General features: G+C 61.3%; 59 protein-coding genes (1 of these 59 running past the window's edge). 33 read left to right on the top strand and 26 right to left on the bottom strand.

What is annotated here, in order from left to right:
- On the top strand, positions 1 to 1,120 hold the 3' portion of the coding sequence (locus BMZ57_RS21475; protein ID WP_010206797.1) for a bifunctional DedA family/phosphatase PAP2 family protein. It extends 197 nt beyond the left edge of the window; 1,120 of the gene's 1,317 nt are visible here — the last part of the coding sequence; its start codon lies beyond the left edge, outside the window; the stop codon is at positions 1,118 to 1,120.
- Here BMZ57_RS21475 and BMZ57_RS21480 read toward each other — a convergent pair.
- The 3 genes from BMZ57_RS21480 to BMZ57_RS21490 are packed head-to-tail and all read right to left on the bottom strand — an operon-like array spanning position 1,117 to position 2,795.
- Positions 1,117 to 1,707 (bottom strand): LON peptidase substrate-binding domain-containing protein, encoded by a 591-nt coding sequence (locus BMZ57_RS21480; protein WP_010206798.1) that lies wholly within the window; start codon positions 1,705 to 1,707, stop codon positions 1,117 to 1,119. The two genes, BMZ57_RS21475 and BMZ57_RS21480, sit on opposite strands and share 4 nt — an antisense overlap.
- Before the next feature lie 21 nt (positions 1,708 to 1,728).
- A complete protein-coding gene (locus BMZ57_RS21485; RefSeq protein ID WP_044287940.1) occupies positions 1,729 to 2,445 on the bottom strand; it encodes an LrgB family protein in 717 nt (238 codons plus the stop codon).
- On the bottom strand, positions 2,442 to 2,795 hold the full coding sequence (locus BMZ57_RS21490) for a CidA/LrgA family protein (RefSeq protein WP_010206802.1): 354 nt from the start codon (positions 2,793 to 2,795) through the stop codon (positions 2,442 to 2,444). The genes BMZ57_RS21485 and BMZ57_RS21490 overlap by 4 nt, the downstream gene beginning before the upstream one ends.
- Positions 2,796 to 2,972: 177 nt before the next feature.
- Between BMZ57_RS21490 and BMZ57_RS21495 the strand changes: the two genes are divergently transcribed.
- The 3 genes from BMZ57_RS21495 (at position 2,973) to BMZ57_RS21505 (ending at position 5,923) form a co-directional block, all read left to right on the top strand.
- Positions 2,973 to 3,428, top strand: a complete 456-nt coding sequence (locus tag BMZ57_RS21495; RefSeq protein ID WP_010206803.1) for a MaoC family dehydratase — start codon at positions 2,973 to 2,975, stop codon at positions 3,426 to 3,428.
- A 105-nt stretch (positions 3,429 to 3,533) separates the two neighbouring features.
- Positions 3,534 to 5,252: a C13 family peptidase gene (locus tag BMZ57_RS21500; RefSeq protein WP_069673124.1), complete on the top strand. Its 1,719-nt coding sequence runs from the start codon at positions 3,534 to 3,536 to the stop codon at positions 5,250 to 5,252.
- A 29-nt stretch (positions 5,253 to 5,281) separates the two neighbouring features.
- Positions 5,282 to 5,923 (top strand): oxidoreductase, encoded by a 642-nt coding sequence (locus BMZ57_RS21505; protein ID WP_010206805.1) that lies wholly within the window; start codon positions 5,282 to 5,284, stop codon positions 5,921 to 5,923.
- A gap of 138 nt (positions 5,924 to 6,061) precedes the next feature.
- Here BMZ57_RS21505 and BMZ57_RS21510 read toward each other — a convergent pair whose 3' ends face one another.
- From BMZ57_RS21510 to BMZ57_RS21525, 4 genes are read right to left on the bottom strand one after another with little or no spacing between them, the layout of a single operon-like run.
- Complete coding sequence (locus BMZ57_RS21510; RefSeq protein WP_010206806.1) at positions 6,062 to 6,346, bottom strand: YceK/YidQ family lipoprotein; 285 nt, start codon at positions 6,344 to 6,346, stop codon at positions 6,062 to 6,064.
- Positions 6,339 to 6,968, bottom strand: coding sequence for a flavin prenyltransferase UbiX (gene ubiX / locus BMZ57_RS21515; RefSeq protein WP_010206807.1), 630 nt, complete (start codon positions 6,966 to 6,968; stop codon positions 6,339 to 6,341). The genes BMZ57_RS21510 and ubiX overlap by 8 nt, the downstream gene beginning before the upstream one ends.
- Positions 6,965 to 8,314, bottom strand: coding sequence for a UDP-N-acetylmuramate:L-alanyl-gamma-D-glutamyl-meso-diaminopimelate ligase (gene mpl, locus BMZ57_RS21520; RefSeq protein ID WP_069673123.1), 1,350 nt, complete (start codon positions 8,312 to 8,314; stop codon positions 6,965 to 6,967). The genes ubiX and mpl overlap by 4 nt, the downstream gene beginning before the upstream one ends.
- A 57-nt stretch (positions 8,315 to 8,371) precedes the next feature.
- The gene (locus tag BMZ57_RS21525; protein WP_010206810.1) at positions 8,372 to 10,270 is read right to left on the bottom strand and encodes a sigma-54-dependent Fis family transcriptional regulator; all 1,899 of its coding nucleotides are present in this window, start codon (positions 10,268 to 10,270) and stop codon (positions 8,372 to 8,374) included.
- A gap of 273 nt (positions 10,271 to 10,543) precedes the next feature.
- On the opposite strand from BMZ57_RS21525, the gene exaC reads away from it, so the two are divergent.
- The 16 genes from exaC (at position 10,544) to BMZ57_RS21610 (ending at position 27,755) form a co-directional block, all read left to right on the top strand.
- On the top strand, positions 10,544 to 12,064 hold the full coding sequence (gene exaC / locus BMZ57_RS21530) for an acetaldehyde dehydrogenase ExaC (protein ID WP_010206811.1): 1,521 nt from the start codon (positions 10,544 to 10,546) through the stop codon (positions 12,062 to 12,064).
- A 157-nt stretch (positions 12,065 to 12,221) separates the two neighbouring features.
- Positions 12,222 to 13,655, top strand: a complete 1,434-nt coding sequence (eat, locus tag BMZ57_RS21535; RefSeq protein ID WP_010206812.1) for an ethanolamine permease — start codon at positions 12,222 to 12,224, stop codon at positions 13,653 to 13,655.
- A 52-nt stretch (positions 13,656 to 13,707) separates the two neighbouring features.
- Positions 13,708 to 15,102, top strand: a complete 1,395-nt coding sequence (locus BMZ57_RS21540) for an ethanolamine ammonia-lyase subunit EutB (protein WP_021492976.1) — start codon at positions 13,708 to 13,710, stop codon at positions 15,100 to 15,102.
- Positions 15,099 to 15,932 carry an ethanolamine ammonia-lyase subunit EutC gene (gene eutC, locus BMZ57_RS21545; protein ID WP_010206815.1) on the top strand — a complete coding sequence of 278 codons (834 nt, stop codon included), beginning with the start codon at positions 15,099 to 15,101 and terminating at the stop codon, positions 15,930 to 15,932. The genes BMZ57_RS21540 and eutC overlap by 4 nt, the downstream gene beginning before the upstream one ends.
- A 92-nt stretch (positions 15,933 to 16,024) precedes the next feature.
- Positions 16,025 to 16,483, top strand: coding sequence for a GNAT family N-acetyltransferase (locus BMZ57_RS21550; protein WP_021492977.1), 459 nt, complete (start codon positions 16,025 to 16,027; stop codon positions 16,481 to 16,483).
- Positions 16,484 to 16,788: 305 nt separating this feature from the next.
- Entirely contained in the window at positions 16,789 to 17,445 is a 657-nt protein-coding gene (locus BMZ57_RS21555) for a DedA family protein (protein ID WP_010206817.1), read from the top strand.
- Between the two features lie 6 nt (positions 17,446 to 17,451).
- Complete coding sequence (locus BMZ57_RS21560; protein WP_021492978.1) at positions 17,452 to 18,267, top strand: M90 family metallopeptidase; 816 nt, start codon at positions 17,452 to 17,454, stop codon at positions 18,265 to 18,267.
- Between the two features lie 109 nt (positions 18,268 to 18,376).
- Positions 18,377 to 18,904: an inorganic diphosphatase gene (gene ppa / locus BMZ57_RS21565; RefSeq protein WP_003219382.1), complete on the top strand. Its 528-nt coding sequence runs from the start codon at positions 18,377 to 18,379 to the stop codon at positions 18,902 to 18,904.
- A gap of 214 nt (positions 18,905 to 19,118) precedes the next feature.
- The gene (locus BMZ57_RS21570; RefSeq protein ID WP_029529012.1) at positions 19,119 to 19,895 is read left to right on the top strand and encodes a LexA family transcriptional regulator; all 777 of its coding nucleotides are present in this window, start codon (positions 19,119 to 19,121) and stop codon (positions 19,893 to 19,895) included.
- Between the two features lie 564 nt (positions 19,896 to 20,459).
- Positions 20,460 to 21,092 (top strand): isochorismate family cysteine hydrolase YcaC, encoded by a 633-nt coding sequence (gene ycaC / locus BMZ57_RS21580; protein WP_010206820.1) that lies wholly within the window; start codon positions 20,460 to 20,462, stop codon positions 21,090 to 21,092.
- 153 nt (positions 21,093 to 21,245) lie between these two features.
- Positions 21,246 to 21,812, top strand: a complete 567-nt coding sequence (locus BMZ57_RS21585) for a hypothetical protein (protein WP_010206821.1) — start codon at positions 21,246 to 21,248, stop codon at positions 21,810 to 21,812.
- A gap of 29 nt (positions 21,813 to 21,841) precedes the next feature.
- Positions 21,842 to 22,276: a hypothetical protein gene (locus tag BMZ57_RS21590; RefSeq protein WP_028618099.1), complete on the top strand. Its 435-nt coding sequence runs from the start codon at positions 21,842 to 21,844 to the stop codon at positions 22,274 to 22,276.
- A 290-nt stretch (positions 22,277 to 22,566) separates the two neighbouring features.
- Positions 22,567 to 22,809 carry an exodeoxyribonuclease VII small subunit gene (locus BMZ57_RS21595; protein WP_003194556.1) on the top strand — a complete coding sequence of 81 codons (243 nt, stop codon included), beginning with the start codon at positions 22,567 to 22,569 and terminating at the stop codon, positions 22,807 to 22,809.
- Positions 22,806 to 23,693: a (2E,6E)-farnesyl diphosphate synthase gene (gene ispA / locus BMZ57_RS21600; protein WP_010206824.1), complete on the top strand. Its 888-nt coding sequence runs from the start codon at positions 22,806 to 22,808 to the stop codon at positions 23,691 to 23,693. The genes BMZ57_RS21595 and ispA overlap by 4 nt, the downstream gene beginning before the upstream one ends.
- Before the next feature lie 110 nt (positions 23,694 to 23,803).
- Complete coding sequence (gene dxs / locus BMZ57_RS21605; protein WP_010206825.1) at positions 23,804 to 25,702, top strand: 1-deoxy-D-xylulose-5-phosphate synthase; 1,899 nt, start codon at positions 23,804 to 23,806, stop codon at positions 25,700 to 25,702.
- Between the two features lie 157 nt (positions 25,703 to 25,859).
- Entirely contained in the window at positions 25,860 to 27,755 is a 1,896-nt protein-coding gene (locus tag BMZ57_RS21610) for a TonB-dependent receptor domain-containing protein (RefSeq protein WP_069673122.1), read from the top strand.
- 93 nt (positions 27,756 to 27,848) lie between these two features.
- Here BMZ57_RS21610 and BMZ57_RS21615 read toward each other — a convergent pair whose 3' ends face one another.
- From BMZ57_RS21615 to nrdR, 12 genes are all read right to left on the bottom strand, one after another.
- Positions 27,849 to 28,055 (bottom strand): TroA family protein, encoded by a 207-nt coding sequence (locus tag BMZ57_RS21615; protein ID WP_042570821.1) that lies wholly within the window; start codon positions 28,053 to 28,055, stop codon positions 27,849 to 27,851.
- A 43-nt stretch (positions 28,056 to 28,098) separates the two neighbouring features.
- Positions 28,099 to 28,887 carry a cobalamin-binding protein gene (locus BMZ57_RS21620; protein WP_021492980.1) on the bottom strand — a complete coding sequence of 263 codons (789 nt, stop codon included), beginning with the start codon at positions 28,885 to 28,887 and terminating at the stop codon, positions 28,099 to 28,101.
- Positions 28,884 to 29,303, bottom strand: a complete 420-nt coding sequence (locus BMZ57_RS21625) for a nuclear FMR1 interacting 1 family protein (RefSeq protein WP_010206829.1) — start codon at positions 29,301 to 29,303, stop codon at positions 28,884 to 28,886. The genes BMZ57_RS21620 and BMZ57_RS21625 overlap by 4 nt, the downstream gene beginning before the upstream one ends.
- The gene (gene ribA, locus BMZ57_RS21630) at positions 29,300 to 29,917 is read right to left on the bottom strand and encodes a GTP cyclohydrolase II (RefSeq protein WP_010206831.1); all 618 of its coding nucleotides are present in this window, start codon (positions 29,915 to 29,917) and stop codon (positions 29,300 to 29,302) included. Before ribA ends, BMZ57_RS21625 begins: the two co-directional genes overlap by 4 nt.
- 150 nt (positions 29,918 to 30,067) lie before the next feature.
- Positions 30,068 to 30,787: a substrate-binding periplasmic protein gene (locus tag BMZ57_RS21635; protein ID WP_069673121.1), complete on the bottom strand. Its 720-nt coding sequence runs from the start codon at positions 30,785 to 30,787 to the stop codon at positions 30,068 to 30,070.
- Between the two features lie 66 nt (positions 30,788 to 30,853).
- Positions 30,854 to 31,819: a thiamine-phosphate kinase gene (gene thiL / locus BMZ57_RS21640; protein ID WP_010206834.1), complete on the bottom strand. Its 966-nt coding sequence runs from the start codon at positions 31,817 to 31,819 to the stop codon at positions 30,854 to 30,856.
- 18 nt (positions 31,820 to 31,837) lie between these two features.
- Positions 31,838 to 32,338, bottom strand: coding sequence for a transcription antitermination factor NusB (nusB, locus tag BMZ57_RS21645; protein ID WP_010206836.1), 501 nt, complete (start codon positions 32,336 to 32,338; stop codon positions 31,838 to 31,840).
- Positions 32,335 to 32,811, bottom strand: coding sequence for a 6,7-dimethyl-8-ribityllumazine synthase (gene ribH, locus BMZ57_RS21650; RefSeq protein ID WP_003194576.1), 477 nt, complete (start codon positions 32,809 to 32,811; stop codon positions 32,335 to 32,337). The genes nusB and ribH overlap by 4 nt, the downstream gene beginning before the upstream one ends.
- Positions 32,812 to 32,901: 90 nt before the next feature.
- Entirely contained in the window at positions 32,902 to 33,993 is a 1,092-nt protein-coding gene (gene ribBA / locus BMZ57_RS21655; protein WP_010206838.1) for a bifunctional 3,4-dihydroxy-2-butanone-4-phosphate synthase/GTP cyclohydrolase II, read from the bottom strand.
- 15 nt (positions 33,994 to 34,008) lie between these two features.
- Positions 34,009 to 34,671 (bottom strand): riboflavin synthase, encoded by a 663-nt coding sequence (locus tag BMZ57_RS21660; RefSeq protein WP_010206841.1) that lies wholly within the window; start codon positions 34,669 to 34,671, stop codon positions 34,009 to 34,011.
- Between the two features lie 48 nt (positions 34,672 to 34,719).
- Positions 34,720 to 35,856, bottom strand: a complete 1,137-nt coding sequence (gene ribD / locus BMZ57_RS21665; protein WP_010206842.1) for a bifunctional diaminohydroxyphosphoribosylaminopyrimidine deaminase/5-amino-6-(5-phosphoribosylamino)uracil reductase RibD — start codon at positions 35,854 to 35,856, stop codon at positions 34,720 to 34,722.
- Positions 35,853 to 36,317, bottom strand: a complete 465-nt coding sequence (nrdR, locus tag BMZ57_RS21670) for a transcriptional regulator NrdR (RefSeq protein WP_010206843.1) — start codon at positions 36,315 to 36,317, stop codon at positions 35,853 to 35,855. Before nrdR ends, ribD begins: the two co-directional genes overlap by 4 nt.
- A 140-nt stretch (positions 36,318 to 36,457) precedes the next feature.
- Here nrdR and BMZ57_RS21675 point away from each other — a divergent pair, with 140 nt between their 5' ends.
- From BMZ57_RS21675 to trxA, 3 genes are all read left to right on the top strand, one after another.
- Positions 36,458 to 36,913 (top strand): YbaY family lipoprotein, encoded by a 456-nt coding sequence (locus BMZ57_RS21675; protein ID WP_010206844.1) that lies wholly within the window; start codon positions 36,458 to 36,460, stop codon positions 36,911 to 36,913.
- Positions 36,910 to 37,566, top strand: coding sequence for a class I SAM-dependent methyltransferase (locus BMZ57_RS21680; RefSeq protein ID WP_069673120.1), 657 nt, complete (start codon positions 36,910 to 36,912; stop codon positions 37,564 to 37,566). The genes BMZ57_RS21675 and BMZ57_RS21680 overlap by 4 nt, the downstream gene beginning before the upstream one ends.
- Positions 37,567 to 37,717: 151 nt before the next feature.
- Entirely contained in the window at positions 37,718 to 38,590 is an 873-nt protein-coding gene (trxA, locus tag BMZ57_RS21685) for a thioredoxin (protein ID WP_010206846.1), read from the top strand.
- Here trxA and BMZ57_RS21690 read toward each other — a convergent pair.
- Complete coding sequence (locus tag BMZ57_RS21690; RefSeq protein WP_010206848.1) at positions 38,587 to 38,934, bottom strand: hypothetical protein; 348 nt, start codon at positions 38,932 to 38,934, stop codon at positions 38,587 to 38,589. The genes trxA and BMZ57_RS21690 overlap by 4 nt on opposite strands.
- 130 nt (positions 38,935 to 39,064) lie before the next feature.
- Here BMZ57_RS21690 and BMZ57_RS21695 point away from each other — a divergent pair, with 130 nt between their 5' ends.
- The 5 genes from BMZ57_RS21695 (at position 39,065) to BMZ57_RS21715 (ending at position 43,100) form a co-directional block, all read left to right on the top strand.
- A complete protein-coding gene (locus BMZ57_RS21695; protein ID WP_021492984.1) occupies positions 39,065 to 39,667 on the top strand; it encodes a DUF2796 domain-containing protein in 603 nt (200 codons plus the stop codon).
- 138 nt (positions 39,668 to 39,805) lie between these two features.
- Positions 39,806 to 40,516 carry an ABC transporter ATP-binding protein gene (locus tag BMZ57_RS21700; protein ID WP_021492985.1) on the top strand — a complete coding sequence of 237 codons (711 nt, stop codon included), beginning with the start codon at positions 39,806 to 39,808 and terminating at the stop codon, positions 40,514 to 40,516.
- Position 40,517: 1 nt separating this feature from the next.
- A complete protein-coding gene (locus BMZ57_RS21705) occupies positions 40,518 to 41,783 on the top strand; it encodes an ABC transporter permease (RefSeq protein ID WP_010206853.1) in 1,266 nt (421 codons plus the stop codon).
- Between the two features lie 11 nt (positions 41,784 to 41,794).
- Positions 41,795 to 42,307: a DUF3299 domain-containing protein gene (locus BMZ57_RS21710; protein ID WP_010206854.1), complete on the top strand. Its 513-nt coding sequence runs from the start codon at positions 41,795 to 41,797 to the stop codon at positions 42,305 to 42,307.
- Between the two features lie 94 nt (positions 42,308 to 42,401).
- Entirely contained in the window at positions 42,402 to 43,100 is a 699-nt protein-coding gene (locus BMZ57_RS21715) for an OmpW/AlkL family protein (RefSeq protein ID WP_010206855.1), read from the top strand.
- A 64-nt stretch (positions 43,101 to 43,164) separates the two neighbouring features.
- On the opposite strand, the gene BMZ57_RS21720 is transcribed toward BMZ57_RS21715, so the two are convergent.
- Together BMZ57_RS21720 and BMZ57_RS21725 are read right to left on the bottom strand one after the other, a co-directional pair.
- The gene (locus BMZ57_RS21720) at positions 43,165 to 44,049 is read right to left on the bottom strand and encodes a sugar nucleotide-binding protein (RefSeq protein WP_010206856.1); all 885 of its coding nucleotides are present in this window, start codon (positions 44,047 to 44,049) and stop codon (positions 43,165 to 43,167) included.
- 86 nt (positions 44,050 to 44,135) lie between these two features.
- The gene (locus tag BMZ57_RS21725; RefSeq protein ID WP_069673119.1) at positions 44,136 to 46,220 is read right to left on the bottom strand and encodes a mechanosensitive ion channel family protein; all 2,085 of its coding nucleotides are present in this window, start codon (positions 46,218 to 46,220) and stop codon (positions 44,136 to 44,138) included.
- Between the two features lie 171 nt (positions 46,221 to 46,391).
- Here BMZ57_RS21725 and BMZ57_RS21730 point away from each other — a divergent pair, with 171 nt between their 5' ends.
- Genes BMZ57_RS21730 through BMZ57_RS21740 form a run of 3 tightly spaced genes read left to right on the top strand, consistent with a single transcriptional unit; the run spans position 46,392 to position 49,367 of the window.
- Entirely contained in the window at positions 46,392 to 47,171 is a 780-nt protein-coding gene (locus tag BMZ57_RS21730; protein WP_010206859.1) for an endonuclease/exonuclease/phosphatase family protein, read from the top strand.
- Complete coding sequence (clsB, locus tag BMZ57_RS21735) at positions 47,168 to 48,430, top strand: cardiolipin synthase ClsB (protein WP_010206860.1); 1,263 nt, start codon at positions 47,168 to 47,170, stop codon at positions 48,428 to 48,430. The genes BMZ57_RS21730 and clsB overlap by 4 nt, the downstream gene beginning before the upstream one ends.
- Complete coding sequence (locus BMZ57_RS21740) at positions 48,420 to 49,367, top strand: lysylphosphatidylglycerol synthase domain-containing protein (RefSeq protein ID WP_010206861.1); 948 nt, start codon at positions 48,420 to 48,422, stop codon at positions 49,365 to 49,367. Before clsB ends, BMZ57_RS21740 begins: the two co-directional genes overlap by 11 nt.
- Positions 49,368 to 49,371: 4 nt before the next feature.
- Here BMZ57_RS21740 and BMZ57_RS21745 read toward each other — a convergent pair whose 3' ends face one another.
- The 3 genes from BMZ57_RS21745 to BMZ57_RS21755 form a co-directional block, all read right to left on the bottom strand.
- On the bottom strand, positions 49,372 to 50,127 hold the full coding sequence (locus BMZ57_RS21745) for an alpha/beta hydrolase family protein (protein WP_010206862.1): 756 nt from the start codon (positions 50,125 to 50,127) through the stop codon (positions 49,372 to 49,374).
- Complete coding sequence (locus tag BMZ57_RS21750) at positions 50,117 to 51,226, bottom strand: DUF3182 family protein (RefSeq protein WP_010206864.1); 1,110 nt, start codon at positions 51,224 to 51,226, stop codon at positions 50,117 to 50,119. Before BMZ57_RS21750 ends, BMZ57_RS21745 begins: the two co-directional genes overlap by 11 nt.
- Positions 51,227 to 51,397: 171 nt before the next feature.
- Entirely contained in the window at positions 51,398 to 52,357 is a 960-nt protein-coding gene (locus BMZ57_RS21755) for a GlxA family transcriptional regulator (RefSeq protein ID WP_010206866.1), read from the bottom strand.
- A 97-nt stretch (positions 52,358 to 52,454) separates the two neighbouring features.
- Here BMZ57_RS21755 and BMZ57_RS21760 point away from each other — a divergent pair, with 97 nt between their 5' ends.
- A complete protein-coding gene (locus tag BMZ57_RS21760) occupies positions 52,455 to 53,018 on the top strand; it encodes a cysteine hydrolase family protein (protein WP_010206868.1) in 564 nt (187 codons plus the stop codon).
- Positions 53,019 to 53,039: 21 nt separating this feature from the next.
- Here the strand turns inward: BMZ57_RS21760 and tam are convergent, their stop codons facing one another.
- Positions 53,040 to 53,801 (bottom strand): trans-aconitate 2-methyltransferase, encoded by a 762-nt coding sequence (tam, locus tag BMZ57_RS21765; RefSeq protein WP_010206869.1) that lies wholly within the window; start codon positions 53,799 to 53,801, stop codon positions 53,040 to 53,042.
- A 182-nt stretch (positions 53,802 to 53,983) separates the two neighbouring features.
- Here tam and BMZ57_RS21770 point away from each other — a divergent pair, with 182 nt between their 5' ends.
- Positions 53,984 to 54,919, top strand: a complete 936-nt coding sequence (locus tag BMZ57_RS21770) for a hypothetical protein (RefSeq protein WP_042570816.1) — start codon at positions 53,984 to 53,986, stop codon at positions 54,917 to 54,919.
- Positions 54,920 to 55,182 lie beyond the last annotated feature (263 nt).

Raw genomic sequence — 55,182 nt, forward strand, 5'->3', positions numbered from 1 at the left:
TTTCCTCGGCGGCTTGCTGGGTGACGGGGTGTCCTACTTCCTCGGACGACATTTCCATCAGAACATCCGGCGTCTGCCCGGCCTGCGCCATCATCCCGAATGGATGAACGGCGCCGAAACCTACTTCCACAAGTACGGCATTGCCAGCCTGCTGGTCGGACGCTTCATCGGCCCATTGCGTCCTATGCTGCCGATGGTGGCCGGTATGTGCGACATGCCATTCCCGCGTTTCGCCATGGTGAGCATTGTGGCAGCAGCGGGTTGGACGGTGGCTTACCTGCTGCCCGGCTGGGCGACCGGCGCTGCGTTCCGCCTGCCCTTGCCCGAAGGGTTCTGGCCCGAGGCGGCAGTGGTTGCGGGTTGCCTGGCGGCGTTGATTGGACTGAGCCTGAACAGCAGTCTGCGCGGCCATCGGCGCGCCACGTTATGGATTGGGTGTGCCAGCCTGGTGCTATTGATCGCGCTGTTTATTGGCTACCACTCGCTGGACAACTTCGACCACGGCCTGAGCGCCCTGGTGCAGGAACACCGCAGCCCCTGGCTGGACGAAGTGATGGTGCGCATCACCCAACTGGGTGAGTTCAAGAAGATGTTCGTTGCCAGCGCGGTGTTCACCGGCCTGCTGCTATTGGCGCGGCAATGGCGCCACGCAGTGTTCGTTGGCGCAACGCTGGCCGGGGCTGCGGTGATCAACACCGGGACCAAGCTGTTTTTCGCCCGTGGCCGCCCGGAAATCCTCACCGACCCGCTGACCAGCTTCAGCATGCCCAGCGGCCACGCGTCGGGCGCGTTCGCATTTTTCCTGGCGCTGGCGATCCTGGCCGGTCGCGGACAACCCGTGCGGTTGCGCCTGACCTGGATGCTGCTGGGCTGCATTCCCGCCGCTTTCATTGCGCTATCGCGCGTCTACCTCGGCGCCCACTGGCCCACGGACATCCTGGCCGGCACGCTGCTGGCGATGACGGTGTGTGCGTTCAGCCTGGGCATCAGCCAGTATCGAAGCCCGCTGCCGGCCATGTCGCAAAAAACCTGGTGGCTGTTGCTGCCGGCGTTGGTCGCGGTGCTCAGCTTCATCGCACTCACTGGCACGCCCCACGCCCTGCTGCGCTATGCCTATTAAGTGAACAGTTCGCCCTGCAATTCGTCGAGCAGCATCTGGATCGCATCCAGGCGCTGCTGCGGGTCATCGAGTTGCAGCAGGTCGATCTTGTCGGCCTCGGTGAACGGCAGCAGATACGCCAACTGATTGCCCAAGGCTTGCTGGCCGTCGGCGTGAGCGTCCATGTCCAACGACGCCACCATGGGGTGCTCGGCCAATGCCTGGAGCAGCGCCAGCAGGTCGGCATCTTCTTCTTCCAACGGCTGGTCCGGCAGTTCTTCGAGCCACTGCACGTCGGCCACCAGCAGTTGGTCTTTCTGCACACCGGCATCCCGTACGCGAAACCTGCGCCCGCCTTCGACGCGAATCCCCAGCAGGCCGTTGTCCTGTTGCTTGAAGTCGCGGATCAGCGCTTCACAGCCGATCAGCGCGTAGCCGTCCGGCGCCGTGCCCACCTCCTGGCCGTCGAGAATGCACACCACACCGAAGCTTTCGCCCTTTTTCATGCAGCGGGCGACCATATCCAGGTAGCGCGCCTCGAACAGTTGCAGGTCGAGGGTGCAGCCAGGGAACAGCACGGTATTGAGCGGGAACAGCGCCAGACTCATAAAGGTTTCCTTAAACCCGGTTTAAACGATCACCGACACAGCCAGCGGCAGGAACACCGCCGTGGCCACGCCCATCAGACTCATCGCCAGCGCTGCAAAAGCGCCGCATTCTTCGCTTTCCTGCAGGGCCACCGAGGTGCCGACGGCATGAGCAGTCATGCCCAGCGCCATGCCGCGCGCCTCGGGGCTGTGCACCCCCAGGCGAGACAAATACGCCGGGCCGATCATCGCACCGATCACCCCGGTGATCAGCACAAATACCGCCGCCAAAGCCGCCACGCCGCCGATCTGCTCGGCCACCAGCATGGCGATCGGTGAAGTCACCGACTTGGGCGCCATGGTCATCAACATCCTGTGCTCGGCGCCAAACCACCAGCCCAGCAGCACACACAGGCCGGTGGCGAGCACACCGCCTATCACCAGCGTAGTAAAAATCGGCCAGAACAATTGGCGAATGCGCCGCAGGTTCAAGTAAAGCGGCACCGCCAGGGCCACGGTCGCCGGACCCAGCAGGATGCCCATGATCTCGGTGCTCTTGCGGTACTCGGCGTAGCTCAGGCCACAACTGATCAGCACGCCGATCACCAGCAACATGGACACCAGCACCGGCTGCAGGAAGATCCAGCGGGTTTTCTCGAACCCTGCCAGTACCAACTGATAAGCGCCGAGGGTGATGCCGATGCCGAACAACGGGTGATGAATCACCGCTGTCCACGCGCCATGCCAGTCGAAGATCATTGATCCTTCTCCTTGCGCTTGACCATCTGCTGCATCAGCACGCCCACGAAGCCCATGGCGATCACCAGCGACAGCACCAGCGCACCGACAATGGCCCAGAAATCAGCGGCAATATCCTTGGCATACACCATCACCCCCACCGCCGGTGGCACCAGCAGCAACGGCAAGTAACGCAACAGGCTGCTGGCCGCCAGGCTCAAGGGCTCGCCGACATCGCCCTTCCAGATCAGAAAACCCAGCATCAACAGCAGCCCGATGATCGGGCCCGGCAGTACCGGCAACAGCAAATGATTAATCGCCGTGCCGATCAGTTGAAACAGCACCAGCCAGGTCAGGCCACGTAACAGCATCCGTTCTTCCCCCTCAATACTCGCCCGCATTATAAGCACGCCCGCCCTATGCACCGGCATTCGCCAAAAGCATGGTGGGTTGACCGAGCCTATCGGCCATGATGATCTACATTGGTTCTCTGTAATCCATAAAAAACCAGACGTTGTACACAGCGTGATGAACCAAGGAGAGACGCAATGCCCTATGTACCCGTAGCGCAGCTCAAAGATTATGTCGGCAAGGAACTGGGACGTTCCGAATGGCTCACCATCGACCAGGCGCGTATCAACCTGTTCGCCGAGGCCACTGGCGATCATCAGTTCATCCACGTCGACCCGGTCAAGGCCGCGCAAACCCCGTTCGGCAGCACCATCGCCCACGGTTTCCTGTCGCTGTCGCTGATGCCCAAACTGATGGAGGACCTGCTGATCGTGCCCGAGGGCCTGAAGATGGCCGTCAACTATGGCTTGGACAGCGTGCGCTTCATCCAGCCGGTGAAGGTCAACTCCAAGGTGCGCCTGAACGTGACGCTCAATGACGTCACCGAGAAAAAACCCGGCCAATGGCTGCTCAAGGCCACCGCCACCCTGGAAATCGAAGGTCAGGAAAAACCAGCTTACATTGCTGAGTCGCTGTCCCTCTACTTCGTGTAAGTCCGTGCCTGTGGTGGGGACATAAACCTCACCACAGCGTATGTAAATTTATGTATGAAACTCGCAGCTGCGGCATACTCGGCGCTCAATTATCCGGATCCCGCTATGCGCCCACTCGCTCCCCTCGCCCTTGCCCTGTTGCTCACCGCTTGCGGAGACGGCGAATCGCTGTTGCCGCCCGATGCGCGCCTGCCCGACGGCGGCCGCTACCGGGGCGATGTGGTCGATGGTTTGCTGCAAGGTCAGGGCCGCGTGGACTACCCCAACGGCAGCTGGTATGCCGGCCAGTTCGACAAAGGCCAGTGGCACGGCCAGGGCGAGTGGCATGGCAGCAATGGCGAAGTCTATAAAGGCCAGTTCCAGCAGGGGCTGTTCGACGGCCAGGGCAGCCTGACCACGGCGGGCAGCCACTATGTGGGCGGCTTCAAGAACGGTCGACGCAACGGCGAAGGCACCCTCAAAGAGGGGCAGATGACCTATCGCGGCGAATTCAAGGACGACCAGTATTCCGGCCTCGGTCGCCTGGAGCTGGCGGACGGCAGCCAATACCAGGGCCAGTTCGCCCACGGCAAACCGAATGGCGAAGGCCAGCGCAACGACGACAGCGGCAACCAGTTCAGCGGCCATTTCGTCGATGGTCAACTGGAAGGCAACGGCACTTTCAACAGCGCCGATGGCGACATTTATGTCGGCCAATTCAAGCAGAACCAGCTCAATGGCAAGGGCCGCTACGAGAACGCCGACGGCGACGTGTGGATCGGCCAGTTCAAGGAAGGCGCGCTCAGCGGCAAGGGCGAGTTGATCGGTGTCGACGGCAGCCACTATGTCGGCCAGTTCAGCGATTGGCGCTTCAGCGGTGAAGGCCGCCTGAACCTCACCGACGGCAGCTTCTATATCGGCGGGTTCGACAGCGACAGCTATCAAGGCAAAGGCACCCTGGTCCTCACCGACGGCACCGTGCAGGCCGGCACGTGGGTCAATGGCATGCGCGTGCGTGACGCCGATGGCAAACTGCTGCCCGACCCGTTGGAGATCGGCGTACTGGCCCAAGGTGGTTTGCTCAACGCAGCCCTCGCCGCCGTGCCCGGCTCGACCCCGGCCGTCGAGCTGTACACCCTGGCCGTGGCCGGCGACGGTAAACAAAGCGTGTTCCTGCGCGAAGCCGATTACGTCAGCAACATGCTCGCCACCCGTTTTGGTGCACGCGGGCAGATTCGCCTGGTCAACCACCGCGACCACATCGCCGACCGCCCGCTGGCCACGCGCGAAAACCTGCGCCGCGCCGTGCAGACCCTGGCCGACCGCACCGGGCCGGAAGACCTGGTGTTTATCTACATGACCAGCCACGGTACCCACGAACACGAACTGGTGCTGGACCAACCGCGTATGGAGCTGGCCGACCTGCCCGCCGATGAGCTCGCCGCCGTGCTGGCACCGCTGAAGAGCCGCGACAAGATCGTGGTGATTTCCGCCTGCTACTCCGGTGGCTTCATACCGGCGCTAAAGGACGATCGCACCCTGATCATGACCGCGTCCCGCGCCGATCGCGTGTCTTTCGGTTGCTCCGAGGAAGCCGACTTCACCTACTTCGGCGACGCCCTCTTCGCCCAAGCCTTCAACCAGACCGACGACTTGCAGCAAGCCTTCAAGCTGGCACAACTGCATGTGGCCGAACGCGAACAGGCGGACAACTTCGAAGCCTCCGAGCCGCAGATCTGGGCCCCCAAGGGTGTGATCGCCCATTGGCAATTATTACGCAAACAGCAGGCACGAAAGGCGCTCGAAAGCGTCTCAATGAATAGCAAGGAAGCCAAAGGCAACTAAGCTGTAACGTGTAACAAGGGGGAAACACCATGTACCTGACGCCTCAGCATATCTTGCTCGCCGGAGCCTCCGGCCTTACCGGCGAACACCTGCTCGATCGCCTGCTCAACGAACCCACCGTGACCCGCGTGCTCGCACCCAGCCGCAAGCCATTGGCGGAACACCCGCACCTGGAAAACCCGGTGGGCGACCCGGCGGTGTTCCTGCCGCAGCTGAGTGGCCGGGTGGATCTGGCCTTCTGCTGCCTGGGCACCACCCTCAAACAGGCGGGCTCCGAAGCGGCTTTTCGCGCCGTCGATCTGGACATGGTGGTGGCCTTCGCCAAACGCGCGCGGGAAATGGGCGCACGGCACTTGGTCGTGATCAGCGCCATTGGCGCCGACCCGAAATCGTCGGTCTTCTACAACCGCGTCAAAGGGGAAATGGAAGAGGCGCTGAAAGCCCAGGACTGGCCTCAACTGACCATCGTGCGGCCGTCGTTGCTGTTGGGGGAACGGCTGGAGCCGCGCCTGACCGAACAGTTGGCCGGCCCGTTATCACGACTGATTCCAGGCAAATACCGTGGTATCGAAGTGTGTGAACTGGCCCGGGCCATGTGGCGCCTGGCGCTGGAAGAACAGGATGGGGTGCGGGTGGTGGAGTCGGATGAGTTGCGCAAGCTGGGCAAGTAATCCGATTTAACTATCCGGCAGAGATTCAAATGTGGGAGCGGGCTTGCTCGCGAAGGCAGTGTGTCAGTCGACGAGTAATATGACTGATCCACCGCATTCGCGCTCCCACATGGGTTTTGTGCCGCCTTCCAGACAGGGTTAGAGACCACCGGTAGCGTTGAAGCCAACCCCAAGAACCGTCAACACCGACAGCGGCAACAACAGCGTATCGAGCAACGCACTGGCCGGCAGATCCACCCCAGGGTAGCTCGGCGCCTCGGCACCAAACCTGTCCTTGGCGCAGCAACCACCCTTCATCGCATACAGGTCCAGGCGCGTACCGGCATACACCACCGGCGCGCCAGGTTTTGCCGCATCCAGTGCGCGCGCGGTGGCGCAGCCGGCCAGTTGCAGCGCCAGTAGGATCAGCAGCGCCTTACTCATCACTGCTCAAATGGTGCTCACCCCAACGCGGCAGCATGTCCTGAGGGATGTTCAGCAGGTTGAGGATGCGCGCCACCACAAAGTCCACCAGGTCATCGATGGTCTGCGGCTGGTGATAGAAGCCCGGCGAGGCCGGCAAAATGGTGACGCCCATGTTCGACAGCTTGAGCATGTGTTCCAGGTGAATGCTCGAATACGGCGCTTCACGGGGCACCAGGATCAACTGGCGACGCTCCTTCAAGGTCACATCCGCCGCGCGCTCGATCAGGTTGTTGCAGGCACCGGTAGCAATCGCCGACAAGGTCCCGGTGGAACATGGCACCACCACCATCGCCGCCGGCGCGCCGGAGCCGGAAGCCACGGGCGACATCCAATCCTCTTTACCGTAGACCTTGATCTGCCCCGCCGCCGCACCGGTGTATTCGGTGAGGAAGGCCTGCATCATCTGCACCTTGGGCGGCAGCGCCACGTCGGTCTCGGTGGCCATCACCAACTGCGCGGCCTTGGAGATCAGGAAGTGCACCTCGCGCTCTTCACGTACCAGGCAATCCAGCAGGCGCAAACCATAAGGCGCACCAGAAGCGCCGGTCATCGCCAGGGTAACGCGTTCCGGGCCACTCATTTCAGCGCCTCAGCCAATTTGCCGTGCAGGCCGCCAAAGCCGCCGTTGCTCATGACCACGACATGGGTGCCCGGTTTGGCCAGGCGCTTGACGTGTTCGATGATGCCTTCGATGGAGTCGCAGACGAGGGAAGGCACGGTGCACAGGGCTGCAATCGCCGGCAGATCCCAGCCGAGGTTGGCCGGTGCGTACCAGACCACCTGGTCGGCGTCGTTGACGCTTTCCGGCAGGCCATCCCGGTGGGCACCGAGCTTCATGGAATTGGAGCGCGGCTCGACAATCGCAATGATCGGCGCATCGCCGACACGTTTGCGCAGGCCATCCAACGTAGTAGCAATTGCCGTCGGGTGGTGGGCAAAGTCGTCGTAGATGGTAACCCCATTCACGTCGGCGACTTTTTCCATACGGCGCTTCACGCTTTTGAACGCGCTCAACGCGGCAATGCCCATGGAAGGCACCACGCCCACGTGCCGCGCAGCCGCCAGGGTGACCAAGGCATTGGCGACGTTGTGCTGGCCGGTCATGTCCCACTCGACGATGCCTTGGGTCTGGCCTTCGAACAGCACTTCAAATGTGGAACCGTCGTCGCTGAGCAGCTTGACCTGCCACTGCCCGCCCGCGCCGGTGGTTTGCACCGGGGTCCAGCAGCCCATCTCGATCACACGCTGCAAGGCCGGCTCGGTGGTCGGGTGGATCACCAGGCCTTCGCTCGGAATGGTGCGCACCAGGTGATGGAACTGACGCTCGATGGCCGCCAGATCGGGGAAGATGTCGGCGTGGTCGAACTCCAGGTTGTTCAGGATTGCCGTGCGCGGGCGGTAGTGGACGAATTTGGAGCGCTTGTCGAAGAAGGCGCTGTCATATTCATCCGCCTCGATCACGAAGAACGGCGTATCGCCCAGGCGCGCCGACACCGAGAAATTCTGCGGCACACCACCGATCAGGAAGCCCGGGCTCATGCCTGCATGCTCCAGCACCCAGGCGAGCATGCTGCTGGTGGTGGTTTTGCCGTGGGTGCCAGCGACCGCGAGTACCCAACGGCCTTGCAACACATGGTCGGCCAGCCATTGCGGGCCGGACACATAAGGCAAACCTTTATCGAGTACGTATTCGACCGCCGGGTTGCCACGGGACATGGCATTGCCGATCACCACCAAGTCCGGGACCGGGTCGAATTGCGACGGGTCGTAACCTTGGGTCAACTCGATACCCTGGGCCTCGAGTTGCGTGCTCATGGGCGGATAGACGTTGGCGTCGGAGCCTGTCACGTGATGGCCCAGCTCTTTGGCCAGTACTGCCATCGAGCCCATGAATGTGCCGCAAATACCGAGAATATGAATGTGCATAGTCGACCTCGTAAAACATCGAGGCAGGTTAGCGCAGGGGGGCGAAAATCGCACCCTTTAGCTGAGGGCGTGACGCGCGATGCCATGCCGGCGCAGCTTTCTATACAGCGTGTTGCGGCTGACGCCCAGTTGCTCCGCCGTGTGCGTCATGTGCCAGCGCTGCTGCTGCAACGCCGTGAGCAACGCCAGGCGCTCGGCGTCTTCCAGCGGCGACTCCAGCGGTTTGGTCTGCGCGACTGCCACGGGCCTGGCCTGACGAATCTGCGCAGGCAAATCTTCCAGGCCAACACGCCCCTCATCACACAGCGCCACCAAGGTGCGCAGCACCGTGCGCAGCTGGCGGACGTTCCCCGGCCAGGCAAACGCCAACAACGCTCCCCGCGCCGACGGGTCGAGGGCAACCGGCTCACCATTGGCCTCCTGGGTCAGCAGGAAATCCAGCAACTGGGCTTTATCACTGCGCTCGCGCAAAGGCGGCAAACCGACTTCCAGGCCATTGAGCCGGTAATACAGGTCCTCGCGAAAGCTACCGTCCTGCACACGCTCCAGCAAATTCCGGTGAGTCGCGCTGATAATTCGTACGTTCACCGCCTGGGGCTCACCGCCGAGCGGCACCACCAGCCGATCTTCCAGAACCCTTAACAGGCGGGTTTGCAGCGCCAGGGGCATATCACCGATTTCATCGAGGAACAGGGTGCCGCCATCGGCTTGCTGCAATTTGCCTTGCATGCCCTCTTTGCGCGCACCGGTGAAGCTGCCGCCGCGATAGCCGAACAGTTCGCTTTCGATCAGGCTTTCCGGGATGGCGGCGCAATTGAGTGCGACGAACGCCTTGTCGGCACGCTGGCTCGCCAGGTGCACCGCCTTGGCGAAGGCCTCTTTGCCGGAGCCGGTTTCGCCATTGATCAACAGCGGCACATCACGCTCGAATACCCGCAGCGCCTTGCGAAAGTCCTGTTGCAGCGTCGGATCGCCCAGGCAAATACCGGGCAACGGAGCGGGCTCAGGCTTGACGAAAGGGGTCGATGCGCTGCGCACTTGGCCACGCAGCGCGGCAAATAACTGTCGCCCATCACGGGTCCGCAGCGGCCAACTGGCCGTGGCATTGGCGCTGGCGCGGCCAAGCAGTTGATCCAGTGAGCAATCAAAAAACGCTTCCACCGGGTGCCCCAACAAACCGCCACGCACCTGGCCCAACAGGTTCAGCGCGCTCTGGTTGACCGCACAGATGCGCCCGTCTCCGTCGAATGCCAGCAACCCTTCACTGAACAACCCCACCGACTCCGCCTGCAAGTGAAAACGCAGCAACCAGTGGTGTTCAAAGTGACGCAGGAAGTAGCAACTCTCGATCATCTTCGCCGACAGGTTCACCAACGCCATGGTGTGGAACTGGCTCTGGCGCGACACGGCCTCCCGTGCGGAGGACACATCCAGCACGGCCAGCAGATCACCCTGCGGATCGAACACCGGGCTCGCCGAGCAGGTCAGCCCGGTGTGCCGGCCCCGGAAGTGTTCGTCACGATGAATGGTCAGGGATTGGCGCTCCACCAGGCAGGTGCCGATGCCGTTGGTGCCTTCGCAGGCCTCGCTCCAATCGGCACCCAGCCACAACCCGGCGCGCTCGAAGATCTTGCGCTCGGACGGCGCGGTGACACAGTTGAGGATCACGCCGCGCGCATCGGTCAGCAACACAGCATGCCCCGCACCGGAGAGCTGCTGATGCAGGCTGTTCATCTCGCTGCCGGCAATGTGCAGCACTTGCTGCAGGCGCTCGCGGCTTTCCAGCAAGCGACCATGTTCGAGCACAGTGGGTGCAATGGTTTGCGCAGGGTCGAGGTGATAGTCCTCCAGGCAACGCAGCCAGGAGCGGGCGATGGACGGATCGCTGGACGGGTCGCGGCCATGCGCCACGGTGAGGACTTGCTGGGCATGGCGGCTGAAATGATCGTTGTGCATTTCTTATTATTCTCCCTGCGTGAGAACCCCCAGCATCCCCCAGCGAACCGGGCAATGCAATCCCAGGCCGACCCACTGGTCACAGGCTGTACCGTTTGTGGCACAAACTGTCACATCGCCCGTATCGACCCTGCCACAGCCACGCCTTGCAACAATGTCCAACCCCTTGATTTCGCTGGTCCACGAAACGGTGGCCCAACCTTTGCTCTACGCTTTATCAAGCGCATGTCGCGCTGCGCTCCCAATAAACATAAAAGCCAGGAGATACCCACCATGCGTTACGCACACCCCGGTACTGAAGGCGCCATCGTTTCGTTCAAGGCCAAGTACGGCAACTACATCGGTGGCGAGTTCGTTGCGCCGGTCGATGGCAACTATTTCACCAATACCTCGCCGGTCAACGGCAAGGCAATCGCCGAATTCCCGCGCTCCACGGCCAAAGACATCGACAAGGCTCTGGACGCCGCCCATGCCGCCGCCGACGCCTGGGGCAAGACCTCGGCCCAGGACCGCGCGCTGGTCCTGCTGAAAATCGCCGACCGCATTGAACAGAACCTCGAACTGCTGGCCATCACCGAAACCTGGGACAACGGCAAAGCCGTGCGTGAAACCCTCAACGCTGACATCCCGCTGGCCGCCGACCACTTCCGTTACTTCGCCGGCTGCATCCGCGCCCAGGAAGGCACCAGCGCCGAGATCAACGAGCACACCGCGTCGTACCACTTCCATGAGCCACTGGGCGTGGTTGGCCAAATCATTCCGTGGAACTTCCCGCTGCTGATGGCCGCGTGGAAACTCGCCCCAGCCCTGGCCGCTGGTAACTGCGTGGTGCTCAAACCCGCCGAGCAAACCCCGCTGGGCATCAACGTGCTGATGGAACTGATCGGCGACCTGCTGCCGCCGGGCGTCCTGAACGTGGTGCACGGCTACGGCAAAGAGGCCGGCGAAGCGCTGGCCACCAGCAAGCGTATCGCTAAAATCGCCTTCACCGGCTCCACGCCAGTGGGCTCGCACATCATGAAATGTGCTGCGGAAAACATCATTCCGTCGACGGTTGAACTGGGCGGCAAGTCGCCGAACATCTTCTTTGCCGACATTATGAAAGCCGAGCCTTCCTTTATTGAAAAGGCCGCTGAAGGCCTGGTACTGGCGTTCTTCAACCAGGGCGAAGTGTGCACCTGCCCTTCCCGCGCGCTGGTGGAAGAGTCGATCTACGACGACTTCATGAAAGTGGTCATGAAGAAAGTCGAGCAGATCAAACGCGGCGACCCGCTGGACACCGACACCATGGTCGGCGCCCAGGCGTCCGAGCAACAGTTCGACAAGATCCTGTCCTACCTGGAAATCGCCAAGGGCGAAGGCGCACAACTGCTGACGGGCGGCAAAGTAGAGCAGCTCAGCGGTGATATGGCTGGGGGTTATTACATCCAGCCGACCCTGCTCAAGGGCACCAACGAAATGCGTGTGTTCCAGGAAGAAATCTTCGGCCCGGTGGTGAGCATCACCACCTTCAAGGACGAAGCCGAAGCCCTGGCAATTGCCAACGACACCGAGTTCGGCCTGGGCGCCGGCGTGTGGACTCGCGACATCAACCGCGCCTACCGCATGGGCCGCGCGATCAAAGCGGGCCGCGTGTGGACCAACTGCTACCACCTGTACCCGGCGCATGCGGCATTCGGCGGTTACAAGAAGTCCGGCGTGGGGCGTGAGACGCACAAGATGATGTTGGATCACTACCAGCAGACCAAGAACTTGCTGGTGAGTTACGACATTAATCCACTTGGCTTCTTCTAACGTTGCCTCCTAGCAGGCGACCCGCTCTCAACTTGAAATGAGATCAAGTGTGGGAGCTGGCTTGCCTGCTCCCACATTTGAACTTCGCAAGTAGCTGCTACCTCATTCGGCACACAGAGGCCGAGTTAAAAACAATAAGAATGGAAGGTACTTTCCAATGCCTAGCGAACCTACTGGATCCTCCGTCGACTTCGAAAAAGTCGACACCGACTACTTCCAGCAACGCGAACTGAAAAAAGGCGCCGCCGGCTGGGTGCTGCTGGTTGGCCTCGGCGTTGCCTACGTCATCTCCGGCGACTACGCTGGCTGGAACTTCGGCCTGGCCCAGGGTGGCTGGGGCGGGATGTTCCTCGCGACATTGCTGATGGCCACCATGTACCTGTGCATGTGCTTTTCCCTGGCCGAACTGTCTTCCATGATTCCTACCGCCGGTGGCGGCTACGGCTTTGCCCGCAGTGCATTCGGGCCTTGGGGCGGGTTCCTAACCGGCACCGCGATCCTGATCGAATACGCCATCGCCCCCGCCGCCATCGCGGTGTTTATCGGCGCGTATTGCGAGTCGCTGTTCGGCATCGGCGGCTGGATGATCTACCTGGCGTTCTACATCATCTTTATCGGCATCCACATCTTTGGTGTCGGTGAAGCACTGAAGTTGATGTTTGTGATCACCGCCGTGGCCGCGATTGCCCTGGGAGTGTTCCTGGTGGCGATGGTGCCGCACTTCAATGTCGCCAACCTGCTGGACATTCCAGTGACCGAGGCAAAGGGCGCCAGCACCTTCCTGCCATTCGGCTACGTGGGTGTGTGGGCGGCGATTCCCTATGCCATCTGGTTTTTCCTCGCGGTAGAAGGTGTGCCCCTGGCGGCCGAAGAAACCAAAAACCCGAAACGCGACCTGCCGCGCGGCTTGATTGGCGCCATCGTGGTGCTGACCAGCTTTGCCCTGCTTATCCTCGTTATTGCACCGGGCGGCGCTGGCACTTACGCGCTGGTCAAATCCGGCAACCCGCTGGTTGAAGCGTTGGCGTTGTCCTACGGCGGTTCCACCTGGATGGGCAGCTTCGTCAACCTGGTCGGCCTGGCGGGTCTGATCGCGAGCTTTTTCTCGATCATCTATGCCTATTCGCGGCAGATCTTCGCACTGTCACGCGCCGGCTACCTGCCGCGCAAACTGTCCCAGACCAACAAAAGCAAGGCGCCGGTCCTGGCGCTGGTGATCCCCGGCATCATCGGTTTTGGCCTGTCGCTGACCGGCCAGGGTGACCTGCTGATTCTGGTGGCGGTGTTCGGCGCGACGATTTCCTACGTGCTGATGATGGCCGCGCACATCACCCTGCGCATCCGTCGCCCCAAAATGGACCGTCCGTACCGCACGCCGGGTGGCATCTTCACTTCAGGCGTTGCGCTGGTACTGGCCTGCGTGGCCGTGGTGGCGGGCTTTCTGGTGGATCCACGGGTGGTGATTGGCGCCGCGATCATCTATGGAGTATTAATTGCTTACTTTGCTTTCTACAGCCGGCATCACTTGGTAGCAGGCACGCCCGAAGAGGAATTCGCGGCGATCCAGGCCGCAGAGGCCGCCTTGCACTAACTGCCGTAAACCTCGGCGCGAGCAATTGCCCGCGCCGCCAAGGAGACACTGTATGGCAAGCTTTTCCCACGCGGTGGGTGCACAAACCTACCGCTTCGACAGCCTCAAGGACGTGATGGCCAAGGCCAGCCCCGCGCGTTCCGGAGACTTCCTGGCCGGCGTCGCCGCACAGAATGACGGTGAGCGGGTGGCGGCGCAGATGGCGCTGGCGAATATCCCGCTGAAACACTTTCTGCAGGAAGTGTTGATCCCCTATGAAAGTGATGAAGTCACCCGGCTGATCATCGACACCCACGACACCCAGGCGTTTGCACCGGTCAGCCACCTGACCGTGGGCGGCCTGCGCGACTGGCTGCTCAGCGACGCGGCCGACGAACATTCCCTACGCGCCTTGGCGCCAGGTCTGACGCCAGAGATGGCCGCCGCCGTGTCCAAGATCATGCGCGTGCAGGACCTGGTACTGGTGGCGCAGAAGATCCGCGTGGTCACGCAATTTCGCGGCACCATGGGCCTGCGCGGGCGTTTATCCACCCGCCTGCAACCCAACCATCCTACAGACGAACCGGCGGGCATCGCCGCGAGCATTCTGGATGGTCTGCTGTACGGCAACGGCGACGCCATGATCGGCATCAACCCGGCCACCGATAGCATCGCCTCGATCTGCGCCATGCTGGAAATGCTCGACGCGATCATCCAGCGCTACGAGATCCCAACCCAGGCCTGCGTGCTCACTCATGTCACCACCTCCATCGAGGCGATCAACCGTGGCGTACCGCTGGACCTGGTGTTCCAGTCGATCGCCGGCACCGAGGCGGCCAATGCCAGTTTCGGCATCAGCCTGAGCGTGCTGCAGGAAGGGTACGAAGCAGGGTTGAGCCTCAATCGCGGCACCTTGGGCCAGAACTTGATGTACTTCGAGACAGGCCAAGGCAGCGCCTTATCGGCCAACGCGCACTTTGGCGTCGACCAACAAACCTGCGAGACGCGCGCCTACGCGGTAGCCCGACATTTCAAACCGTTTCTGGTAAATACAGTCGTAGGATTTATCGGCCCGGAGTACCTGTACAACGGCAAGCAGATCATCCGCGCCGGCCTGGAAGACCACTTCTGCGGCAAGCTACTCGGCGTGCCCATGGGGTGCGACATCTGTTACACCAACCACGCCGAAGCCGACCAGGACGACATGGACACCCTGCTGACCCTGCTGGGCGTGGCCGGGATCAATTTCATCATGGGCATCCCCGGTTCCGACGACATTATGCTCAACTACCAGACCACTTCGTTCCACGACGCGCTCTACGCCCGGCAAACATTGGGTTTAAAACCGGCGCCGGAGTTTGAGCAGTGGCTGGCAAAAATGGGCATCTTCACGCAAGCCGACGGCAAGGTGCACTTTGGCAACAGCCTGCCACCGGCGTTTCGCCAAGCCCTGGCGCAACTGGGATGAAGGAGCCGCCTGTGCAACTCGACCTGCCTGACAACCCCTGGCTGGAACTGCGCCGCCTGACCCCGGCGCGCATTGCCCTGGGCCGAACCGGCACCAGCATTCCCACCCACGCGCAGCTGGATTTTCAGTTTGCCCACGCCCAGGCGCGGGACGCGGTGCATTTGCCCTTTGACCATGCGGGCCTCAGCAGCCAGCTGGCCGAACGCGGGCGTGACAGCCTGCTGCTGCACAGCGCCGCTGCAGACCGCCACAGCTACCTGCAACGCCCGGATTTGGGGCGGCGCTTGAGCGATGAATCCGCCCAAGCGCTGCGCGACCACGCGTCGGCCAACCCCGGCGGCGTGGATTTGGCCGTTGTAGTGGCCGATGGTTTATCCGCGCTGGCCGTGCATAAACACACCTTGCCGTTTCTGACGCGCATGGAAGAACAAACCCACGCCGAAGGCTGGTCGTTGTCGCCGGTCATCCTGGTGGAACAAGGCCGCGTGGCGGTGGCGGATGAAATCGGGCAATTGCTCGGCGCCAAGATGGTGGTGATCCTGATCGGCGAACGGCCGGGGCTCAGTTCACCGGACAGTCTGGGGCTGTATTTCACCTACAACCCCAAGGTCGGCCTCACCGACGCCTATCGCAATTGCATCTCCAATGTACGCCTGGAGGGCCTGAGCTATGGCATGGCGGCTCATCGCTTGCTGTATTTGATGCGAGAAGCGTGTCGTCGGCAGCTGTCGGGGGTCAACCTCAAGGACGAAGCGCAGGTTCAGACCATTGAATCCGATGATCCGGACCTGATGAAAGGCAATTTCCTGCTCAGTTCACCGGATGACTGATCGCGGTACGATTGCGCTTTTTCGCGCCATTAGGCAGCATCGAGTCACGGCCGCTTGTGTGGTCATACCCCATTTGGAAGTTGAGGCCTGGCATGCGGATTACTCAAGCGACCCCGGAACACCTGGACCTGCTGACCCCGTTGTTCGTCAAATACCGCGAGTTCTACGGGGCCTTGCCCTTCCCGGATTCATCGCGGGCCTTTCTGGAAAAACGCCTGCGCCGCAAGGAATCGGTGATTTACCTGGCCCTGGCGGATGATGACGACAAGAAACTGCTGGGCTTTTGCCAGCTGTACCCGAGCTTTTCGTCGCTATCACTCAAGCGCGTGTGGATCCTCAACGACATCTACGTGGCTGAAGACGCGCGCCGACAACTGGTGGCGGACAACCTGATGCGCACGGCGAAGAAAATGGCCAAGGAGACCCACGCGGTACGGTTGCGGGTCTCGACCAGCAGTGACAATGAAGTGGCGCAGAAGACCTATGAGTCGATCGGGTTTCGCGAGGACACCGAGTTCAAGAACTACACCTTGCCAATCAACGAAGACTGACCCCAATAGCCAAAACGCCACAAATCCCCTGTGGGAGCGGGCTTGCTCGCGAAAGCGGCGGGGCAGTCACCGGATTAGTCGACTGATACGCCGCATTCGCGAGCAAGCCCGCTCCCACATTTTGATCGATGTATGCCTGGAACACCCACGACATCCCCCGCTACAAAACCAACACGCTTTTCACGCCTCAATCCGTATAATGCGGACCTTTCAGGGTTGTAAGAATTGCGGCATACACTTGTAGCCTTATTACCCGAGCTTCCGCACAGGCCTGCTGAGCCGGGCCATCCACACAGGTGCCATCCATGGATTTCAACCCGCTCGACCTTATCCTGCATCTCGACGTCTACCTCGACCTGCTGGTAACCAATTACGGTCCGTGGATCTACGCCATTCTGTTTCTGGTCATTTTTTGCGAAACCGGCCTGGTGGTGATGCCATTCCTGCCGGGTGATTCGTTGCTGTTCATCGCAGGCGCCGTGGCGGCTGGCGGCGGCATGGACCCGGTGTTACTCGCCGGCCTGTTGATGCTGGCGGCAATCCTGGGCGACAGCACCAACTATGTGATCGGGCGAACAGCCGGAGAACGCCTGTTCAGCAACCCGAACTCGAAAATCTTCCGCCGCGACTACCTGCAGAAGACCCACGACTTCTACGACAAGCACGGCGGCAAGACCGTGACCCTGGCGCGCTTCCTGCCGATCCTGCGCACCTTCGCGCCGTTCGTGGCCGGTATCGCCAAAATGCCTTATCCGCGCTTCTTCGGCTTCAGCGTATTCGGCACCATCCTGTGGGTCGGCGGCCTGGTGACCTTGGGTTACTTCTTCGGCAACGTGCCGTTCATCAAGAAAAACCTGTCGCTGCTGGTGGTGTTCATCATTCTGCTGTCGCTGGTGCCGATGATCATTGGCGTGTTCCGCAGCCGTTTTGGCCGCGCGTCCTCCGAAGTCAAGTCGCAGTAAGCGCCGATGTGGTCGCTCAGCGCCTGGCGTCGCCAGCGCTTGCTGGCCAAGCACCCGATTGCCGATGACACCTGGCAGCGGGTGCGCCACCATTTGACCTTCCTCGACGGTATCAGCGCCGAGCAGGACCAATGGCTGCGCGAAGCCTGCGTGGTGTTCCTCGCCGAAAAGCACCTGACCGCCCTGCCCGGCGTCGAGCTGCACCAGGAACAACGCCTGCTGCTCGCCGCTCAGGCGCAATTGCCGTTGATGAACCTGGGCGACCTCGACTGGTACCAGGGCTTCCATGAAATCGTGCTGTACCCCGACGACTTCGTCAGCCCCCAGCGCCATCGCGACAGCAGTGGCATCGAACACGAATGGGACGGCGAACACAGCGGCGAAGCCTGGCAACAGGGCCCGGTGATCCTCGCCTGGCCCGGGGTGCTGGCCAGTGGCAACTGGGAAGGCTACAACCTGGTCATCCACGAACTGGCGCACAAACTCGACATGCTCAACGGCGACGCCAACGGCCTGCCGCCGCTGCACAACGACATGCGCGTGCAGGAATGGGCCAGCGTGATGCAGAGCGCCTACGACGACCTCAATCGCCAACTGGACGCCAACCCGGACGCCGACACCGAGATCGACCCCTACGCCGCCGAAAACCCGGCTGAATTCTTCGCCGTCACCAGCGAATATTTTTTCAGCGCTCCGGATTTGCTGGTCAACCGTTATCCACAGGTGTACGCCCAACTCAGCCGCTTTTATCGCCAGGATCCCTTGGCCCGCCTGACCCAACTGCAAGCCAGCGACCCGCGTTATCAGCCACAGGACGAATGACCGTACGACGTCTGGCGCATGGCATCGGCGTCAGAATGTGCCTATAATCGCCGCCACTTTTAGGCCAATCCGGCCAAGTTTCTTGGCCAATTAACGGGGGCAACGCCCAATGAGCTACAGCAAGATTCCGGCTGGCAAAGACCTGCCGAACGACATCTACGTCGCCATCGAGATTCCGGCCAACCACGCGCCGATCAAATACGAAATCGACAAAGACAGCGACTGCCTGTTCGTTGACCGTTTCATGGCCACCCCGATGTTCTACCCGGCCAACTACGGTTTCATCCCTAACACCCTGGCTGACGACGGTGATCCCCTCGACGTGCTGGTCGTAACCCCTTACCCGGTTACCCCAGGTTCGGTTATCCGCGCGCGTCCAGTCGGCATCCTGAACATGACCGACGACGGCGGCGGCGATGCCAAAGTGATCGCGGTTCCACACGACAAGCTGTCCCAGCTGTACGTGGACGTGAAGGAATACACCGACCTGCCGCCCCTGTTGCTGGAGCAGATCAAACACTTCTTCGAGAACTACAAAGACCTCGAAAAAGGCAAATGGGTGAAGATCGACGGTTGGGGCAACGCAGATGCCGCTCGCGCCGAGATCCTGAAGTCGGTCGCTGCCTACAAAGGCTGATACCCGCTCCTCATTGCCCCGGCAATTGAAAAAGCCCCGATCATTCGGGGCTTTTTTTGTGGGAAAAATTAAACGACAAGTTCATTAACTTATATAAAAGGTTTAACCAGCCACTGAATCCGAAGTATCAGGCTACAACTAAGCAACGACCTACACACGCAACTCAACGCATGGTTTATTTGATCTGTAATTCCGGCCAGTAAACTCTGCGTTCATGAATACATCAGGTGATCGTTTAAAAGCGCTATTACGGGAAGTCCACCTTTCCGCCTCCGACTTCGCCAAGAACCGCGGCGTCACGCCCCAACACGTGAACAACTGGTTCAAGCGCGGCGTCCCCATGGGCCGACTCAACGAAATCGCAGAACTGCTGTGCATCTCCAGCCGTTGGCTGCGCACCGGCGAAGGCCCCAAACACCCACCGGCCAACTTCCTGCTGGAAGGCCCGAACACCCGAAAAGGTCTGCCCACCACCCGCGAAGGAAGCGGCCAATACCTCACAGGCCCCGCCTGTCTCCCGGAAAAAATCGACGTGGAGATCGACCTCCACCCCTCATTTACCTCTATCGAACGCATCCGCGTCACCCTGCACACCCTCCAAGCCCTTAACGTGCACCCCGACCGTGCCCTGGGCGCCTACATGGTCGACAACAGCATGATCGACATCATCCAGCAAGGCGCCACCCTCGCCATCGACCGAGGCCGCACGCAAATCATCGACGGCGAAATTTATGCGGTAGAGCACGACGGGATGCTGCGCATCAAATACCTCTACAACCGACCTGGCGGTGGGTTGCGGATGCGCAGCCACAACGCCGGTGAACATCCGGACGAATACCTGACGTACGAGCAACGGTTTGAGCAGAACGTCCAGATTGTGGGGTGGGTGTTCTGGTGGTCCACCCTCAACAACCGCCGTCCACCCGTGCCGCTGGATGAGCACCTATTGGGCTGGGAAGGCTCTAAATCGGATCCGGAGGTGGGCAACTGAGGGGAATATGGGTATCATGCGCCGCACATTTGGCAGGGGGTAGCTTAAGGCTATTCACCCTGCTTGGCGATGCGGAGGAGTTCCCGCTGATGCCCCTACTATTCAGCCCGACGCAACGTGGGCTGAGCGATTTGAAGGCTGGTGAGGCTTGTCAAAAACAAGCTGAAGCAGTCCCCGAGAAGCCGGCCACAAGCCGGCTTTTTAATGCCCGCATGAACCCCAAGTCAATTGTCCGACAAGCCGTTGGACATTTGAATGAGCAAAAGCGGGCAGCTTATAGCCCGCCCTGCCTCTAAAGCTGAATACACGCCATAGCCCGCTCCGCCACTGTCTTCGCCACCCCCACCAAGTCACTGCTGCAACCCAGTCACACGCCCCCAGGCGTCCTAAAACCTCAGTCCCTCATTAACGACAAAAGGCTTGGCGTACGCAAAGACAAGCATTGTCACGCCTGAGTTGACGGTATTACCGTTTTCACCTGCTTTATCCCCCAATAGCCACCCATTAATCTGTGCCCATGTTGAACGCAACGCCCAACCAACCTAAACAAAAAAGGATTCAACCATGAGCGCTCCAACCTACAACCGCCTCAACAAAGACGACGCCATTGTTCTGTTGGTCGATCACCAGACCGGCCTGATCTCTCTGGTGCAGGACTTCTCGCCCAACGAGTTCAAGAACAACGTGTTGGCCCTGGCCGACCTGGCCAAGTTCTTCAACCTACCGACCATCCTTACCACGAGTTTCGAGCAAGGCCCGAATGGCCCGCTGGTGCCGGAGTTGAAAGAGATGTTCCCGGACGCGCCGTACATCGCCCGCCCTGGCCAGATCAACGCGTGGGACAACGAAGACTTCGTCAAGGCGATCAAGGCGACCGGCCGTAAGCAGATCATCATTGCCGGTGTAGTGACGGATGTGTGCGTAGCGTTCCCGACTTTGTCGGCGCTGGCGGAAGGGTTTGAGGTGTTTGTGGTGACCGATGCGTCGGGCACGTTCAATACCACGGTGCAGCAGGCGGCGTGGAGCCGGATGACGCAAGCCGGTGCGCAGTTGATGAACTGGTTCTCGGTGGCGTGTGAGCTGCACCGCGACTGGCGCAACGATATCGAAGGCCTGGGGAATCTGTTGTCCCAGCGTATTCCCAACTATCGCAACTTGATGAATGGTTATGCGGCGCTGACGGCTCGCAAAGACTAAGTCAAATCGCCACACACCATAAGCCTGCCTTGAAACGCAGGCTTTTTGCGTCGTTACCTAGCCATTCGCCATTAGTACACTCGCCCTAATTGTGGCTGCACCGCCTCACCACTAAAGTCCTTCGCTTATTTCGAGCCTCAAGGAAGGACGCTATTGAATACTTTAACCAAGGTCGGTCGCTGCCTGGCACTTCTGCCCCTATTGTTGACCAGCGCAACATCGGTATTGGCCGATGAACAAACACCGATTGGCGACTGGTCGATCATCTACGGCAGCGGCCGGGCCCATCAAAATGTGATGTATGTGGCCGACCGTACCTCGGTGGTGCCCTCGAACCACAACAAGGGCGCCAAATTGGTGGCCGTCACGGTGGTGTATGAAGAACCGGGCAAACCAATGATCGATGTGTACAACATCGAAGTGCAGTGCTCCACGCGCAAGGTGCGCTTTCTCAACGGCCAGTCGGTCGCGCCATTTTCCTACACCCTCACGCACTTGAAGGTCTCCAACACGTGGCAGACGCCAAAGGAGTTCTGGCTCGACCGCACGCTCGCGTATGTCTGCGAACCGGGCAAGAGCAAGGACACCATCGCCATGGGCAAGATGACCCATCTGCAGATGATCCAGACCACCAAGGCCATGTTCGAGCAGTTGGGCCCGACTCAGGAGAAGAGCCAGATGATTGATGACCTCGACGACATGCTGGGCAACAAGCGCTGAGCAACCCCTACCGACAAGAAGGATTCACGATGCCTACATGGACAAGGCTGTTGCTGGCAGGACTTTTGTTGCCGGCCGTGCTGTTTATCAACGGGTGCCACCTGATTGCACAATCGCGTTGGGAAGGCCGTGACGTGCAAGAGGCGCTGGATTTATTCGGCAAGCCCGACTCGATGAAGAAGCAGAATGCACCCAATGGCGACACCCAGGTGGTGATGACCTGGCACAAGTCCTCATCCTGGACGACCACCGAAGCCGCTGGGACTTCAATGAACCACACCGGGAACGGGATGGTGTATACGGAGTATTACCAGCAAGTCGGGCACAGTTCGGATTGCAAGCTGGAAGCCACGGTGGATAAGGCGAAGAAGATCGTGCTGTTCAGGATTGAGGATGGCCGGATCCTGCATGGCAAGTGCCTGAACGTGCCATTTGTGCCGGGGTATATTCCGCCGGGGTTTTGAGGCTGGGATCGTTTGTGCAACAGCGTGTTGCACGAACGAGAACCGAGGCTAGATGCTTGACTCTCGCCGCTACAGCATCCCCTCCCCTGAAACCCCAGCGAACTGGACGTGCAGCTCACTGCGCTGGAAAAGATGCAGACAGGGCTGACTGCCTGGTCCGGCTGCCCGGTGGCGGTCGCAGCACCCGGTATCAGGCCAAGACAGCGGGCAAGTGACACCCCCGCTCATTTGCCCCAATCCCCCATGTCTGCTAGTGTCGCGCCGGTTTACCGTCTACCGGAATAGCCGCCATGGCCCGCAAAAAAGTTGCACTCGATTTCGAACAATCCCTCGCCGACCTGCAAGCCCTGGTCGAGCGTCTGGAGAACGGCGAGTTGTCGCTGGAAGACTCGTTGACGGCGTTTGAGCAAGGCATCGGCCTGACCCGCGACTGCCAGAGCGCGCTCGCGCAGGCGGAGCAGAAGGTGCAAGTGCTGCTGGAGCGTGACGGGGAGTTGGCCGAAGAACCTTTCGATGCGGAACAGCCGGAATGATCGACGCGTATCAGGCCAGTAGCCAAGCCCGGGTCAATGCGGCGCTGGAGCCCTTGTTTGTTGCGCCAAGCCCTGAACTCAAGCGTCTTTACGAAGCCATGCGCTACAGCGTGATGAATGGCGGCAAGCGCGTGCGTCCGTTGCTGGCGTATGCGGCGTGTGAAGCCTTGGGCGCAGCCGCTGAGCAGGCCAATGGCGCGGCCTGTGCGGTGGAGTTGATCCACGCCTATTCCCTGGTGCATGACGACTTGCCGGCGATGGACGACGACGATTTGCGTCGCGGCCAGCCGACCACTCACAAAGCCTTTGATGAAGCCTGCGCGATCCTCGCCGGCGATGGCCTGCAAAGCCTGGCGTTCAGCGCACTGCTGGACCCGGCGCTGAGCAGCGTCAATGCCGAGATCCGTTTACGCATGGTCACGGCGCTGGCCGTGGCAGCGGGCCCGGCCGGGATGGTCGGCGGCCAGGCCATCGACTTGGGGTCGGTGGGCCGGAAGCTTGATCAACAGGCGCTGGAATACATGCACCGCCACAAGACCGGTGCCTTGATCGAAGCCGCCGTACACCTGGGCGCCCTGGCCAGTGGGCGTGCGCAAGCCGCTCAATTGGCGGCGCTGAAGACCTACGCGCTGGCCATCGGCCTGGCGTTCCAGGTGCAGGACGATATTCTCGACGTAGAAAGTGACACTGCCACTCTGGGCAAACGCCAAGGTGCCGATATCGCACGGGATAAACCGACATATCCTGCGCTGCTCGGGCTGGAAGCCGCCAAGGCCTATGCCCTGGAGCTGCGTGACCAGGCCTTGGACGCCCTGCGACCTTTCGACGCGGCGGCCGAGCCACTGCGTGACTTGGCGCGGTATATCGTCGAACGCCGGCACTGATAACGGCGGCCTTTGCGGCCGCATATCGGCCAAGTTGGGCGCTCTGCGTGGGCAGTTCGCGATGCTTGAGGTAAACTGCCGCCTCTTCTATACCTATAACGATTCGCCTGATGCCCACGACGTTTCAAGAGATTCCCCGCAAGCGCCCGTCCACGCCCCTGCTTGACCGTGCTGTCACGCCGGCCGGCCTGCGTCGATTGGGTGAAGCCGAGCTGGAAACCCTGGCCGATGAGTTGCGCCTGGAATTGCTCTACACGGTCGGCCAGACCGGTGGGCATTTTGGCGCCGGCCTGGGCGTCATCGAGCTGACCATCGCCCTGCATTACGTGTTCGACACCCCGGATGACCGGCTGGTGTGGGACGTGGGCCATCAGGCGTATCCGCACAAGATCCTCACGGGTCGCCGCGAGCGCATGGGCAGCCTGCGCCAGAAGGACGGCATTGCCGCCTTCCCGCGCCGCGCCGAGAGCGAGTACGACACCTTTGGCGTCGGCCACTCCAGTACCTCGATCAGCGCCGCGCTGGGCATGGCGATTGCCGCCCGCCTGCAAGGCAGTGATCGCAAGGCGATTGCGGTGATTGGTGATGGCGCGCTGACCGCCGGCATGGCCTTCGAAGCGCTCAACCATGCGCCGGAAGTGGACGCCAACATGCTGGTGATCCTCAACGACAACGACATGTCGATCTCACGCAATGTCGGCGGCCTGTCCAACTACCTGGCCAAGATCCTCTCCAGCCGCACGTATGCCAGCATGCGCGAAGGCAGCAAGAAGGTCCTCTCGCGTCTGCCTGGCGCGTGGGAAATTGCCCGTCGTACCGAAGAATACGCCAAGGGCATGCTGGTGCCCGGCACCCTGTTCGAAGAGCTGGGCTGGAACTACATCGGCCCGATCGACGGCCACGACCTGCCGACCCTGATCGCCACGCTGCGTAACATGCGTGACCTCAAGGGGCCGCAGTTCCTGCACATCGTCACCAAGAAAGGCAAAGGCTTCGCCCCGGCGGAAGTCGACCCGATCGGCTACCACGCCATCACCAAGCTGGAGCCGGTGGACGCGCCTGCCGCTGCGCCGAAAAAGGCCAGCGGGCCGAAGTATTCCGGTGTGTTCGGCGAATGGCTGTGTGACATGGCCGCCGCCGATCCGCGCTTGGTGGGCATTACCCCGGCGATGAAGGAAGGCTCCGACCTGGTCGCGTTCAGCGAGCGCTTCCCACTGCGTTATTTCGACGTGGCGATTGCCGAGCAGCACGCGGTGACGTTCGCCGCCGGCATGGCCTGTGAAGGTGCCAAGCCGGTGGTAGCGATCTATTCCACTTTCCTGCAACGCGGTTATGACCAGCTTGTTCACGATGTGGCGGTGCAGAACCTCGACGTGCTGTTTGCCATCGACCGCGCAGGCTTAGTGGGCGAAGACGGCCCGACTCACGCCGGCAGCTTCGACCTGTCCTACCTTCGCTGCATCCCCGGCATGCTGGTAATGACGCCAAGCGACGAGAACGAACTGCGCAAGATGCTCAGCACCGGCCACCTGTACAACGGCCCGGCGGCCGTGCGTTACCCGCGCGGTAATGGCCCGAATGCGGTGATCGAGAAGGATCTTGAGCCTATCGAGATCGGCAAGGGCATCGTGCGTCGCCAAGGCAGCAAGACCGCGTTCCTGGTGTTTGGCGTGCAACTGGCCGAAGCCTTGAAAGTCGCCGAGAAGATCGACGCCACCGTGGTCGACATGCGCTTCGTCAAACCCCTGGATGAAGCCTTGGTACGTGAGATTGCCGGCAGCCACGAATTGCTGGTGACCGTCGAAGAAAACGCCATCATGGGCGGCGCCGGTGCGGCAGTCAGCGAGTTCCTGGCGCGGGAGAACATCCTCAAGTCGGTGCTGCACCTGGGCTTGCCGGATGTGTACGTCGAACACGCCAAGCCGGCGCAGATGCTGGCGGAATGCGGGTTGGATGAAGCCGGCATTGAGGCATCGGTGCGCGAGCGCATGGCGCTGCTGGGCCTGTAACCCAATCTCCCGGCTGAAACGGGGACTAAAATGTGGGAGCGGGCTTGCTCGCGAAAGCGGTGTATCAGTCACTACTTATGTGGCTGCTTCACCTCTTTCGCGAGCAAGCCCGCTCCCACATTGGTTTTGTGTCAATTTTAACAGCCGTGGACCGCCCATGAATCGCCTCTGCTTCGCCCTGCCGTTGCTGCTGCTAACCTCTCCGGACCTGCTCGCCGACACCCGCGACGACGCCCTGAAACTTCCCAACGTGGTCATCAGCGCGAACCGCCAGGTGCAGGCACGCAACGACAGCAGCGCCGCCAACACGGTGTTCACCCGTGACGACATCGACCGCCTGCAACCCACCAGCGTCACCGACCTGCTCAGTCGCGTGCCTGGCGTGCAGGTCGCGCCTACCGGTGGACGCGGCAGTTTGCCGGGGATCTTCATTCGCGGCACCAAATCCGCGCAAAGCCTGGTATTGGTGGACGGCCAACGTATCGCCAATACCACCTCCGGCGACAGCGGCTTGCAATACCTGAACGTCGACCAGATTGAACGAGTGGAAGTGCTGCGCGGCTCACGCTCGGTGATCTACGGCAGCGATGCGATTGGCGGGGTGATCCAGGTGTTTACCCGCCGGAATACCGAGCAAGGCCTGCAACCACGCCTGAAGTTGGGCTTTGGCAGCAACCAGACCTGGGAGCGCAGCCTTGGCCTGTCCGGCGGCGATGAACACACCCGTTTCAACCTCGGCGCGAGCCTGGATGACACCGCGGGTATCAACTCGACGCATACATCATTCCCCAGCGATGGCGACCATGACGCCTACCGCAATCAGTCCCTCAGCCTGAACCTCAGCCATTCCTTCAGCGATGAGCTGGAGGCCGGTTTCAACCTGTTGGATAACCGCGGCAAGTCAGAGTACGACAACAGTTTCGGCCGCTACGACGCCACTACCGGGCGAACGCTGGGGCAAAAGCCCTACACCAACTACACCGTCAGCAGTGCCAGCGGCTATGTCGATGCCAAGCTCAACGAGCGCTGGCAATCACGCCTGGAGTTAGGCCACAGCGAGAACCGCGATACCAAGCGCGACACCCTCAGTGACGATTTCAGCGTGTTCAACACCTACCGCGACTCGGTCAACTGGCAGAACGACCTGACGCTGAACGACCGGAACAGCCTGATTCTCGGCGGCGACTGGTATGAAGACCGCTTCCACGGCTCCACCCTCTTTACCGAAAACAGTCGCTGGAACCGCGCGGCCTTTGTGCAGCATCGGTTCAAGGGTGATTGGTTTTCCACGGAACTGGGCCTGCGACGTGACCAGAACCAGCAGTTCGGTGGACAGAATAGCTGGAGCGGCACCCTGACCTTGCCGGTCAACCCGGACAACGATGTGTTGCTGAGCTACAGCGAAGGCTTCCGTGCGCCGACCTTCAACGACCTGTATTACCCGGATACGAAGTACAGCAACCCCAACCTGCAGCCCGAAACCTCAAAGAGCTACGAACTGCAATGGCGCAGCCAGTTGAGCGACAGCACACGCCTGGAAGCCTCGCTGTACCGCACCGACTTGAGCGATGCGATCATCCTCGACCGCTCCGGCAAGCCGCAGAACGTGGCGTCAGCGCGCATCAACGGCTTTGAAGCCGCGCTCAAGCAGGAGCTGTTCGGCTGGCAAGGCAACCTGGGGCTGTCGATCATCGACCCACGCGACCGCGACAGCGGACACACCTTGGCCCGCCGGGCGCGGCGTACGGTGAATCTGGATCTGGATCGGCAGTTCGACAAACTGGGGGTGGGCGCCAGTTGGCAGGCCATCAGCAGCAGTTATGACGATGAAGACAACACCCACCGCCTGGGTGGCTATGCCTTGCTTGGATTGCGCAGCAGTTGGGCGCTGAATCGGGAAGTGGCGTTGTCGTTGAAGGTCGACAACTTGCTGGATAAGACTTATGCACGGGCGCGCTATAGCTATAACGACCCGACATACGCCAATAATCAGGATTACCGAGAGGAAGGCCGGGTGTGGATGGTTGGGGTGACTTGGACACCGGAAATTTGATCGTCGCCTGTACAGGCCTCTTCGCGAGCAAGCCCGCTCCCACAGGGCAAACGCATTCCAAATGTGGGAGCGGGCTTGCTCGCGAAAGCGGTATCACTTGTTAGGTGCAATCACCTGACACAGCCGCGCCACCGCCTCCAGCATCTGCCCGCTGGGCCGCTCCAGGCCTTTGTCTGGCACCAACCGCACCCGTTCCGCCATCGCTGGCCAGACCCTCCAGGCCTCCCTCTGCGCTTGATCCCCGACCAGAATCAATTCGGGGTCACGCTGCAACACCGACTCGATGCTCCCACAGGACAAACGCATTCCAAATGTGGGAGCGGGCTTGCTCGCGAAAGCGGTATCACTTGTTAGGTGCAATCACCTGACACAGCCGCGCCACCGCCTCCAGCATCTGCCCGCTGGGCCGCTCCAGGCCTTTGTCTGGCACCAACCGCACCCGTTCCGCCATCGCTGGCCAGACCCTCCAGGCCTCCCTCTGCGCTTGATCCCCGACCAAAATCAATTCGGGGTCACGCTGCAACACCGACTCGATGCTCACCTGCGGCGCCGGCAGCTTGAGGTCGTCGAACACATTGCGCGCCCCGCACACACTCAACGCATCGCTGATGATTTGCCCACCGCCCACGGTATACAGCGGCTGGTTCCATACCTGGTAAAACACGCGCAATGGTTCGACACGCTGATAGCGCTGACGCAGGTCGGCCAAGCGTTGGCGCAAGTGCGCGGCCAATTGACGACCGGACTCAGGTCGCCCCAATTGCTCGGCGATAGCCTGGACTTGGGTGGTGAGCTGTTCAAGGCTATGGGGTTCGGCGACATAAATCGGGATGTTCAGGCGCTGCAATTGCTCACGCTGGGCCGGGCCGACGCTGCCGGGCCACAGCAGGATCAGGTCGGGCTTGAGGCTTAGCAGGCGCTCCATGTCCAATTGGCCGTAATGCCCCACCGACGGCACTTGCGCCAGGGCAACCGGACGATCGCCGCCGTCGAGCACACCCACCAGCAAGTCGGCGGCGCCCAGTTCGACGACGATTTCAGACAGGGACGGCGCCAGGCTGACCACCCGCTCGGCCGCCAAAGCCTGAGCACAGAACGCCAGCAGCAGGACCGCCAGCCAGTGACGCCTCATCCTAATTGACGGGGGATGCGGTAAAGGTAAAACAGCACCAGCGTCGACAGCGCCAGCAGGAACAGCGGCACGGCTTCCAAGCCAACGAACACGGCCAGCGCGCCGATCCAGGCCGGCACAGCCGCCACTAGCAACGCCGTGCGCCGACGGGCCGCCAGGGTGATCCAGGCAGCCGGCTCTTCGGGGGTATCGAGGGCTTTGGAGGTGGCGATCAACGCGTGTTTATAGCCGTTGAAGTAACGCAGGCTAAGAAACATCGAGGCCACGCCGGCAATGAAGAACGGCATGGCCAACACTGGCAGCAAGGACTCGGCCTGACCAAACACCAGGTTGATCACGAACAGGGGGAACAACGCCAGGGCCAGGTACTGCCACCAGTTGAAGGACAGTCGCCGTTTCACCTGGCCACGGGTCACGCGCGGTCGACCTCGCCCTGATGCTCGTTGCCCATCATGTGGTCGAGCTTGCTGGCCTTGGTGGCCAGGTAGAGCTTGTTGTGCGGGTTGTGCCCGGTGTGCAGCGGCACACGCTCGGCCACGGTGATGCCCATCTCGGTCAACGCTTTGACCTTGCGCGGGTTGTTGGTCATCAGGCGCAGGGATTTCACGCCCAGATGCTCCAGCATCGGCAGGCAGATCGCGTAGTCACGCTGGTCGGCGGCAAAGCCCAGGCGCTCGTTAGCCTCGACGGTATCGGCGCCGCCATCTTGCAGCTCGTAGGCGCGGATCTTGTTCATCAGGCCAATGCCACGACCTTCCTGACGCAGGTACAGCAACACGCCGCGACCTTCACGGGCGATGGCCCGCATGGCGGCTTCCAATTGCGAACCGCAGTCGCAACGCTGGCTGAACAACGCGTCGCCGGTCAGGCATTCGGAATGCACACGACCCAGCACCGGCGCGCCATCAGCGATATCGCCCAGGCTCAGCACAACGTGCTCGCGCCCGGTGGCGTCTTCGAGGAAGCCGTTAATGGTGAACGTGGCAAAAGGGGTAGGCAGCTTGGAAGCGGCGACGAAAACGACGGGCACCGTGTGCTCCTGATTTCAGTTTTTACGATGGCGGCCATTGTAACAGCAGCTTCCTACGGACGCTTAAGCTGAATTATCGCTGATAAAGATCAATCGGTTCGATTGGCCTTCTTATTGATTCTATGTAGACGTGCGCTTGCTCGCGCCTACTTAGAACGGATATGGCTGTTTCCAGCGTTCAAAAATCGCCTTCAACGCGCCGCTTTTCACCAGAACAGCCATGCGTTGGTCGAATACAGCCATCAAGGCGCGACCTCGTTCATTATCGGCAAACCCGATATAAAGCGGGATTTCGACGATGTGGGTCAGTCTGAATCTGGACGGGTCATCCGCCTGATTGAGCACGTACTGGGCCTCGGTCAGCGCATCGATGTAGAAGTCGGCTCGCGCGTGTTCCAGCATCGGCAAAATGCCGTCGCGGCGCTCGATTTGGTTGAAGCGCTGCACAGTGGGCAAGTACTCCTCGTACTTGTAGCCACGCACCCAGGCCAGGCGGTAATTACCCAGCGTAGCCAGCGTCGGCGCCGGCGTGCCGGCCAGGCCGAGGGCGTAGATGTGGTCGGAATCGAAATTCCAATGGGGGTACAGCACCCCGGTGGCTTCCTCACAATAGGAACCGACCCAGCCATCCACTTCGCCGCGCTGGGCCAGGCCGACCGAGCGGGTGTAGGGCACTGAACGCGTCTGCAGCGTTATTCCGGCGGGTTCGAACACCTGGCGCAGTACGTCCCAGGCCAGGCCGCTGCCATTTTTGTTGGTGTAGTCGTTCCACTCCTCACTGGCCAACACGACCTTGCCGGGCGCGTCCTGCGCCTGGGCGACCGCCGTAAAGGCACATAGCACTATCAGCAGCCAACGGCGCACATCCATGGTGGCGACCTCCTACAGGGCCTTGCATCCGTGATTACGCGATAAAGGGTAGCGCAGTGCACCGACTCAGGGGGTCTGCTGAAAGTGTTGATAACCATGGATGGCTGGCGTGATGTCGTGCCCGTTGCCGTCGAGCAGCGTCACGCCCTGCCCCGCCTCGACCCGGCCGATCACATGGACCGGCCAGCCGTCGGCCAGCAACGATGCCAACTCGTCGGATGGCAAGGTGAACACCAGCACGTAGTCGTCGCCCCCGCTCAGGGCCGCGACGCGCGCCGCATCCTCGCCGACAAACGCCAACAACGCCTGGGACAAGGGCAAGCGCTGGCGTTCGATCAACAGGCTGACAGCCGAGGCCGTGGCGATATGCCCGCAATCGGCCAAGAGACCGTCGGAAATATCCATGGCAGCCGTGGCCTTGCCGCGCAGTGCCAGCCCCAGGGCCAACTGCGGCTGCGGCGACCAGTAGTGGGCCAGTAGCGGATCGGCAACGGCCGCGTCAGCATTGCGCTGGCCCAATACCAACGACAACGCGCCGGCGGCATTGCCCAATTCACCGCCGACACACAGCAGGTCACCCGGCCGCGCACCGCTGCGGGTCAAGGCTTGCCCGGCGGGTACGCGACCAAACACGGTCAGGGTCAGGCTCAAGGGGCCACGGGTGGTATCGCCGCCCACCAGGCCCACGCCGCAGCGCTGCGCCATGAGGTTCAAACCCTCGGCATAGCGTTGCAGCCAATCGGCATTGACGGTCGGCGTGGTCAGGGCAAGGGTAAACGCGAGGGGATGGGCGCCCATGGCGGCCAGGTCGCTGACTGCCACGGCCAACGAGCGCTGGCCCAGCAGGAACGGGTCGCAGGGGTCGGCAAAATGCACCCCGGCCACCAATGTATCGGTGGAGACTGCCAGCTGCTCCCCGGCAGGGAGCGCCAGCAAGGCGCAGTCGTCACCGATCCCCAAGGCAATGCCCTCGCCGCCCTGCGCACAAGGCGCGGCGGCGAAGTAGTTGCGGATCAGCTCAAACTCGCCCATTCAGGTCCCAAGCGCGGTTTAGCGCTTGTACGCCTTCACTTCGGCTTCACGCAAGCGCGGAGCCAGCTTGTCGAGCACGCCGTTGACGAACTTGTGGCCGTCGGTCGAACCGTAGACTTTCGCCAACTCGATACCTTCGTTGATTACCACGCGGTACGGCACGTCGACGCGATACAGCAGTTCCCAGGCAGACAGCCGCATCACGCACAGCTCAACCGGGTCCAGCTCTTCGATGGTCAGGTCCAGGCAAGGTGCCAGGGCTGTATCGATCTCGGTCAGGTGGGCATGTACACCGTGCAGAATGTCGTGGAAGTACGGCAGGTCGGCGAAGGTAAAATCGTTGTCGACGCGAAACTGTGCTTCGATCTCGTTCAACGAAGCGCCCGCCAGGTGACGCTGATACAGCGCCTGGGTCGCCAACTGACGAGCAGCGCGACGCTTCTCGTTCTTGGATGGCTTGCCAGCATCGGCTGGACGTGGCTCGCGCGGGTTGAAGTTGTCGCTCTCGTCGGAAATCACTTGGCCTCCAACTGCGACAGCAGGCTGACCATTTCCAGGGCGGACAGGGCAGCTTCAGCGCCTTTGTTGCCGGCCTTGGTGCCGGAACGCTCGATGGCTTGCTCGATGGAATCCACGGTCAGCACGCCGAAAGCGACGGGTACGCCGAACTCCATGGACACCTGGGCCAGGCCCTTGGTGCATTCACCTGCCACGTATTCGAAATGCGGAGTACCGCCACGAATGACCGCGCCCAGGGCGATGATCGCCGCGTATTCACCCTGCTGAGCAACTTTTTGCGCAACCAGTGGAATTTCGAAGGCGCCAGGGGCGCGGATGAGGGTGATATCGCTCTCGCTCACACCGTGGCGAACCAAGGCGTCCACGGCACCGCTTACCAGGCTTTCAACCACGAAGCTGTTGAAGCGGCCAACCACCAGGGCGTAGCGGCCTTTGGGGGCGATGAAGGTACCTTCGATGGTCTTCAGGGTCATTCGACAAATCTCTTAAAGAGCCGGGACGCGTGTATGACGCGTCCCTTAGTGATATTTGAACCACGAACAAGGGGCGAAAATCGCCAGCCTTTATTCGGAGGGCACGTATTCTACTACTTCCAGGTCGAAACCGGATATCGCATTAAATTTCATTGGCGCACTCATCAGGCGCATTTTGCGCACGCCCAGGTCACGCAGGATCTGCGAACCGGCACCGACGATGCTGTAGGTGGTCGGTTTTTTCACTGGCGCGTGATCAGCCGTTTCGCGGATATGCGCCAGCAAGACATCGCCATCCAACGGGTGACCGAGCAACAGCACCACACCACTGCCGGCCTCGGAAACCGCAGTCATGGCGGCGCGCAGGCTCCAGCGGCCGGGCTGCTTGACCATCAACAGGTCGCGCAATGGGTCCATGTTGTGCACGCGCACCAAGGTCGGCTCTTCGGCGCAAATGGTGCCCAGGGTCAGGGCCATGTGCACGTCACCTTCCACTGAATCACGGTAGGTCACCAGATTGAATTGGCCCAATTCGCTGTCCAGTGGCTGCTCGGCAATCCGCTGAACGGTACGTTCGTGGATCATGCGGTAGTGAATCAGGTCGGCGATGGTGCCGATCTTGAGGTTGTGCTCGGCGGCAAACGCCTCGAGTTCGGTGCGACGGGCCATGGTGCCGTCGTCGTTCATCACTTCGCAGATCACCCCGCTCGGCTCGAAACCGGCCATGCGCGCCAGGTCGCAGGCGGCTTCGGTGTGGCCGGCGCGGGCCAGGGTTCCGCCGGGCTGGGCCATCAGCGGGAAGATGTGGCCGGGGCTGACGATGTCTTCGGCCTTGGCGTCTTTCGCGGCGGCGGCCTGCACGGTGCGTGCACGGTCAGCAGCAGAGATACCGGTGGTGACGCCGGTGGTGGCCTCAATCGATACGGTGAACTTGGTGCCAAAACCCGAGCCATTGCGAGGTGCCATCAACGGCAGCTTGAGCAATTCACAACGCTCACGGCTCATGGGCATGCAGATCAACCCGCGGGCGTGCTTGGCCATGAAGTTGATGTGCTCAGGCAGGCAGGCCTCGGCGGCCATGATGATGTCGCCTTCGTTCTCGCGGTCTTCGTCATCCATCAGGATGACCATCTTGCCTTGGCGGATGTCTTCAACCAGTTCTTCGATGCTATTGAGCGCCACGCGGCACCCCCTTGGTCAGGATTTCAGGTAGCCGTTAGCGGCCAGAAAACTTTCGGTGATGTTACCGGTGGCGGGCTCTGCGGCCTTATCGCCCAGCAACAGGCGCTCCAGGTAACGGGCAAGCAAGTCCACTTCCAGGTTCACCCGGCGACCCGGCTGGTAAGACGCCATGATGGTTTCGCTGAGGGTGTGGGGAATGATGGTCAGTTCAAACTCGGCGCCATTCACGGCGTTCACGGTCAGGCTGGTGCCATCGACGGTGATCGAGCCTTTGTGGGCGATGTACTTGGCCAATTCTTTCGGCGCGCGGATGCGAAACTCCACGGCACGCGCGTTTTCGCTGCGGGCAACCACTTCGCCGACGCCGTCGACGTGGCCGCTGACCAGGTGACCACCGAGACGGGTGGTGGGGGTCAGGGCTTTTTCCAGGTTGACCGGGCTGCCGGCCTTGAGGTCGTTCATCGCGGTGCAATCCAGGGTTTCCCGGCTGACATCAGCGGCAAAACCATTGCCCGGCAGTTCGATGACGGTCAGGCAGACGCCGCTGACGGCAATACTGTCGCCCAGCTTGACGTCACCCAGGTCGAGCTTGCCGGTTTCAACCAGCAGGCGTACGTCGCCGCCTTTTGGGGTCATTGCACGGATGCTGCCGATGGATTCGATAATGCCGGTGAACATTTCGTTCTCCTGAAAACGAGGGGCTGACGCGCAAGCGCAGGCCGGGAATTATACGCTCGCTGCTGGCACAGGGATGGCAGTGACTCGCCAGTCGTCGCCTACAGCGCGCATTTCAGTGATCTTGAGTTGGGGGGCGTTGGCCAGTTTCTCAAGCGGCCAGTCCAACAAAGGCCGGGCGGCGGAGCCGAGGAACTTGCCGGCGATGAAAATCACGTATTCATCCACCAGGCCTTGCTGGGCAAACGCACCGGCCAGGCTTGGGCCGGCCTCCACCAACACTTCATTGACGCCACGGGCTGCCAGCGCGACCAGCGCCGAGCGCAGGTCGACCTGACCATCGACGCCCGGTACCACCAGGCACTCGGGGCCACGGGGAAACTGGTTTTCCGGGGTTACGCAGGTGATGACCAGCGCCGGCCCGGCCTTGAAGAACGGCGCATTGAGCGGCACGCGCAGGCGGCCGTCGATCAACACCCGCAACGGCGGACGTGACATGGCCAGGGCGGTGGTGGCTTCGTCCAGGCCGAGTTCGGCGGCGCGCACGGTCAGGCGTGCCCCGTCGGCCAGCACCGTATCGGCGCCGGTCAGCACCACGCTGGCCTCGGCGCGCAGGCGCTGCACGGCGGCGCGAGCGGCGGGGCCGGTGATCCATTGGCTTTCGCCGTTGGCCATCGCGGTGCGGCCGTCCAGGCTCATCGCCAGCTTGACCCGCACGAAGGGCAGGCCGTGTTCCATGCGCTTGAGGAAACCTGGATTCAGCGCGCGCGCTTCAGCTTCCAGCACCCCGCTACGGACCTCAATACCGGCCTGAGCCAAGCGCTGCATGCCGCGCCCCGCCACTTCGGGGTTCGGGTCCTGCATGCCAGCCACAACGCGAGCGACACCCGCAGTGACCAACGCATCAGCGCAGGGCGGCGTATGCCCGTGGTGGCTGCACGGTTCGAGGGTCACATACACCGTGGCGCCACGGGCCCTGGCACCAGCGGCGCGCAGGGCATTGGGCTCGGCATGGGGTTCGCCGGTTCGCTCATGCCAGCCTTCGCCGACAATCTGCCCGTCACGTACAATCACGCACCCCACACGCGGGTTGGGATGGGTGGTGTACAGGCCCTTGCGCGCCAGTTCCAGGGCACGGGCCATGTAATGGGCGTCGAGCACAGCTTGTTCGGCAGGCAGTGGGTTCATTCTTTGGCAGGCTCACGGGCCAGGCGGTCGATCTCTTCGCGGAACTCGTTGAGGTCCTGGAAGCGTCGATACACCGAGGCGAAACGGATATAGGCAACTTCGTCGAGCTTTTGCAGCTCGCCCATCACCAGTTCTCCAACCACCAGGCTCTTGACCTCGCGCTCACCGGTCGCACGCAACTTGTGCTTGATATGCACCAGCGCCGCCTCCAGCCGCTCGACACTCACCGGGCGTTTTTCCAGGGCGCGCTGCATACCGGCGCGCAGTTTTTCTTCGTCGAAAGGCTGGCGGCTACCGTCGGATTTGATCAGACGTGGCAATACCAGTTCGGCGGTTTCAAAGGTGGTGAAACGTTCACCGCAGGCCAGGCATTCGCGCCGGCGACGCACTTGATCGCCCTCGGCGACCAGACGCGAGTCAATGACCTTGGTGTCGTTGGCACCGCAGAAGGGACAGTGCATGGTGGGCAGGCAACAAATAAAGGGAGGGCCATGGTAGCGCATCCCCGTGGCAAGACAAGCCATAGCCTTTACGGTATATAGGCTGACTATTATGTTTCATATTTTTTTAGCCACGGATTTTGTCCTTTCTGGAGCCGTACATGCAGTTACGACCACTTGTTTTGCTCACCCTGTTCAGTTTCCTGGTCGCCTGCAGCAGCGAAGCCCCCAAGCCGGCCGCACCTCAACCCACTCCCGCGCAAGAGAAAAAAGTACCTGGCATTGAGGACCTGGGTCCCCTGCCCGCCTATCAACGGGAAATCAGCGGCAGCCTGACCAACATTCCGGCGGGTGCCGAAGTCGAGATGGCGCTGCTGGTGATCGACGACCGTTCGCGCCCGCAACAATTGCTGGCCAGCAGCGTATTGAGCGGCAACGGCAAGCCCCTGGCCTTTCGCCTGCGCTTCAACCCCGAAGCCTTCCCGGCCGGCGCGCGGGTTGAACTGCGTGGCCGCGCCAGCCAATCCGGCCAGTTGATCCTGCACCTGCCCGCCGTGCGTGTGACCCAGGCGATCAACCAGTCCACCGGCCCCCTGCAACTCGTCAAGGCACCATGACGCCACCGCTGGACCTGCAAGCCGCGCTGAGCGGACTGATCGGCGACGCGCAACTGGTGCCCTGCCCGCTGCCGGGCACCGCGTTGTCGTTATGGCTGCTGGATGCGGACAACATGGACCGTGCCTTCAGCCCCGAGGAAACCCGGCGCATCCTGCATGAACCGCCCTACTGGAGTTTTTGCTGGGCCAGCGGCCTGGCGCTGGCGCGGTACCTGGCGGCGAACCCTGAGTGGGTTGCGGGCAAGCGCGTGCTGGATTTTGGCGCGGGTTCAGGTGTTGCAGGGATTGCGGCGGCCAAGGCCGGCGCACGGGAAGTGGTGGCCTGCGACCTCGACCCACTGGCGTTGGCGTCCTGTCGAGCGAATGCCGAACTCAACGGCGTAGCACTGGGTTATTCGGCGGACTTCTTCGCCGAAGCCGACCGTTTCGACCTGATCCTGGTCGCCGATGTGCTCTACGACCGGGCGAACCTGCCGTTGCTGGATCAATTCTTGACCCGTGGCCGTGAAGCGTTGGTGGCGGATTCGCGGGTGAGGGATTTTCAGCACTCGGATTATCAGCGGCTGGAGATCCTTGATGCATTGACGTTGCCGGACTTGGCGGAGCCTTGGGAATTTCGCAAGGTAAGCCTGTACCATTCGCGGCGCGCATGAGACCTTCGCGAGCAAGCCCGCTCCCACACTTGGGCCCGTTCCCCTTGTGGGAGCGGACTTGCTCGCGAAAGCGGTGCCAACTCCACCGCACTTTCAGCCAACCGCGCCAGCCCTTATAGTTGCCCCATTCCCGCTTTATTCGAGACGCCCGATGAGTGAACCCACGCCGTACATCTTCGATGTCACCACTGCCACGTTCGACCAGGCGGTAATCCAGAACTCCTTCGAGAAACCCGTGCTGGTGGATTTCTGGGCCGAGTGGTGCGCGCCCTGCAAGGCGTTGATGCCGATGCTCGCGAAGATTGCCGAGAGTTATCAGGGCGAGTTGCTGTTGGCCAAGGTCGATTGCGAGGCCGAGCAGGACATCGTCGCGCGTTTTGGCATTCAAAGCCTGCCGACGGTGGTGCTGTTCAAGGATGGCCAGCCGGTGGACGGGTTTGCCGGGGCGCAGCCGGAGTCGGCGGTGCGGGCGCTGTTGGAGCCCCATGTACAGATGCCACCACCGGCGGCGGCGAATCCGTTGGAGCAGGCCCAGGCGTTGTTTGCCGAAGGTCGCATCAGCGATGCCGAAGCGGTGCTGGTGGCGCTGTTGGGCGAGGACAATACCAACGCTGCGGCGCTGATCCTGTACGCACGCTGCCTGGCCGAACGCGGTGAATTGGGCGAAGCCCAGACCGTGCTGGACGCGGTTAAAAGCGACGACCACAAAGCCGCCCTCGCCGGTGCGAAGGCACAGATCACCTTCCTGCGTCAGGCTGCCGACCTGCCGGACGCCGCCGACCTGAAAAGCCGCCTGGCGCAAAACCCGCAGGACGACGAAGCCGCCTATCAACTGGCGATCCAGCAACTGGCGCGTCAGCAGTACGACGCGGCGCTGGAAGGTTTGCTCAAGCTGTTCATCCGCAACCGCAGCTACAGCGAAGGCCTGCCGCACAAGGCCTTGCTGCAGGTGTTCGAACTGCTGGGCAACGATCACCCACTGGTGACCGTGTACCGCCGCAAGTTGTTTGCCGCGCTGTACTAATCGCCGACCCAGCTGTACAGCGGCGTATCCCCGCCGCTGGCAACCTTCACCTGGGCGCTATGGCGCAGGCGCACCAACAGACGCTTGCCCGCCGAAGCGTCGCCGGCCAAGCCTTCCAACTGGTCAAGCAGCTCCAGGCCACTGAGTTGCCCTGCCTCGCGCAACAGGTCCTGGGCACTCTGCCATAGATCATCATTGTGTTTGACCGGAGCCACCGGCGCAGCCGTCGCGCTGGCCACGGGCGTCGCCTGCAACTGTGCGCCCAGCCGCGCCCAGTCGCCGTCGTCCAGCTCCAGGGTCAAGTCCACCGGCAGGTCGCCGACGGTTCCACGAATTCGCAACATCGTCCTTACTCCTGCAGTTTTCTGACAGGCATGCTCCCATGCGGCTTGCGCAACGCCAAGCGGGCGGTCAAACTCTGGGCACATTGTTATAAGATCACATAACAAAACTTTCATGTTCTGGAGCCTTCTCATGCGCCGTCTGTTGCTTGCTTTGCCGTTTGCCCTGCTGCCATTGGCGGTTGCCCACGCTCATGATGATCACGACCATGAACACGCTAGCCTTGGTGCCCATGAACACGGCGTGGGCCGTCTCAACGCGGTGCTCGACGGCCAGGCCCTGGAGCTGGAGCTGGATAGCCCGGCAATGAATCTGGTGGGTTTCGAACACCTGGCCACCACCCCGGCAGACAAAGCCAAGGTCGCCGCCGTGCGCAAACAGCTGGAAAACCCTGTCGCCCTGTTCAACCTGCCTAAGGCCGCCGGTTGTGTGGTCAGCAGCCAGGCACTCAACAGCCCGCTGTTCGGCGACAAGCCCGAGGCCGACCATGATGACGATGATGACCACGCCACCGACGGCAAAGGCGCGGCCGCCCACGAACACCATCACGACCACAGCGAAATCCACGCCCACTACCAATTCACCTGCGCCACGCCGACGGCCTTGAGCAACCTCGACCTGACCCAGGTGTTCAAGACCTTCCCCGCCACCCAGAAAATTCAGGTACAACTGATCGGCCCGAGCGGCCAGCAAGGGGTTGACGCAACGGCCACAGCAGCCACCCTGAAGTTCTGATTTGGCTGTGGGAGCTGGCTTGCCTGCGAAGGGATCGCCTCGGTCTGTCTGCAAAAACCGAGTCGCCCGTATCGCAGGCAAGCCAGCTCCCACAATGGATCGGCGTCATTTTCCACCACCAGGCAATACTGATCCCCCATGACCCACGCATTGATCGAACTGTCTGACCTGGGCTTCAACTGGCCCAATCACCCACAGTTGCTGGACATCCCTGCGTTCCGCCTGGAAGCAGGAGAAACCCTGTTTCTCAAGGGCCCGAGCGGCAGTGGCAAAACCACATTGCTGGGCCTGCTTGGCGGGGTGCAGAAACCCAGCCGGGGCAGTATCCGCCTGCTCGGCCAGGAACTGACCGAGCTTTCGGCTGGCGCGCGCGATCGTTTTCGCGTCGACCACACCGGCTACATTTTCCAGCAGTTCAACCTGCTGCCGTTCTTGTCGGTACGCGAGAACGTCGAGTTGCCCTGCCACTTTTCCACACTGCGTGCGCAACGGGCGAAACAGCGCCACGGCAGTGTCGACCAGGCCGCCGCCGCTTTACTCGCGCACCTGGGATTGAAAGACAAATCCCTGCTGGAGCGCCGCGCCGACTCACTTTCCATCGGCCAGCAGCAGCGGGTGGCCGCCGCCCGTGCGTTGATCGGCCAACCGGAACTGGTGATCGCCGACGAACCCACCTCGGCCCTGGACCACGACGCCCGCGAAGCCTTCCTACAGCTGTTGTTTGCCGAATGCCGTGAGGCCGGCGCCAGCCTGTTGTTTGTCAGCCATGACCAGAGCCTGGCTTCGTTGTTCGACCGCAACCTGTCGCTGGCCGAACTCAATCGCGCCGCCACGCCCGCAGAGGTTTGAGATGTATCTGTTCCGTCTAGCCATGGCCAGCCTGGCTAACCGCCGCTTTACCGCGATCCTCACCGCATTCGCCATCGCCCTGTCGGTGTGCCTGTTGCTGGCGGTGGAGCGCGTGCGCGTTGAGGCGCGCAACAGTTTCGCCAGCACCATCAGCGGCACCGACCTGATCGTCGGTGCGCGCTCAGGTTCGGTGAACCTGCTGCTGTACTCGGTGTTCCGCATTGGCAATGCCACCAACAACATCCGCTGGGACAGCTTCGAGCATTTCGCCGCCAGCCCTCAGGTGAAATGGGCGATCCCGATTTCCCTCGGCGACTCCCATCGCGGCTACCGTGTGATGGGCACCAATGAATCCTACTTCGAACATTACCAATACGGCCGCAAGCAAAACCTCGAACTGGCCAGCGGACGCGCCTTCGCCACCGACCCGTTTGAAGTGGTGCTCGGTGCAGAAGTCGCCGACGCGTTGCATTACAAACTCGGCGACAAACTGGTGCTGGCCCACGGCGTAGCCGTGGTCAGCCTGGTGAAGCACGATGACAAGCCCTTCACCGTAGTCGGCATCCTCAAGCGCACCGGCACACCGGTGGATCGCACGTTGCACATCAGCCTCGGCGGCATGGAGGCGATCCACATCGACTGGCACAACGGCGTGCCGGCCCAGGGCAAAGGCCGCATCAGTGCCGACCAGGCGCGCAACATGGACCTCACGCCGCAGGCCATCACCGCGTTCATGCTGGGCCTGAACAACAAGATTTCCACCTTCGCCCTGCAACGGGAAATCAACGAGTTCCGTGGCGAGCCGATGCTGGCGATCCTGCCCGGCGTGGCGCTGCAAGAGTTATGGAGCATGATGGGCACCGCCGAAAAAGCGCTGTTCGTGATCTCGCTGTTCGTGGTGCTTACCGGCTTGATCGGCATGCTCACAGCGATCCTCACCAGCCTCAACGAACGCCGCCGCGAAATGGCGATTTTGCGCTCTGTAGGTGCGCGCCCTTGGCATATCGCGACGTTGCTAATCTTCGAAGCCTTCGCCCTGGCGCTGTCCGGCGTGGTAGCCGGCGTTGGTTTGCTTTACGTGTGCATCGCCGCCTCACGCGGGTATCTGCAGGCCAATTACGGCCTGGACCTGCCGATGTCCTGGCCGAGCGAATATGAATGGACGCTGCTCGCCGGTATCCTGGCCGCCGCACTGTTGATGGGCAGCGTGCCCGCGTGGCGTGCCTATCGGCAATCCCTGGCCGATGGCCTGTCCATACGTTTATGAGGAAGGCCTTGATGCGTCGCGTCCTGTTTGCATTGTTTCTGCTGATCGCGCTGCCCGCCTGGGCCGCCGAGCCCAAAGAGCTGACCTGGTCGGAACTGATCCCACCGGATGCCGAGCCGGAAGTGCCGAACATGCAACCGCTGCACAATCTCTCCGGCATGGCGGATGCCCTGGAGTCGGCACCGGCTGCCAAGCAGGAAATGCCCAACGCGCCGGTGGTGCCAGGGCTCAATGGCCAGCACATTCGCTTGCCCGGCTACATCGTGCCACTGGAGGTCAGCGAAAACGGGCGCACCACCGAGTTCTTGCTGGTGCCGTATTTCGGCGCGTGCATCCATGTCCCGCCGCCGCCCTCGAACCAGATCGTGCATGTCAAAAGCGAAATCGGCGTGAAACTCGATGAGCTGTACCAGCCGTACTGGATCGAAGGCGCGATGCAGGTCAAGCCATCCACCAGCGAGCTGGCCGATGCCGGTTACCAGATGGAAGCCGAGAAGATTTACATGTACGAACTGCCGGAATAGCGCTGATCGCCCTTTCATTGAGCTGAGTCAAAAGACCGGGCGGAACGATCTTTACCATTGGACGTACAACTTTTAAACGTCCTTTGGAGCTCCCATGAACAAGTCTCTGCTCGGCGCGTCCCTCTTCGCGCTCGCCCTCGTCGCCCCCGTCGTACACGCTCATGAAGCGGGTGACATTCTGGTGCGTGCCGGTGCAATCACCGTGAACCCGAAGGCGGACAGCGGTCACGTCAAAGTTGACCAGGGTCCATTGGCGGGCGCCAACCTGGGCGGCAAGGCGACCATGAGCAGCGATACCCAACTGGGTCTGAACTTCGCCTACATGCTGACCAACCACGTCGGTATCGAACTGCTGGCCGCGACGCCGTTCGAGCATGATGTGAAGATCAAGAACACCGCCCTTGGCGCCGCCAACGGCAAGCTCGGTACCCTGAAACACCTGCCGCCGACCCTGAGCATCGTGTACTACCCACTGGACAACAAGTCGGCCTTCCAGCCGTACGTGGGCGCCGGTATCAACTACACCTGGATCTACGACGAACACGTCGGCAGCCGTGCTCAAGGCGCCGGCTTCAGCAACTTCAAGGCTGAAAACTCCTGGGGCTGGGCCGCGCAGATTGGCGCGGACTACATGATCAACGACAAGTGGATGATCAACGCCCAGGCGCGCTATATCGACATCAGCACCAAGGCGACCGTGGACAACAATGCCCTAGGCCAAGGCACCCGCGCCAAGGTCAATGTGGACGTGGATCCGATGGTTTACATGGTGGGTATCGGCTACAAGTTCTAAGCAACACTGCATAACCAATGTGGGAGCGGCGCACCGCCGCTCCCACATTTGGTTTTGCGTGTATTCAGCTGTGGCGGTAGAAACGATCCAGCAACGCCGGCAGCCCGGCCCGCCATGCCCGTGGCTTGATGCCGAAGGTGTGGAGGATTTTCTTGCAGGCGAGCACCGCGTGTTGCGGTTCTTCGCTCGCATCCGGCCGGGCCGCGTGGGCCTGGGCGGTGGGGGATTCGATCGCCAGTAGATGGTAGCTGCGCGCTTCGGTGAGGATCGCCTGGCCCAGCGCCAACGGCGTGGTCGCCTCTTGGCCGGCATAGTGATAGGTGCCCCACAGCGGCGCCGCACAATCGAGCTGCTTGAGCACCGAGATGATCACCCGCGCGGCATCGTCCACCGGCGTCGGATTGCCGCGACGGTCGTCCGCCATCAGCAATTCATCCGGTTTCTCCGCCCGGGCCAGGAAGCGCCCGAGGGTGCCGTCAGCGCTGTCATCCAGCAGCCAGCCAAACCGTAGCAACACATGTTGCGGGCAGGTGGCGCGCACACTTTGCTCGATGCGCCACAACGCCTGGCCGCGCAGGCCCAGGGGCACCGGCTCGTCCTTTTCGCTGTAGGCGGTAGCGCGGGAGCCATCGAACACGCGGTAGCTGGACGGTTGCAGCAGGGTGATGTTGTGGTGCTGGCACAGCTCGGCCAGGCGCTCGATGGCGAACTCTTGGCCAGCCAGGCGGGTTTCGCTGACCGCTTCGGCCTGGAACCAGTCGAAATAGTAGGCGAGGTTGATCAACGCATCGGGACGGGTGTCGTCGAGCAATTGGGTGAGGCTCGCGGCATCCCAGCCGTCTTGGGGCGGTTTGGGTGCGAGGAAACCGATGTCTTCCTCTGCACCGAGGCGAATCAGCGCCTGCCCGAGGGCATTCCCGCCGCCCAGTAACATAAGGCGCATTCGCATAGATTGAGCAGGCCCGGTCAGTATGGAACGATGGTTATTAGGTATTTATCAGAATCGTTGCATTTTGCGGGTTTGTAGCGCAACCGTCACGGATTAACTATCTTCGCGCCAGCCTCGGTAGGTTCATGCTCAAGGGCCGTCCGCGCAGGCACCAGAACCTGCTGTGGATAAGTCTGCGCGAAATGCACCTCGCCACAGTTATCCACAAGCTTTTTCAAGCGCTGGTTGAACGCGCGACTCACCGCATATTGCCCGCCCGACACCGTGCGAAACTGCGCAGTGAGCACCACGCCATTAAGGTCCATCTTGTCGACGCCAAACACCTCCAGCGGCCCTTGCAGGTTGTACTTGAGGAACACGTCATCACGGATCGACTGCCCCGCCTCGCGGATCAGCTCCACCGCCTTGTCCACGTCCGTGTCGTAAGTGAACTGCACCGAGAAGAACGCATACGCAAATTGCCGCGACTGGTTGGTGACTGCCTTGATTTGCCCGAACGGCACCGAGTGCACAAAGCCCTTGCCATCGCGCAGGCGCAGGGTGCGAATCGTCAGGCCTTCGACGGTGCCGGCGTGGCCCGAGTCGAGCACCACCCAGTCGCCAATGGACAGGGTGTCTTCGATGATGATGAACAGCCCGGTGATCACGTCCTGCACCAGTTGTTGCGAGCCGAAACCAATGGCCAGGCCGACCACCCCGGCACCGGCCAGCAGCGGCGCGACGTTGATCCCGAGATTGGCCATGGTAGTGATCGCGCAGATCACCACCAGAATGATCTTCACCGCATTGCGCAGCAACGGCAGGATGGTTTTCACCCGCGTGCTGGGCTGGCGACTGGAGCGTTTGTTGACCGGCGGTTTCAACGCTTCCTGGATAGCCGTGTCGAGCACCACCCAGAACAGCCAGGTCATCAGCAGGATCAGGCCGATGCTGCTGAGAGAATCACTGATCGCCCGACCCACCGAATTGCGTTGGGCGAACTCGAACAGCGACACCCCCCAGATCCGCCCGAGGATCTCGATAAACGCGATGGCCATGACAATACGCAGGATCGCGTGCAACAGGCTGAGGAAGCGTTCCTTGTAGGCACTGCTGCGCTGGATCGCCACCTGGCTGCGCGACTTGAACAGGTGTTGCAACACCGTGCTGAGAAACACCGTGCCGATCAGCAGGATCGTGGTGAACAGCGCGCAACGCAGGGTCTTCTGATTATCGTCGCCGGCGCCGATCAGGTTGATTGCCGAGACCAGCACCATCAGCAGAATCGGCCAATACCACAACCCGGAAAACACCCGCAGTGATTGCTGCAACGCCGGATGTTTGAGGCGTTGGGTCAACGGCCGGTTACGAATCAGATGAGCCACCGGCCGACGCAGTCGTACCACCAGCACGCCGAAGATCACCGCCGCGAACAAACCGGTAAACACCGCGATACTGCTGGTGATATTGCCACCGAGCTGGCGAGCGATCTGGGGGCTGGTCAACGCATCGCTGAGGGCCGCGAGAAAGCCGATCAGGAACAGCGGTTTGGGGCAGTAGCTGCGAATAATCCGAACCGCCGGGCGCTTGTGTCCGACATTGAACATGACAATGACGCACAACAGCATCGAGGTGGAAAAAATGCCGCTGCTGGTGGCGTAGGCAAAACACAGCGCCAGCGCGCGACCTATGGAGGTGGGTAAAAAGTGGCTGACATACAGGGTCAGCGGCAGGCAAATCAGCGCAGGAATCGTATAGGGAATCACGTACCCGAGCACTGCCAGCAGGCGCTCGCGCCGCTCGAAGAAAGTGCGACGGCCCAAGCGCTGCACGATAAACCGCCCCAGGAGCGTCAGCACCACAAAAGCCCCGCACCACACGCCGGACAGCAACAGGAAATCCCCCGCCACGCTCCAGGGTGAGCGCGCAGCCGTCTGATTGACCAACCGCCCGACCTCATCGGCCGCTCGGTCCGCCCGCAGGCGCCACTCATCGATCAGGTTCTGATTGAGATCGAGCTTTTGCTGTACGTCATCAATGCTGGAACTGATCGCCCCAAGCAAACCGCCCTCCACCAGCAATTCCGGCTTCGCCGGCGCTTCAGGTTCAGGCGCCGTGGCCGCAGCCTGTAGCGCGCCACTGCCGCAGAACAGCAGCGCGCCGAGCAGTAATGCAGTCTTTAGATTCAGCAAAACACCGGGCTCCTTCAGAAGGGTCTGTAAGGAACTGACGGGTTTGGGCGTTGATCGTTCCCCTTCAGCGACATCTTTATGCCGTCTGTAGGACGCTGGAAACTTTCAGCCAAAAATCACAGTCAGCCATAAACAGGGGGCCAGGCCCCCACTTCTTCCACAGGAGCAATCATGGCTGCGATCCCCGACTGGGTGCCCATCACCCCCAGCGTCGCCATCACTCGCTTCACGGTGCTGACGGTCAATATCCACAAGGGCTTCACTGCCCTGAACCGACGTTTCATCCTGCCCGAGCTGCGTGAAGCGGTGCGCAGCGTGGGCGCCGACATGGTGTTCCTCCAGGAAATCCACGGCACCCACGAACGCCACCCCCAGCGCTTCAGTGACTGGCCGAACATGCCGCAGTACGAGTTCCTCGCCGACAGCATCTGGCCGCAGTTCGCCTACGGGCGCAATGCCGTCTATCCCCATGGCGACCACGGCAATGCGCTGCTGTCGAAATTCCAGATCGTGCGCCATGACAACCTCGATATCTCCCAAAGCGGCCATGAAAACCGTGGCCTGCTGCATTGCGTGCTGCGTATGCCAGGTACCGGCCAGGAGATACATGCGATTTGCATCCACCTGGGCTTGCGCGAGGTACACCGCCAGCAGCAATTACGCCTGATCGAACAGCGCATCAGCGAGATCCCGGCCGACGCGCCGCTGGTGGTCGCCGGTGATTTCAACGATTGGCGACAAAAGGCCGACCTGAGCAAGGCCGGCTTGAAGGAGGTGTTTATTGAATCCATGGGCAAACCTGCGCGCACCTTCCCGGCGCGCCTGCCGTTGCTGGCGCTGGACCGGATTTATGTGCGCAATCTGAAGGTGCATAACCCTAGGGTGCTGACGACTCGGCCTTGGTCCCACCTGTCCGACCATGTACCGCTCTCGGTGGAGATCGAGCTATGAACGTGGCCGTGGAACATATCTCCACCGACCAGCCGCCGGACGAAGCCAAGGCTCGCGACCTGGATTACGGCTGGCAGAGTGGCAACCAGATTGAGTTGCTGGAGAACGGCGAGGCCTATTTTCCCAAGGTGTTCGAAGCCCTGCGCGCGGCCCGACGGGAGATTCTGCTGGAGACCTTCATCCTCTTCGAAGACAAGGTAGGCCATGAGCTGCAGGGCATCTTGATCGAGGCCGCAGAGCGTGGGGTCAAGGTAGTGGTCAGCCTGGACGGTTTTGGTTGTGGCGAACTGAGCCCAACGTTTCTCGGCGAACTGGCGGCCGCCGGGGTCACGGTGCAAATGTTTGACCCCGCATCCAAGACCCTGGGTTTTCGCACCAATTGGTTTCGCCGCCTGCACCGCAAGATTGTGGTGGTGGACGCTGAAGTGGCGTTTATCGGCGGGATCAATTTCTCCGCCGATCACCTGGGGGATTTCGGCCCCGAAGCCAAGCAGGATTACGCGGTGCAGGTAATAGGCCCCGCCGTGGCTGACCTGCATCACTTCGCCCTGGCGCAAAGCGGTCGCCAGGTCCGCACGCGACGTGGCTGGCGGCGGCGCCAGCAGCGGCCTTCGTTGTGGTCCACCGACAAGGGCGATGGCCTGGTGCGCCTGATTTATCGGGACAACGTACAGCATCGCGATGACATCGAAGAGGCGTATATCCACGCGCTGAGCAAGGCACAAAAACGCGCGGTGATTGCCAACGCCTACTTCTTCCCAGGCTATCGCCTGCTGCGCGAAATCCGCAACGCCGCGCGCCGGGGCGTGCACGTGCAACTGATCATGCAGGGCCAGCCAGACGTCCTGCTGGCCAAACTGGCGGCGCGGATGCTCTACGACTACCTGCTCAAGGATGGCGTGGTGATCCACGAATATTGCCAGCGCCCGCTGCACGGCAAAGTCGCGTTGGTGGATGACGAATGGAGCACCGTGGGGTCGAGCAATCTGGACCCGTTGAGCCTGTCGCTGAACCTGGAAGCCAACGTATTGATTCGCGACCGCGGATTCAATCAACAGCTCTACAAACGCCTGGAGATACTCGCCCGCGACCACTGCCAGACCATGCCGGAAAACCGCAAGCCGCGCCTGTGGCTCTGGCGATTGACGGTGGGTTTTCTGGTGTTTCATGTGATGCGCCATTTCCCTGCGTTGACGGGTTGGCTGCCCGCGCACAAGCCACGTTTGAAACCGATTGAGAGCCAGGCCAATGACCACTGAATCCAGGTTCAAACGCTGGAAGAAACCGCTGACCATCGCCTTCTTCCTGGTGCTGATCGTGTTGTTCACCCTGCTCGCGCGGCGTATCGATTGGAGCGAAGTGGTGCAAACCCTGGGCGACTTCAAGGTGCGCACACTGGTGATTGCAGGTGCACTGACACTGTGCAGTTTTCTGGTGTACGCCAGCTTCGACTTGATCGGCCGCACCTACATCCGTCAGAACCTGGTGTGGAAGCAGATCCTGCCGGTGGGCATCATCAGCTACGCCTTCAACCTCAATCTGAGCGCGTGGGTCGGCGGCATTGCCATGCGTTATCGGCTGTATTCGCGACTAGGGGTGAGCACCAGCAATATCGCCAAGATCCTCGGTCTGAGCCTGGCCACCAATTGGTTTGGCTACATGGCGATTGCCGGGGTGGTGTTCAGCAGCGGCTTGGTGACCATGCCGCCGGGATGGAAAGTCAGCACCACCGCATTGCAAGGCATTGGCGCATTGTTGGTACTGGCCAGCCTCGGCTATCTACTGGCCTGCCAGTTTTCGAAGAAACGCGCGTGGACGATTCGCGGCATGGAAATCAACCTGCCATCGGTGCGCATGGCGTGCCTGCAGTTGATGCTGGGCGCGTTGAATTGGTCGCTGATGGCCGCGGTGATCTTCACCCTGTTGCCGGCCAAGCTGGACTATCCGCTGGTGCTGGGCGTGTTGTTGATCAGCGCGATTGCCGGGGTGCTGACCCATATTCCGGCCGGGCTGGGTGTGCTCGAAGCGGTCTTTATTGCGCTGTTGCAGCATGAAGCGTCGCGGGGCAGCTTACTGGCCGGGTTGATTGCGTATCGGGCCATCTACTTTATTGTGCCGCTGCTGATCGCACTGGTGATGTATCTGGGCGTGGAGGCGAAGGCAAAGGCGTTGCGGGTGAAAAAAACACCCGCCTGAACGCTTACTGGGATTGGATGATGCTCAACCGCTCGCCCACCACCATCTCGGTGATCCAGTCCACCAGGATTGAGGTGTACGCTTGCTGGGACACCGGATCGCTGAGGGAATGGTCGGCACCGTCGATGATGCGATGGGTCAGGGAGTGAGTCTGCTGGCACGCCGCGCGGTAACTCATGATGGTGGCGTGGGGCACGTGGTCATCGGTTTCCGACTCAACGATCAAGACATCCCCGGTAAACGCCGAACACGCGTGCAAGGCGCGATTGGTTTCGGCGTGGACCAAGGTGCTGCGGTAATCCATCAGGTCGGCCTTGTCCAGATCACGCTTGGGCTTGAGCCACTCATGATCGCGGTACAGCGCCGGCACGCGCAGCGCCAGCCAGCGCACCGGGCGCAGTGAGGTAAGAATCGCCGCGAGGTAGCCACCGTAACTGGTGCCCACCACCGCGACCGCCGAGGTGTCGATGGCCGGGTGCGCCAACAGCCGGTCATAGGCCGCCAGCAGGTCGCGCAGGTTGTCTTCGCGGGTGACGCGCGACAATGGAATGCCCGTGCCAGCGTGCCCGCGCAGGTCGAAGGTCAGGCAGACACAGCCCAAGCCGGCGATGCCTTTGGCGCGCTCAAGGTCTCGCTCCTGGCTACCGCCCCAACCGTGCACAAACAACACGCCGGGCACTTTGGATTTGGGGCTCAGGAAGGTGCCGCTCATCTGTTCGTCGTCAATATCGATCGCAATGCTTTCGCTTCTAGCCGTCATAAGATTTAACCGTCACGTACTTGAGAAGAAACTCGCTGTTTTCCGCCGGGCCGCGATACACCTCGATGGCATCGGCCGGCAACGGTTGGTCCACATAGGTTTCCAAGGAGGACACATGGATCGCACGCAGGCCAGGGTTGTTGATAAAACTTTGTAGCGCCGCGACTTCCGCGCTGCTGGCCCCGCCCATCCGCCAGGATTGTTCGAGCACACCACTGCGGCGCTGGCCGTCGCTGTCGAGACCCTGGGCAATGTCATAGTTGCGCCGCGATGCATAGAAGCCAGGGTAGGCTTCATCGGCAGCCGTGTCGAAGACCTGGGCTTGTTTGATGGCTTCGCGTACGTCGTCGGGCAGTTGGAGCTGTAACAGGTCTTCGTAGTAACCCGGCACCACCAGCAGGTTGGAGCCACCGTAAACGTCTTCGCCCTGCCCGTCTTGCGTTAGGTATTGCTCGCCGCAGTAGCTGAACACGTAATCACCGATAAAGCTCTGGCCGACGCTGTGGGTGACCACGTCGTGCAGGTCTTGCTCCAGCACCACGCCTTCGCTAAAGCGTTTCGCGGCATCAGGTCGCGCCAGCACCGCTTCGAATTCATCCAGGCTGTGGATAACTTCCTGCCCTCGGCCCGCGCAGGCGTGCACGGGTTTCAAACGGATGGGTCCACTGTAGAGCAAGCGCGTGGCGGCTGGGCGCGCGTCTTCCAGTGCGAAAACGCTCAAGCCGTCCAGCACGACTTTACGGACACGCTCGCAGAACAGTGCCGACCAACCTTCGGGCGCTTTGGCTTCAGGGCCGAGCAAACCATGGCTGATGGCTTTGGTGCAGATGAAATCGTGGTCAACGTACCCGCCCCACAAATCCTGCGGCCCCGTGATATTGAGCGCTCGCGCCTGGGCCGGGCCGACCAGGGTTTGTGTGGGCAGCAGGTACAGCGCCAGCCCCGCGTGCAGATCAGCGTCATAACTGCCACCGAACTTGAGCCCGAGGATCTGCGCCAGCCAGCGCGCCAGGGCGCGGTTGGTTTCGATTTCATGCAGGGGCGCGCCCTCACGTGTGGAGTGAGCGACTACCAGCTTCTTGCGTTGAATCGGGGTCATGCGTCCCCCTTGGCCATCCCGCCATGTGTGTATACAGAACGTTGCAGAGATCAGGCCAAGGCGCTCTCGGGCAGGAATACTTTCAAATCAACCAGTTGCTGAAAAACCGATGGCAGTTGGCCTGCTCTTTTCTGCACGACGCCCTTCTGATGCGGCGGCGTTCTGCACGATTCACACGCCGAAACGGCTGCGGTAATCGCTGGGCGCCAAGCCGGTGATCTTCTTGAAGGTGGCGCGAAAGGCACTCGGGTCCTGGTAACCCACAGTCCAGGCGATATGGTCGATGGTGCCGTTAGTGAATTCCAGCATCTGCCGCGCCTTGCCCACGCGCAAGTGCTGACAGTATTCGGTGGGTTTCAAACCCGTGGCGTTGCGAAAGCGCCGTAGGAAGGTGCGCTCTTCCAAACCGGCTTCCCGGGCCATCGCGGCCAGGGAAACATCCACCGCGCCGCTGGCCTGCAACCAGTGCTGAACCTTGAGGATGGCCGCGTCGCCGTGGCCGAGAATCGGCGCAAAGTTACTGCCGCATTGGCTGGCACTGTCACTGTGTTCGATCACCAGGAACCGCGCGGTATCGGCCGCGATACTTGGGCCCATCAGGCGGTCGACCAGGCGCAGGCCGAGTTCGGACCAGGCCATCAAGCCGGCAGTGGTGATCAGGTCGCCGTCATCGACGATGGGCTTATCCGCCTCCAGGCGCACCGCCGGGTAACGGGCGGCGAAAGATTTGGCAGAAGACCAATGGGTGGTGGCGCTACGTCCGTCAAGCAACCCACTGCGCGCCAGCATGATCGAGCCAATGCACACACCGCCCAACACCGTACCCGCCGCGTGTTGCTGGCGAATCCACTCCAACAGCGCGAGGGGCGCCTGGTCTTCGGTGAATTCACCAATCGACGGCGGCACCAGCACGGCCATCATCGGTTGCTCGGGGCCAGGGTGACTGCTGAATACGCGCGCCGGTTTACCGGTAACATCCACCTGCCAATGGCTGACCCGCAGCAAGGGCAATTGCGCGGATTGATGTTCGGCGGCGATGCGGTTGGCCACGCCGAACAGGTCGGTCAAGCCATGCACGGCGGCCAACTGCGCACCTTGGTAGATCAACACGCCCAGCTCGACGACCACCATTGTCAGTTTTCCCCCTGTTATTGTCGGCGCAGCCAATCCCCGGTGCGGGCGCCAGCTAAGATACTGGGCCCATCAACCCATCACGAGGCAACACAACATGGCCAAGCAAGCGCTCATCCTAATCGATATCCAGAACGACTACTTCCCCCAAGGCAAGTGGCCACTCGACGGCGTGGACGCCGCGGCAGACAAGGCCGCGCAAGTACTGCAGGCGTTTCGCCAGGCAGGCGATGCGGTGATTCATGTGCGCCATGAGTTCACGTCCGATGACGCGCCGTTCTTCACGCCAGGCTCCGAAGGGGCGCATCTGCATTCCAAGGTGCTGAACGAAGGCAGTGAGCCGGTGGTGCTTAAACACTTTGTGAATGCGTTTCGCGAAACCAACCTGCGCGCACTGCTGGAACAACGCAGCATCACGGACCTGGTGGTGGTTGGCAGCATGAGCCACATGTGCATCGACGGCGTGGTACGGGCGGCGGCGGACCTGGGCTACAAGGTCACGGTGATTCATGACGCGTGCGCGACACGGGACCTGGAGTTCAATGGCCAGGTGATTCCGGCGGCGCAGGTGCATGGGGCGTACATGGCGTCGCTGGCCTTTGGTTATGCGGGTGTGGTGTCGGCAGATGAGTACTTGAAAGCGCAAGCGGCGGCGGCTTGACCGCCACTTGTCGTCTTAGCGTCAGCGGGTCGCGATGATGAACAGGCGCGGAAACGGCAGCAACACGGTGCCATCCGCCAGGGCTGGATAGGCCTGGGTAATCCGCGCCTGGTATTCCTGCAGGAAGGCGGCTTTCTCGCCGTCGGTCAAAGGCGCAAGGAACGGTCTGAGCGCCGATGCTTTGAACCACTCCACCACCGCCGCGTGGTCCGCCAACGGGTGCTGATACGTGGTGCGCCACACATCGACGGTACTGCAATGCTTGCTCAGCAGTTCGTAGTAGTAGCTCGCGGTATGACGCTGGTTGTGTTTGACCGCGCCGATCTTGGCCGACCAAGGACCATCGGCCGCGACGTCGCGGGCAAGCCGGTGGGCAGGCTCATCGAGGTTGTCCGGGGTTTGCACCGCCAGCGTGCCACCGGGCGTCAGTTGGCGGGCCAGGTGCGGGTAAAGCGTGGCGTGGTCCGGTAACCATTGCAGGGACGCGTTGGCCAGGATCACATCGAAGGCTTGCACAGGTTTCCAGTCACCTATATCCGCCAGTTCGAAGCTCAGTGCCGGCAGCCGTTTGCGGGCGTCCACCAGCATGTCGTCGGAGCTGTCCAGGCCGGTGACATGGGCTTGCGGAAAACGCTCGGCCAGCACTTCGGTGGAGTTACCGGGGCCGCAGCCCAGATCCACGGCGTTGCGCACCTCGGCATTCGGAATGGCCGCGACCAAGTCACGGACGGGACGGGTGCGCTGCTGTTCGAACAGTGTGTATTGCTTGGCAGACCAGGTCATCGCGGCTTTCCATCTTGTTGACGTTGGCGCCAGCCTAAATCGTGTGAGCCTCGAGGACAAATACCGAGTGCTGCACGCCTGGTCCGCTTTGCCGAAAACAGCCTCCCCGGTACAAAGCGTTTATAGTCACGACACGTTGAAGATGACATACCTCGTTTTTTGCCTAGGGATGGGAGGCCTATATGACACTCGGAGAATTTCTCTCCCCGGTTACTGCACTTGTTCGTTTGATCACCACGCTGTTCGGCCGAAAGCCCAGCCTCCCCCATAAACGCCTGGAGGCGCGCCTGCTGCTCAGGGGCATCGTGGCTGAGATACCGAAAGAACTGCCGTTTCGCATATGTGATGAAGAAGGCAATCAGCACAGAGGCGTGTACGTGATCGGCATGCTGATCTGGAACAAAGGCAATCAACCGGTCGTGCAATCGGACCTGACGCCATCGGCGCCACTCCAGATACAGGTCGGCGATGACTGCACCCTGGTGAGCGCCAAGACCGTCCCTTTCGAAGACCAGACCGACTGTGCGGCAACGATTACAAGCCCGACGACAATACGCATCGACTTTGACTGCATAAACCCCGGTGAGTACCTGATTGTGCCCATCTTCGTGACGGGCAACGCCATGACCGAAGTCAAGGTTATAGGGCGAATCATCGGGCAGGACAGTCCGATTGATCATACGGCGGAGGAAGTCAGGGCACCGTTCCTCGAACGCTTATCGATGTTGACCTGCTTGCTGCTCATCTTCAATACGTTGCCGGGGTTCTTCATCGCGGGCGCGCTTCTGCTACGGGACTACGGCCTGGACGTCATCTGGAACAAGCCCGAGAGCCTCCCGCCGTACTTGACGCTGCCGTTCACGATGGGCGCGATGATGCTCTCCCTGTTCATCACTTCTCGCATCGTGTATTGGGTCGAACGGCGAAACTACCCGCAGGGCTACCCCCTTCAGGCGGACCTTGAACCTCCCTTGCTGGAGAATATCCGGGCAATGCTCAGCACCGTGTTCAAAGGCAAGAAACATCGGATATCCACATCATTGTTCGACTGGGGAAAACCCATCTTGCTGACAGGCAAGAAAGCCAAACGACGCTCCGTGGATGATTGGATCCGATAGCCTTATGGCCAAGGCCTGTATCCCACCCAATAAAAAACCCCTGAGTCATGGGACCCAGGGGTTTGATGGATACTGACGCGAAGTCGTCCGTTACAATTTTTATGAACACCAAAAAGCATTAAATGGACTACCCCCGCTTGACTAAGCTCAAGCTTGCCAAGCAAAAAAAAACTCAATTATTAAAGAGCAATAATACGCCAAGCCATTTCTTAGCTAACAGATTAAAAAACAGGAACTAAATAAAATCCGTCCCCTTTTCCATG

Source organism: Pseudomonas simiae (genome assembly GCF_900111895.1).
GTDB lineage: Bacteria > Pseudomonadota > Gammaproteobacteria > Pseudomonadales > Pseudomonadaceae > Aquipseudomonas > Aquipseudomonas simiae.

What these genes read in the sequence shown, in the direction of transcription:
- BMZ57_RS21480 (WP_010206798.1), bottom strand. Translation starts at nt 1,707, where the DNA reads ATGAGTCTGGCGCTGTTCCCGCTCAATACCGTGCTGTTCCCTGGCTGC.
- BMZ57_RS21485 (WP_044287940.1), bottom strand. Translation starts at nt 2,445, where the DNA reads ATGATCTTCGACTGGCATGGCGCGTGGACAGCGGTGATTCATCACCCG.
- BMZ57_RS21490 (WP_010206802.1), bottom strand. Translation starts at nt 2,795, where the DNA reads ATGCTGTTACGTGGCCTGACCTGGCTGGTGCTGTTTCAACTGATCGGC.
- BMZ57_RS21495 (WP_010206803.1), top strand. Translation starts at nt 2,973, where the DNA reads ATGCCCTATGTACCCGTAGCGCAGCTCAAAGATTATGTCGGCAAGGAA.
- BMZ57_RS21500 (WP_069673124.1), top strand. Translation starts at nt 3,534, where the DNA reads ATGCGCCCACTCGCTCCCCTCGCCCTTGCCCTGTTGCTCACCGCTTGC.
- BMZ57_RS21505 (WP_010206805.1), top strand. Translation starts at nt 5,282, where the DNA reads ATGTACCTGACGCCTCAGCATATCTTGCTCGCCGGAGCCTCCGGCCTT.
- BMZ57_RS21510 (WP_010206806.1), bottom strand. Translation starts at nt 6,346, where the DNA reads ATGAGTAAGGCGCTGCTGATCCTACTGGCGCTGCAACTGGCCGGCTGC.
- ubiX (WP_010206807.1), bottom strand. Translation starts at nt 6,968, where the DNA reads ATGAGTGGCCCGGAACGCGTTACCCTGGCGATGACCGGCGCTTCTGGT.
- mpl (WP_069673123.1), bottom strand. Translation starts at nt 8,314, where the DNA reads ATGCACATTCATATTCTCGGTATTTGCGGCACATTCATGGGCTCGATG.
- BMZ57_RS21525 (WP_010206810.1), bottom strand. Translation starts at nt 10,270, where the DNA reads ATGCACAACGATCATTTCAGCCGCCATGCCCAGCAAGTCCTCACCGTG.
- exaC (WP_010206811.1), top strand. Translation starts at nt 10,544, where the DNA reads ATGCGTTACGCACACCCCGGTACTGAAGGCGCCATCGTTTCGTTCAAG.
- eat (WP_010206812.1), top strand. Translation starts at nt 12,222, where the DNA reads ATGCCTAGCGAACCTACTGGATCCTCCGTCGACTTCGAAAAAGTCGAC.
- BMZ57_RS21540 (WP_021492976.1), top strand. Translation starts at nt 13,708, where the DNA reads ATGGCAAGCTTTTCCCACGCGGTGGGTGCACAAACCTACCGCTTCGAC.
- eutC (WP_010206815.1), top strand. Translation starts at nt 15,099, where the DNA reads ATGAAGGAGCCGCCTGTGCAACTCGACCTGCCTGACAACCCCTGGCTG.
- BMZ57_RS21550 (WP_021492977.1), top strand. Translation starts at nt 16,025, where the DNA reads ATGCGGATTACTCAAGCGACCCCGGAACACCTGGACCTGCTGACCCCG.
- BMZ57_RS21555 (WP_010206817.1), top strand. Translation starts at nt 16,789, where the DNA reads ATGGATTTCAACCCGCTCGACCTTATCCTGCATCTCGACGTCTACCTC.
- BMZ57_RS21560 (WP_021492978.1), top strand. Translation starts at nt 17,452, where the DNA reads ATGTGGTCGCTCAGCGCCTGGCGTCGCCAGCGCTTGCTGGCCAAGCAC.
- ppa (WP_003219382.1), top strand. Translation starts at nt 18,377, where the DNA reads ATGAGCTACAGCAAGATTCCGGCTGGCAAAGACCTGCCGAACGACATC.
- BMZ57_RS21570 (WP_029529012.1), top strand. Translation starts at nt 19,119, where the DNA reads ATGAATACATCAGGTGATCGTTTAAAAGCGCTATTACGGGAAGTCCAC.
- ycaC (WP_010206820.1), top strand. Translation starts at nt 20,460, where the DNA reads ATGAGCGCTCCAACCTACAACCGCCTCAACAAAGACGACGCCATTGTT.
- BMZ57_RS21590 (WP_028618099.1), top strand. Translation starts at nt 21,842, where the DNA reads ATGCCTACATGGACAAGGCTGTTGCTGGCAGGACTTTTGTTGCCGGCC.
- BMZ57_RS21595 (WP_003194556.1), top strand. Translation starts at nt 22,567, where the DNA reads ATGGCCCGCAAAAAAGTTGCACTCGATTTCGAACAATCCCTCGCCGAC.
- ispA (WP_010206824.1), top strand. Translation starts at nt 22,806, where the DNA reads ATGATCGACGCGTATCAGGCCAGTAGCCAAGCCCGGGTCAATGCGGCG.
- dxs (WP_010206825.1), top strand. Translation starts at nt 23,804, where the DNA reads ATGCCCACGACGTTTCAAGAGATTCCCCGCAAGCGCCCGTCCACGCCC.
- BMZ57_RS21610 (WP_069673122.1), top strand. Translation starts at nt 25,860, where the DNA reads ATGAATCGCCTCTGCTTCGCCCTGCCGTTGCTGCTGCTAACCTCTCCG.
- BMZ57_RS21620 (WP_021492980.1), bottom strand. Translation starts at nt 28,887, where the DNA reads ATGAGGCGTCACTGGCTGGCGGTCCTGCTGCTGGCGTTCTGTGCTCAG.
- BMZ57_RS21635 (WP_069673121.1), bottom strand. Translation starts at nt 30,787, where the DNA reads ATGGATGTGCGCCGTTGGCTGCTGATAGTGCTATGTGCCTTTACGGCG.
- thiL (WP_010206834.1), bottom strand. Translation starts at nt 31,819, where the DNA reads ATGGGCGAGTTTGAGCTGATCCGCAACTACTTCGCCGCCGCGCCTTGT.
- ribH (WP_003194576.1), bottom strand. Translation starts at nt 32,811, where the DNA reads ATGACCCTGAAGACCATCGAAGGTACCTTCATCGCCCCCAAAGGCCGC.
- BMZ57_RS21660 (WP_010206841.1), bottom strand. Translation starts at nt 34,671, where the DNA reads ATGTTCACCGGCATTATCGAATCCATCGGCAGCATCCGTGCAATGACC.
- ribD (WP_010206842.1), bottom strand. Translation starts at nt 35,856, where the DNA reads ATGAACCCACTGCCTGCCGAACAAGCTGTGCTCGACGCCCATTACATG.
- nrdR (WP_010206843.1), bottom strand. Translation starts at nt 36,317, where the DNA reads ATGCACTGTCCCTTCTGCGGTGCCAACGACACCAAGGTCATTGACTCG.
- BMZ57_RS21675 (WP_010206844.1), top strand. Translation starts at nt 36,458, where the DNA reads ATGCAGTTACGACCACTTGTTTTGCTCACCCTGTTCAGTTTCCTGGTC.
- BMZ57_RS21680 (WP_069673120.1), top strand. Translation starts at nt 36,910, where the DNA reads ATGACGCCACCGCTGGACCTGCAAGCCGCGCTGAGCGGACTGATCGGC.
- trxA (WP_010206846.1), top strand. Translation starts at nt 37,718, where the DNA reads ATGAGTGAACCCACGCCGTACATCTTCGATGTCACCACTGCCACGTTC.
- BMZ57_RS21690 (WP_010206848.1), bottom strand. Translation starts at nt 38,934, where the DNA reads ATGTTGCGAATTCGTGGAACCGTCGGCGACCTGCCGGTGGACTTGACC.
- BMZ57_RS21695 (WP_021492984.1), top strand. Translation starts at nt 39,065, where the DNA reads ATGCGCCGTCTGTTGCTTGCTTTGCCGTTTGCCCTGCTGCCATTGGCG.
- BMZ57_RS21700 (WP_021492985.1), top strand. Translation starts at nt 39,806, where the DNA reads ATGACCCACGCATTGATCGAACTGTCTGACCTGGGCTTCAACTGGCCC.
- BMZ57_RS21705 (WP_010206853.1), top strand. Translation starts at nt 40,518, where the DNA reads ATGTATCTGTTCCGTCTAGCCATGGCCAGCCTGGCTAACCGCCGCTTT.
- BMZ57_RS21710 (WP_010206854.1), top strand. Translation starts at nt 41,795, where the DNA reads ATGCGTCGCGTCCTGTTTGCATTGTTTCTGCTGATCGCGCTGCCCGCC.
- BMZ57_RS21715 (WP_010206855.1), top strand. Translation starts at nt 42,402, where the DNA reads ATGAACAAGTCTCTGCTCGGCGCGTCCCTCTTCGCGCTCGCCCTCGTC.
- BMZ57_RS21720 (WP_010206856.1), bottom strand. Translation starts at nt 44,049, where the DNA reads ATGCGAATGCGCCTTATGTTACTGGGCGGCGGGAATGCCCTCGGGCAG.
- BMZ57_RS21730 (WP_010206859.1), top strand. Translation starts at nt 46,392, where the DNA reads ATGGCTGCGATCCCCGACTGGGTGCCCATCACCCCCAGCGTCGCCATC.
- clsB (WP_010206860.1), top strand. Translation starts at nt 47,168, where the DNA reads ATGAACGTGGCCGTGGAACATATCTCCACCGACCAGCCGCCGGACGAA.
- BMZ57_RS21740 (WP_010206861.1), top strand. Translation starts at nt 48,420, where the DNA reads ATGACCACTGAATCCAGGTTCAAACGCTGGAAGAAACCGCTGACCATC.
- BMZ57_RS21745 (WP_010206862.1), bottom strand. Translation starts at nt 50,127, where the DNA reads ATGACGGCTAGAAGCGAAAGCATTGCGATCGATATTGACGACGAACAG.
- BMZ57_RS21750 (WP_010206864.1), bottom strand. Translation starts at nt 51,226, where the DNA reads ATGACCCCGATTCAACGCAAGAAGCTGGTAGTCGCTCACTCCACACGT.
- BMZ57_RS21755 (WP_010206866.1), bottom strand. Translation starts at nt 52,357, where the DNA reads ATGGTGGTCGTCGAGCTGGGCGTGTTGATCTACCAAGGTGCGCAGTTG.
- BMZ57_RS21760 (WP_010206868.1), top strand. Translation starts at nt 52,455, where the DNA reads ATGGCCAAGCAAGCGCTCATCCTAATCGATATCCAGAACGACTACTTC.
- tam (WP_010206869.1), bottom strand. Translation starts at nt 53,801, where the DNA reads ATGACCTGGTCTGCCAAGCAATACACACTGTTCGAACAGCAGCGCACC.
- BMZ57_RS21770 (WP_042570816.1), top strand. Translation starts at nt 53,984, where the DNA reads ATGACACTCGGAGAATTTCTCTCCCCGGTTACTGCACTTGTTCGTTTG.